Below are 57,671 nucleotides of genomic sequence, written 5' to 3'. Positions count from 1 at the left end.
TCCAGAACGCGATCGTAACGAAGCCAGACATGGTAAAGTGCGCGAAGAGCTCACCATATTGCCGCACGGTCTCCTCACTCTTCACAGCAGCCTGTGGGTGCACCGCGCCCAGCAAATACGCCAGCCCCGTACCTACCAGCATGCTGATCAGTAGCCCACCCTGTACATTTCGAATAAACAGAATCAAGGCCAGAATCAGCGTCACACATGCAGTAACAACTCCAGGATCACTAAAATGTCCAATCGCGACAAAGGTCGTCTGATGAGCGATTACGATCCCGCTCTTTTGCAGACCAATGAAGGTCAGGAACAACCCAATTCCGACGGTAATACCGTGCTGGAGATTATGAGGAATCGCCTCACTAATCTTGCGATACAGGGAAGTGAATGCCACGATCGCGAATAGAACACCAGTAATTGATACGACTGTCAACGCTTCCTGCCAGCTCAGCTTCATGGAGTGGACAAGAGTATAGGTGAAGAACGCATTGATCCCCATTCCGGGCACCACAATAATCGGAGATTTACCACCAAAGGCCATCAGCAGACAGCCTGCCACCGAAGTAAGCAGTGTCGCCAGCATAGCACCCTGCAAGGGCATGCCCGCATCGGACAGAATCGTCGCATTGACCAGAATAATATAGACTACGGAGAAGTAAGACAGCAGCCCCGCCGTAATTTCCTTCTTCCATTGGTGCTCGGGTGTGAAGCCAAGCGTACGGGAAAACATCCCTCGGTTCATAAACGTGCAGCCTCCAAATCGTTAACATAAGATGTCATGATAAAAAGCAAACATTACCCATCATACACTCCTTTCGCACCTTTCACAAGGCTTTCACAATAGTTTCAGATCCCTTTTCATGCCCCCTCCAAAGACCACACCACGCCCGACCTCCGCCTGAATCCAATCATTCCAGAATCACAAAACAACGGACCTCTACCATTTGAGCAGAGTTCCGTTATTCTGGACTTAATTCTTATTTAGTTCGTTTCTGATATGGCTAGCTTGGATGGTATCCTGTTATTAGTCCAGTTATGTCCTGTCCATTACCACACTATTCAGACAATACGATTTAGACAATATGATTTAAACAATACTATTCGGACAAAATTCGTTTCTGTCCTTCCAAGGCACGAATTGGCGCTACGTTCTGCGTAAATTCCAATGTCCCCAGATAACGACCATCTGCATCACGGACAGCGAAGTAGCGAATCAGGATGAATTTGTCCTTCATTGTAATCCAGAAATCCTCGGCATCCTTCTTCCCGGCTTTGAAGTCCTCCAGCAGCTTCTCCACGACATGTACGCTTTGTGGTGGATGACAATTTTGCACTGTACGACCAATTACGGCTTTTGTACGGGCGAAGATCCGTTCCTTACCGTGAGAGAAGTAGCGAACAACATCATTCTCATCAATAAAGGTTAGATCCACTGGCAGGTGATTCATGATCAGCTCCAGCTGCTGCATGGATAAAATTCCTGTCTCAAAGCGGATGAAGCCCTGTGGAGTCGCACCTTCAGTCTGTGCTGTGCCAGCTTGCTCCGTAGCTGTCTGTGCGTGTGTACCGTCAGAGTCTGCTTGGGACCCTTCCGGCTCCGCCGCTCTGTGAGGAACCCATTCCTGCTCTGGGGCTGTCAGGCAAAATCCAATTTCCTGACTTTCATGGGCAATCTTGACCCATTCATCCTCAGTCAGCTTGCCGAGAGCCATCGGGAGCAAGATGTTCTCCTCCTTGAAAATCATCTCGTTGACCTCACGGATCGCTTGCTCCAGCGTATCCACTACCTCTTGTTGATTGCCCGTATAGTTCGTCAGCATCGCTTTGGCGCCCTTGATCATCGCCCGAATGCCGTCATCAATTCCCCACATTACCTTTGTTGGCCCAAAAATTCCGTAGCGCTCCAGGTAAGGGAAGAGCAGATTCTCCTTGCGGCTATAGTGTTTGTCGATGTCCAGCAGCAGATTGAGATCCTCCAGCAGCTTGTATCTGATCTCGTCACTATCCTGTCTAGCGAACTTGTCCTTGTGCAGCTCAATCTGGAAATTGACCAGCTTCTCAATTTCGCGATTTTCCAGCTTGAAGGTGTGTACCGGGTGACCTGGCTGCTCTTCAGGCTTCTCAGACCGGTGAATGTCCTGGATCGATCCCTTGAAGATCGCTGTATGCACAGAGCATAGGCGCTGCACCTCGGATACAGGAATGCCCTCCTCCGTCATCAAGGCGTGTTCCAGCTCGGAAATCTCCGCCACCGTCACATCACCGACCGCCTCCTCGAAGCGAGCCTTGACCTCCTCGACACTTTTACCAGCATGCAGTTCCTTGATAATCTCCTTCAGCAGCTCCTGACGCTCCGACCGTTCTTTTCCCATCATTTCACGATTATTAATCAGTTCACTCATCTTCGCTCGCCCCTCTATTCTTCAAGTGCAAAGCCTTGCATGGCAAAGGCTTGCCGAACCGTATCTACATCCATCTTTTTCAGCTTCATACCTTTGTTCAAGGTCATGTAACGACCTGCCGTCTGCAGCATGCCTGGAATGGCGATATCACGAAAGCCCAGTTCCATCATGATGTCCTTCACTTCAGGATAACGCTCCACAAGGTGCAATATTGGCTCATTCATGCTTAACGTACGACCCATCTCATCACTCCTGGCTAGCTGCCGTATTACGGCAGTCGATATAGGGTTTAACTTTGACTGTCTTGCTTGGATTGAAATCATTGAGAACATTTCTCACTAATAACTTAACATATGGCAACGCAGGTCGATTGTGATTACAATCACAAGTTTTTAGAAATCACAATTTGCACTAAACTGTCGGTTTCACAAGAATATAAGGCTTGGACATGCGGAGGTTAGACATAAGGAGGCCTGTTCGAATATCCTCTAGTAGCTTCTCTGTGTATTCTCTATGCTGACAAGCTTGCAATGTAATGCTATCTTTTTTAACAATCATTTACTAAAGAAGGATGATTTGCGCTCGAATCCAAGTAGTATTCAAATAATAAAGAAAAAGACCGATATATGAACTGTTATTTTGTATTACACAATTTTCTAATACATACAGTCAGGATGGAGAAGATTATGTTCTGTAATAGCTGTGGAAAAACCATCATTAAAAGTAGTCGTTTTTGCCATCATTGTGGGGCAGAAATATCAATCCCCGAGCTCAAAGCACCTCCCGAGCCTGTGAGTTCAAAGGAGAGTATTACTGATGTAGTGAAGGTTGAATCTGTTATACCGGTGGAGTCTACACCTGAGGATTTGATCCACCCTTCAGATACACATACCAAGCCCGTAAATGCTTCTAAAGAATCAGCAAAGTCTAATGAGGGGACAAATCGTCACGCTGTGCCAAGTAAGACCCCTCGATCAAAAAAGAAACTGATAGCTATGATCTTGGTCGCTACTGCTGCTCTAATCGTAATCTCTGGTATTGTAACGTCATACCTCTCACAGCAAAAATACACGCATGCCGCATCTCTGATGAGCAGCGGTAATTATGAGCAAGCCATAGAGGAGTTCAAGGATTTAGGAGACTATAAGGATTCGGCAGTGTTATTAGCAAAAAGCAATTATCTGTACGCAACGCAGCTCATCAAGAACAAAGACTATTCGCAGGTTAAGGAGATTATCACGGATTTGGAGCTTTATAAGCATATTCCGGAAGCTAGGCTTCAAATGGACTATCTAGAGGGGCTTGTATCCCTGAACAACTCGGAGTATGCAAAGGCAATCGAGGCATTTGAAAGAAGTGGAGATTATGAAGATAGTAAGCAGCAGCTCATCGAAGCTAAATATCAGCATGGAAAATATCTGATTTCGGGTAATAATTCTGCAAAAGCCCTACCCTTACTTCAAGAAATTAAAGAGCATAGGGACACTGGTACACTCCTTCATGAAGCACAATATTTAGAAGGTATCCGACTTTTCAAAGAAGGGGACCTGACCGAAGCCAAAGCTAGGTTGACTAGCATCGGAGATGACAATTACAAGGATACGAAGAAATATTTAAAGGAGATCGGACTATTAGAGCCTTTCCAAGGTACATGGCAATATGGCTCAGGCCAACAAGTGATATTCTCAGGATTAACTATATATACTATCACCTGGCCAGGTACGTACAAGCAACATGTGTATGATTGGAAGGTTATCATTGAGGGGAATACTGTAAAAAATAATGCTGCCTCGACATTTGTCATTAAAAATGGGAGTTTGCATGAATATAGAACGTTTGAAGGAGAGACAGACTTAACCGTTTTTAATAAATTAAGTTCCTCAACCACGCTTCCCACCGCCAAGATATTGCGGAATCCTGCCATTGGCATGACCGCTTCGGAAGTACGAGAATCCAGTTGGGGAGAGCCTTCAGACATCAATAGGACGACGACTAGCTTCGGTGTGAGCGAGCAATGGGTTTATTCGAATTACTCTGGCTACCGTTTCATTTACTTGGATGATGGCATCGTCACCTCTATTCAGGAATAACATGCTTACCCCATAAAGCGAATATCCATTGCCAACAAACACTAACAACCACTTCCCTTCCGAAGTGGTTGTTACTCATTTGACACGCTTGCCCCACAACTTGACTCTCCACCAACTAGAAGTTGCAATGCTTAGCTGGGCACGCCACATAAAAAAAGCCCGCAGACAGCAATGAAGATGCTATCTACGGACAGGCCCGTGCACAGGTGCAACCAGGCATTGACGTTGAGTATGGTAATGGAGTCTTGCACGCTTAACCATAAGGAAGGCAACGTCCCCCTCATTTTAGCCACAAGTTATGAAAGAAGCTCTATGCAAGCAGTTCCTTCACCGCGACACTGACCATGATCAAACCAGCCACAGGCGGTACGAATGCATTGCTTGCAGGAGGCTGCTTGGCTTTACGGATCGCTGGAGCATTCTCCGGCACGATCTTCTTCGTGATGTCCTCACGCGGCTTGATCGGCTCCTCCGTGGAAAAGACCACCTGAACGCCTTTCTTGATGCCTTCCTTGCGCAGCTTCGTCCGAATGACACGTGCCATTGGGTCCATCGAGGTTTTGGAAATGTCCGCTACCTGGAACTTGGTCGGGTCCATCCGGTTCGCCGCACCCATGCTTGAAATGATGGGAACCTTGCGCTCCAGACACTGCTTGATCAGATGGATCTTGTAAGAGATCGTGTCTGAGGCATCAATGACGTAATCCAGCTCGAATTTGAACAGCTCCTCATAGGTCTCTTCTGTATAGAACATGTTAAGAGCTATGGCTTCGCATTCGGGGTTAATCAGCTTCACACGATCTACCATCAGATCGGCCTTCTTCTGTCCAATCGTGCTGGTAAGCGCGTGGATCTGACGATTAATGTTAGTGATGTCCACGACATCCTTGTCGATCAGGATAATCCGGCCAACTCCGCTGCGAGCTAGAGCCTCTACCGCAATCGATCCTACACCACCTATACCAAGCACAGCGACTGTGCTATTTTTTAACTTCTCAAGTCCTTCGGAGCCAATGGCCAGCTCAGTACGGGAGAACTGATTCAGCATACCCGTCGATGACCTCCTTTGTCATGCTGTAATATTAAGCCTTGCTTGCAGCAGGCTTCGGTGCGAGACGAATATGCAACTGCTCCAGCTGCGAATGGTCCACCTCAGACGGTGCGTTCATGAGCAGATCCGTAGCGCTCGCCGTTTTCGGGAAGGCAATTGTCTCTCTCAGGTTCGTGCGGCCCGTGAGCAGCATCACCAGACGGTCGAAGCCAAAGGCGATACCACCATGAGGAGGCGTTCCGTACTCGAAGGCATCAAGCAGATAGCCGAATTTATCGTTGGCTTCCTCTGGAGACAGACCGATTGCGTTGAACATTTTCTCCTGCACGTCACGCTTGAAGATCCGCATGGAGCCGCCACCGACTTCGTAGCCGTTCAGGACGATGTCATAGGCTTGGGCACGGATTTGTCCCGGGTCAGTATCGAACAGGGCCAGATCCTCATCCTTCGGACGAGTGAACGGATGATGCTCTGCTACATAACGTTTTTGATCCTCATCATAACCGAGCAGCGGGAAGTCTACCACCCACACGAATTTGAATTTGCTGTCATCGATCAGCCCCAATTGGCGCCCAATCTTCAGACGCAAGGCACCGAGTACATCCGCTACGACCTTCTTCGTGTCTGCAGAGAACAGCAGCAAGTCGCCTTCTTCGGCTCCCGTGCGCTCTTTGACAGCTTCGATCTCTTCCGGCGTAAAGAACTTCACGATTGGCCCCTTGAATTCGCCGTCCTTGACTTGAATCCACGCCAGGCCCTTCGCACCATAGCGTGCAGCATATGGTCCAAGATCGTCAATCTCTTTACGTGTCCATGTTCCGCAGCCCTTCGCATTCAGGACCTTCACTTCTCCACCCTTCTCAATGACCGAAGCGAACACCTTCACACCGCTAGTCGCTACAATATCGTTCATCTCGATTAATTCCATACCAAAGCGCAGATCCGGCTTATCTGAGCCGTATTTGCCCATGGCATCCGCATAAGTAATGCGTTGGAATGGCAACTCCAATTCTACACCGACCGTCTCGCGGAGCAATCTGGCCATCAATTGTTCCATCATGCCCATGAGGTCATCCTGCTGAAGGAAGGATGTCTCAATATCGACTTGAGTGAACTCTGGCTGACGATCCGCACGAAGGTCCTCGTCACGGAAGCAGCGAGCAATCTGATAGTAACGCTCAAGGCCACCTACCATCAGCAGCTGCTTGTAGATTTGCGGCGATTGTGGCAGAGCGAAGAATTCACCCTCATGTACACGGCTTGGCACCAGATAGTCACGCGCACCCTCTGGCGAGCTCTTTGTCAGGATTGGTGTCTCTACCTCAATGAAATCTTCTCCATCCAGAAAGTCGCGGAAGATCTTCGCAGCCTTGGAACGCAGCTTGAGTGTGTTATACATTTCCGGACGACGCAGATCCAGATAGCGGTATTTGAGACGCAGGGACTCATCCACCTCTACACCATCTTCGATGAAGAACGGAGGAGTCTTAGCTGCATTCAATACCTCGATCTCGGTAATCTGTACTTCAATTTCCCCTGTCGCCAGATTCGGGTTAATCGTCTCTGCGTCACGCTTCACCACTGTACCTTTGACAGCAATGACGTATTCACTGCGCACACGGTCAGCAATGCCCAGAGCATCACCAGAAAATGCTGGATTAAATACAACTTGAACGATTCCGCTGCGGTCGCGGAGATCGATGAACAACACGCCACCCAGGTCACGCCGGGTCTGTACCCAGCCGTTCAAGGTTACTGTCTCTCCAATATGCGCTGTTGTCAGGGTGCCGCATTGATGACTCCTATTCATGATCATTCTCCTTTAAAATGTATATTTTCTATTTAAATTGAACGTAAGCTTACATGTTAAGTTCAACTTATATAATTAGCCTATATCAGTGCATCCTTAAGCTCATCCAGACGAACGGTGCGTTGCTCTCCTGTAGCCATTGCTTTCAGGGCAATCTCACCGCGCTCCAGCTCGTCATCACCCAAAATAGCTGTATACCGTGTGTGCAGTCGGTCAGCAGCTTTCATCTGAGCCTTCATTTTACGATTCAGATAATCGCGCTCGGCAGCAATCCCGGCTTGACGTAACAGGAACAGTTGCTTGGTGACCTCGCGTTCGGCAGCTTCCCCAAGTGGAATCAGGTACACATCGAGTGGCTTAGCCGTATCTGCTGCAATTCCCTGATGCTCCAGAATCAGTTGAATCCGCTCCAGCCCCATGCCAAAGCCAATACCTGGTTGATCTGGTCCTCCCAGATCTCCGACGAGCCCGTTATATCGCCCACCGCCGCCAATCGTATCAATGGCGCCGATGCCCTGCGCCTTGAATTCGAAGGCTGTCATCGTGTAGTAATCTAGCCCTCTTACAAGACGCGGATTCAAGGTGAATTCCACATTCATATCATTCAGATAAGATTGAACCTTGGCAAAATGTGTGCTGCATTCCTCATCCAGACTATCCAGAATCGAAGGCGCATCCGTGAATTTATCCTGATCCACCTTGCAGTCTAACACTCGGAGCGGGTTACGCTCGATGCGGGATTGACAATCCTTACACAGGGTATCCTTCATGGGAAGCAGGAAATCCAGCAGACGTTGGCGATAAGCCGCACGGCTGGACGCATTGCCGACCGAGTTCACTTCGACACGGACATCCTTCAGGCCCAGCTCCACACAGAGCTGGTAGCCCATAGCAATCACTTCAGCATCAATCGCAGGATCAGTGGCTCCCAGCGCCTCAATCCCGAATTGGTGGAACTGGCGCTGCCGGCCCGCCTGAGGACGCTCATAGCGGAACATAGGTCCCACATAGTACAGCTTGGTTACGTCGGGTTCGCCGTACAGCTTATTCTCGACATAAGACCGAACCACGCCTGCGGTTCCCTCCGGGCGAAGAGTCATGCTGCGGTCTCCCTTGTCCTTGAAGGTATACATTTCCTTCTCGACCACATCGGTGGTCTCTCCTACACCACGAACGAACAGATCTGTCTGCTCGAAGATCGGTGTACGAATTTCACGGTAGTTGAAGCGGCGGCTAATATCCCGCACTTTCTCCTCTACGTACTGCCATTTCTCGACGGTACCGGGCAGCAAATCCTGCGTCCCTGTCGGTTTTTGAAAGGCCATTTCGTTTCCCTCCATTATCTCTGCAATTCAATATGAACAGCTTGCCATATACAACAAAAAAATCCCTCGCCCTGTCTGTAACAAACAGGGACGAGAGATTGTCGTTTACGATCACCCGTGGTACCACCCACATTCCGATAACGCACCTCGGATCAGGAATCCGCAGTCCGTATCGCTCAACACGTGTAACGCCCGCACAGCGCAAATCAGCTACTAATCGTCACAGCAGAATACTGCCATACTCTTGTTCGCTGTTTGTTCTCGGGGAAGTCATTCGTCCGTTCATCAAGAGAGCTCTTCCAGCCAAGGAGCTCCTCTCTGTACTTGTGGGTGCCGGATTACTTGGTCCCGTCATCAAATCCATATTGTAATTATTTTTTGATTTTAATGAACTAAATTGTCAAAGTCAAGACAAAACAATCTACTTGGGTACATTTCAGTCTTATTTCTACATTATTCCACACTTTTTTCATTTCGAGTTCAAATGTTATCTGTTTCAATTTTCCTATGGACCTGATCCGCTATTGATACGACTAATTGGCTTCCCATGTAATTCCAAACGACTCCTGAAGGCCGGCTCTGCCCTCCAAAGTGATGTCTACAGCACGACTGTCCGGGCGGGTACGAATCCACCCTAGGTCTAGCAGACGGTTCAGCAGCTTCTCTCCCAGCACACCTGCAACATGGTAACGACGCTCGCTCCAATCGAGACATTGGCGTGCTATAGCCCGGCGCGATGAGGAAGAGCCCGTCCATTCAATCCCGAAAGACTTAAGCCAGGTATAGCCCTCTGCTGTAATCTCGTAATTCCGCTCCTCCACTGCTGCTGGCTCCTTCAGAACTCCTTTTGCAAGCAATGCTTCACAGATGGCAATGCCCAGTTGCCCCGCCAGATGACGATAGCAGGTACGAGCACCGCTCAATCGTTTTAACTGCTCAGACTGCCTCAGAGATCGAATCTGTACAGGTGGCGCCAAGTGAGCCATCGTTTCGACAAGTCGGGCCACTTCCGGTCCCGCTATCCGGTAATAGCGATGACGTCCTTGGGGCTCGACCGTAAGCAAGCCTCCCTCCACCAGCTTGGCGAGATGGCTGCTGGCCGTCTGGGGCGAGACACTCGCCATATAAGCCAATTCACCTGCGGGAAGAGCCCTTCCGTCTAATAGGGATTCCAGAAATATCGCCCTGCTCGGATCAGCAATCAATGAGGCTACGACAGCTATATTCGGATATGCATTCATATTTCGATCATATATGAAATATTTGCGCGTTACAATACAGATGATCTTAATACATAGCTATTAATAAGGAGAGATGAGCCAAATGAATTCCCACGTTAGCATCCAGCCCAGCATATTGTATTATGGCATGCCAATCCTTTTGCTGAGCACCTCTAATGAAGACGGATCTACGAATCTGTCTCCCTTGTCCTCTTCTTGGGCACTTGGAGATTGCATAGTCCTCGGTATAGGGATCCAGGGACAAGCCTATGCGAATATTATGCGCCATCCGCAATGCGTCATTAATTTGCCAGAGGCAGGCTCATGGGAGCAGGTCGAACAGATCGCCTCTTATACGGGAATGAATCCTGTACCCCAAGCCAAGCAGCAGCTCGGATTTCGATATAGGAAGGACAAATTCAGCGCTGGAGGATGGACGCCACAAAAGTCAGACCAGGTTGAACCCATGCGTGTAGCGGAGTGCCCCCTTCAATTGGAGGCTGAGGTGCACCATATCCGTGTTCCCGAACATACGCCGTACATGGCTATTGTGGAAGTCAAGGTAGTACATGTGCACGCCCATCCACACATTCTGCGGGCTGACCATAAGATTGATCCTTTGAAATGGCAGCCACTCATCTACAATTTCCGCCATTATTTTGGTCTGGGTGACCAGAGAGGCGCGAGCTACCGCGCGAATTAACGAGATTGCAAGTACCAACTACAGTAGCAGTGCAGTCACAGCACATATGAAACTGCAAGAGTAGATGTTATAGAGATGTTATAGACTATCAAACGAAAGTTAGCGATCACAGCCTCCCGAGTGAACCGTTTCCCATCTGTGTCCAGCTAGAGACGTGGCTTGCGGCATAAATTGGAGGGCAGCTCAGAGCATGCCTAAAGCGCAGCTTGAGACGTAGCTCGTAGCTTTGGACGGACTGTGATCGCTAAATAGCACCAAAGTCCTACATATGCACATTTATGTGAATAAAGGTAACAAAGCATAGCTAACTAGCAGCCCAAAAATAAAAGCAATAGCAACACTTAACCACTGTGGGCGTCTATCAGCATCTTTTTCCAAAATCCCGGCAATGCACACCAACACGAGCACAATGATTTTCCCAGTTAGGCTCAGATATGGATTAACCAATCCCATAATAAAAGCGATTAGACGCAGTAAGCTTCCCCATAACAGTGGGAGTTTAAAATTCAAATAAATCAAACTCCGTTCATAGTAATTTGTAATTGTCATCGAAAAATAAGCGTTTGATTATACAATACATCGTTCCTTTTGAGATACCTTCCTTGAAAAGTAATGGGGATCGAGGTACCGTTCAAGTAATCCCCATTGCTAATATCTTTTACTGCATGAATATGAAGATGAGGCTCGGTACTATAGCCTGAATTGCCCACCTGAGCTAATACTTGTCCTGCTTGTACCGTATCATTTTTTTCAACAAGAACACTGCCCTTCTTGAGATGCAAAAGGACAATATAATATTCCCCGTCCTGGATGACGATCATATTTGAGGTTGTATCTCCCAATTCATTCGGTGCATTATCATCCACTCCATCTACTACTTCAACAACCACTCCCCCAACGGGGCTGTACACTGAGTTCTCATAGATTGGATAGGCTGCTAACGCCCCTGAATCATTTAAGATATGTTTTCTCGTACCAGTCGGAGTAAGCCTAGCTATATCAAGGGCGTATTTCATAGTTCGGTGATCATAATGATAATTCATAGAGGCGTTCATTCCACCATTAACCACTATGATGAATCCTTCCTGTAATGGAAACATAAGATCAACTGACTGTTTCTTATCTGGAGTCATTACTACATAAGACAAAATAAACAGCACGCAAATTATTGCTTGATATCCTGCTAGTACACCATACAACAATAATAAAACCTTCGCTCTTGCTGACAAAGCCCCCGTTTTGGGTAAGGGCCTAAACAGACTGCGATGCAATAATGAATATAAAAAAGCAATCACACAGATCGGTCGAAAATAATAATTTAAATCGGACCAATCATTAATAAATAGAAGCATGAACAAATACGAAACAGTAAACAAAAAGTGAATATAATAGACGATTCGATGTTTAAATGGAAAGCAAGCTAACATATATAAAAGAATAAAGGGAATAATAAGTAATTTGATTGCCTCATACAGCATTTAGTAGCCCTCTTTCATAGACAATTGTTTTTGTACCTCCTCTTCAAACAAGCTGTCCGTTAATAGCTTCCCAAGAAACAAATCTATTTTTTTCTTTAGCCAGATTTGTTCTAACTCAGATTCTTCATGAATAAATAGGGCTAATTGAATCTCGTTTCCTGTTACATCAGTACAGTAGAGGGCCTCTGTCAAGATAGAAATGGATGACCCTCCTTTATTTCCAAGCACTTTCAATTTGGTAGAGTCCACAGGCCGCTCTAATAGACTTTTGAGGACTTCATGAATAGCATTAGGGACTAGGCTTTCATTTTGTATGGCCCTCATCAAATTTGCATAATCTCTTGCTGTTCCTCGGGGTTGCTTTTTGGACTCAAGTAGCTGCAACTCTCTAGTGTAGATTTTGCGTGTGTTCCATCGTTTGATTGCGGATAAATCATTTTTACTGCCAAATACATCATGAATGTTCATTGAATGGGTCATGTATTCTTCACGGCTCATATTTTTTATTCTTAACAGTGCTTCTTTAAAACCAATATTCTCTTGCTCCTGAAGAAAAGAACATATAAGTCCCGCAGATGAAAAAGGGAATAATGGATCATGTAAAGTTAGTGACAGATGCTGCAGATTGGAATTTATGGAATCCAGACCTAGCCTCTGTATTAAGTATTCCATATTGGCATTTGAACTGTGAATTAGCATCCCCCGAGCAATTTCAAACAGGGTGACCTTGCCCTCTATAATGCTATTTTGAGATTTGACAGACTCAACCCATTTTTCATGAGCGTGGCCATCAGATCCGGGAATGTAATAGCGTTGTAGTTCCTCTATAGACACGAGTTCATCCTTCTCCAAGGACTGGTTCACAAGCTGACGCGCAAACTCAACAGCTACGATTAATTTTGCTGTACTCGCCAGAGGTCGTTGCTCCTCGGCATGATAGCTAACTTTCTCTACTCCGTTTTTGAGCATATAAAAAGAGACTTTGTCTGGATTGTTTTTGAAATAACTCAGAACATCATGTTCTGTCTTCATCTGATGTTGCCGTTTTGCCATAAGAATCAGAACTACGAATAACAGAGCAATGATACTAAATGCAATAGTCACAATAACTATGAGCAACTTATAGATCACTCCTTTGCCGTGCCAACAGGAACAAAATCACATGCTTGATCACAATTTCCGACTGGAATTACTTTTCTTCTGGAAGCAACGTAATCGTACAGAAGACCTCCAATACCCAACTTACTGAAGATATATAAGAAAGGCGCTACAATCCATAATTGCGGAATTCTTATACTAATTTGATACAAGGCATCTATTCCTTTTTTCTCAGAGCCTGGCTTCCCAACTGAGACTGTATGCATTCTTTTCACCAGCTCTTCTGCATCCAGTTCGTAAGACTTGACTAGCACAGAATCTCTCAGACTAACAAGTTGTAGTAGCCTGAAGCAATCTAGATTACGTAACTTCACACTAATTTGGGTACAAATCGGACACCAGCTATCATAAAAGACAACTATTCGCATTTGATTAAGCTTCGCGGTCCCCCAGACCCTTGTTTTTCGCTTTAACGAAACGGATAGTTTTCTCGTTGTTTTCTTAATGTATGCGTGCATTGATCTATACTCGCTATCAGAAAACACAAGTAATTCCATGACGATCATCACTAGTGAGAATGTAAGCAGCCCCATCCCCATTCCAATGCCAGCATGAAATAAAATCATTGCGCTCACTATAAATGGCTTAATCCGTTTATTTGTAATCACAAAGGGAAATGCAATCTTAATGAGTATAGATAAATATGAAATAATAATTGTCAATCCAATATAGTTATCCACCACGTCCTTCAAAATGGGCCTACTAAACTCCCTAACTTGAGAAATGTAGTACAATGCAGTTCCGTTTTGCCACATCTCACCCATAATCTGGTACATACCTGAGAAAAAATAAACAATACAAAGCTGTATTATACAAAATAGCACTGCAAAATTATGAATGATTAGCTTGAATTTATGGAATACATCAAGTTCAGAAAAATCCCGAGTCTTCTCTCTCAACGCAGCATCTAAAGAAAAATAGGCTGTATTATTAGTGAACAATAGAAAGAACATATTAACTATCAGAAGGTTATCCCCACCATCGCTAATGGTAAATGACCGAGTATATATCGAATAAAAAAATACATAGGTTAAGAATGTGAATATACGCCCCTTATACCCTAACAAGTATATAATTGTCACTATGATTCCAAGATGGTAGATTACATCAAAATACAAGATTGAAGAGCTCAGATTGTAAAGTGACCACGACATTAATTTGAATTCGTCAGAATACATATTTATACCAAAGTCATGCCATAAAAAATATCTCTGCCAATAGTTAACAAAATAGTTATAGAGTATGATGAACCCAATGGCTATTCTTAGTAGACTTGTACCGATTAAGAACCTCTCAGTTAAAAAAAAGCTACGGTAACTGGACAACATCATCCACTACTCCCTTCCAGTCAAAAACAACTGTCGTCTCTTCAGGCTTGAAGGAGGAATCGTTTCGTTTTGAATACGGAACAGCATCTGCTATGGATGTCATAAACTGTACCTCTCTGATCTCAGCCTCTGAAAATTCTTTTTTAGCAAAGGCAGAAGCGTATCGATATAGAATGTTCTCAATATGCTCCGAGTCCTTCTCTAGTGAAGAATTTATTTTATTTTGTGCATCCTCTTTATCTGAATTTTTCTCTATTAATTTGTATGTAAGTTCATCTTTTCCTCCAATGTATAATTGATGAATGTACCCGCTCCCTATTCGGATAATTCTGTTATAGGGGGAAAATAGCGTTTCTTCATTTGTCCTAATCATGGGTTCGGTAACGTCGTACCATTCACTCACGTTGATTTCTTTACTGCCAATGTCAGTATATTTAACCCGAACATACAGCTTTAAATTTTGAGTCATTGGCTGTGGAGCAAACAGATGCCAATTCTGTTGAAAAAAACGCCCAACGTAATTATCAGTTACTGACTTTAACGCAACGGAAATGGGATTAATGGGTCCAGCATGGAGAAAAACCAAGAAAAAGTGCATCAGCAGGAGCATAGAGAGCAAGAATATTGTTGTATTCAAAAAAATAAATTTGTATTTTTGCTTCATTGAACTAAGCCTCCTATAAAAAAGGAGGAGCGCATATTGGATAAGCATCCCCTCCTAAAGTTATGTCTATTTATCAAAAATTACATCTGCATTGTCAACATCCGTTGAGGATACGCCTGTACCCAATAAGCTACCTAGACGTGTGACTTCTCGCAAGGCATCTTTATTGGCCTTATAGGCCTCTGTGGCTACAACCCATGCTTTTCTGGCAAGAGATGCTATAGCCTGAGGTTCAACTGAAGCTTTGCTGGCATTCTGAATATTTACATTTGCTACCGTGCTTACAGATTGGTAACCAGAGGCATAAGAAGCGGTCAAACTAAGAGTAGAGAATGCCGTAACAACCACAACAAAACTTAAAATCTTCCACTTTTTTTTCACACTTTTTCCTCCTCATATTTCCTAGAATAAACTTTTTGATGGGTAATGAATTGATTATTTCAATTCACACCATATTATTCCAATAGTTATATTACCATTAAATCCAAATAATTTAAATATGAAATATAGAAATTTTAAATATAATCTGCTTTTGCTCAAAATTAGTTCATTGAAGTACCGCAAATATATCAAGGCCTCTGGAAATTCTCTTTTCGCAAAAGCGGAAGGATACCGATATAGAATCTCTTCTATTCGCATAGATTCTTCTTCCAGTAGAATATATTTTGTTTTGAACATCCTTTTTATGTGCATTTTTTCGATCAGCTTGTATGTAATCTCATCTTTTCAGAGTCTCCTCATTCGTTCTGAACATTGGCTCAGTACGTCTATCCATATCAAGCTGTTTGGGTTTCACCCTTAATAAGCCTTCCTGTGGAGTAGGAGGAGCTCATTTTGAGAAACAGCTCCTCCTTTAAAGTTGCTACCTATTTATCAAAAATTAAATCCCCCAGGCTACCCGAACCATCGACTTCAACGGGGATTTTCCCTGCCACTTGAGCTTGAGAAAAGAACACCATTTTCGGAGCACCAGCAACTAAGACAGCCTTGTCCCTAACTGACATATCGTCAACTTTTACAGAATTTGCAACAGCTTTTGTTCCTACAGATTGATAATCAGAGGCATATGAAGCCGTCAAACTAAGTGTAGAAAAAGCTGCAACAGCTACTAACAAGCTTAAAACCTTCCACTTTTTTTTCATCTCTTGTTACCTCCTCTTATTTTCCATAAATAGATATAAAAAATAGATTATTATCTTTTCAGATATTTATCACCACCTTTTTCCATTTACAATATTACCATCAAAAACCAAAAATTGAAATGTAAAAATTTTAACCATTTAAAGTTAGTTAACTGACATGACTCAGAGCTGTTTCATAGAAGTGCTTGAGATCAGATATTTTCCAGTTCTGAAAAAGTCTAACGTAGTAAATTTGCCAAAAAAACAATCACATGCCATCTCGAAAATTTTTATCTTGACTCTTTTGCTGTTGTGAAGCCTAATGACTGTCTACTGCTCAAGAGCTATTGTTAGGAATAGACTCGCTTTCTATAAAAATTTGAAGAACACGCCGTTATTCAATCCTTTCACCTATAACCGTCCAATGACTAACATGAGCTCCGACAAGAAAGTGTAGTATTTTTACGAATCCAACAATTCCATATACCTCGTAGTGTTGATAGGCTCATTTCGAACCTGCTCATAGAAGTATTCGGTCCAAAAAGCCATTTTAGACGTTTTCTAACTATCACCTCGCTCACTACATTCGCAATTTTGCCACACTCCCTCTCCTGTTTCCCAAGTAGTTGGACCCCTGTTGACGGAAAAAAAAACACGCACTATGATTCAAGTGAAAGTATTCACAAATTCATTCCGGAGTGAAAGTGAATATTTTCACTTAAATCGTTCGACACCTAATTTATCTACTTTATCTGCTTATCTATTCTTCTACTTATTCCGTGATGACGGCAATGAGCCTGCACATGAGACTCGGCAGTTTGCCTCACGTAGCAGATTACCTATACGTAGCAGTTTGTCCGCACGTAAATAACAGCTTTTAATCTATGTTACTTCTAGCCCTATTCATTCAATTCATGCTATCGAGGGAGTGAGCATTCATGTCTAAAATTATTACAGCCAGTCAAGCAGCAACACTTATCCCGGATGGAGCCACCATTGCCGCAAGCGGCTTCGGTCTTTCCTGTTGGGCCGAAGAGATGGGCATCGCCATTGAGGAACGATTCCTGCAATCCGGTCATCCCCGTAACCTGACAGTCGTTCATGCCAGCGCAGTTGGCGATCGTCGGACCAAGGGAATGAGCCATCTGGGCCATGAAGGTCTGATCAAACGCTGGATCGGTGGCATCGCGATTGCATCCCCCGCTATGGCTAAGCTCATCGAGGACAATAAATGTGAAGCCTACAACCTGCCACAAGGCGTAATTACACAGCTGTTCCGTGAAATTGCGGCCAAGCGTCCAGGAGTCATCACCAAGGTTGGTATGGAGACCTTCGTCGATCCTCGTGTAGAAGGCGGTAAAATGTCAGCCTGTACAACAGAGGAGATCGTCAAGCTGATTGAGCTGGAAGGCGAAGAATGGCTGTTCTATAAGAGCTTCCCGATTCAGGTCGCATTGATCCGCGGTACCGTGGCCGACGAGAATGGAAATCTGACGCTGGAAAAGGAAGGCTTGCATATGGAGGTTCTGCAGATTGCTCAGGCTGTGCGCAATTCTGGCGGTATTGTGATTGCTCAGGTAGAGACCGTAGCCAAGAACGGCACACTGCATCCGAAGGATGTGAGAGTACCTGGCATTCTGATCGATCATCTGATTATCTCGGAGCCGCAAAATCATTTCCAGACCGAAAATACACAATACAATCCGGCCTTCGCTGGGCATGTGAAGGTGCCGATGGATGCAATGGAGGTAATCCCGCTCGACGAGCGTAAAATTATCTCACGCCGCTCGGCTGCCGAGCTGGTACCAAATACGGTGCTTAATCTTGGCGTCGGCATTCCCGTCTGTGTGGCTACGGTGGCGGCAGAGGAAGGTGTCAGCGATCAATTAATTCTGACAACCGAAGCTGGCTCAGTCGGTGGCGTACCAGCAGGCATCAAGGATTTTGGGCATGCCTACAACTCCGAGGCCATCGTGGATCATGTGTCCCAGTTCGACTTTTACGACGGCGGCGGTATTGATCTCTCTGTGCTGGGTCTGGCACAGACTGACGAATCCGGGAACGTCAATGTCAGCAAGTTCGGTACTCGTGTAGCTGGCTGCGGAGGCTTCATCAACATTTCCCAATCGGCTAAAAAGCTCGTTTTTGCCGGAACCTTCACGGCAGGAGGGCTGCAAATTGCTGTTGAGGATGGCAAGCTTCAGATCGTGCAGGAGGGCAAAGCTAAGAAATTCCTGAAGAAGGTTCAACAAATTACCTTCAGCGGCTCCTACGCGACCAAGGTCAAGCAGCGGGTTGTCTATGTGACAGAACGTGCAGTATTTGAGCTGCAAGATGGAAAAATGACACTAACAGAGATCGCCCCTGGCATTGATTTACAGACCCAAATTCTCGATCAGATGGAGTTCATGCCTGTCATCTCGTCAGAGCTAAAGGAAATGGATGCCGATATGTTCTGTGAGCATTGGGGCAAGCTGCGTGACGTGATCACAGCCAAGGGTAGCGAGCAAGCGAAGCATGAGATAGATGCTGTGGCTACTGTATAAGCGCAGGCCAAGAGAGTATAGATGCTTGTCAAAGTATCAAATGATCACAAGGACTGACAGAGATGAATGATCGAATGAATGAAAGTCATGATATAGCGAAATTAATAGCGGGAACAATGCCCTCTCTTCACCCACACTGATCCTGCACCAGAAAGGACCAACCTCCTATGGAAAATGTACAATTGAATCGCTGGCGCATTCTAATCGCTGCGACCCTGATCAATATTTGCGTCGGCTCTATTTATGCCTTCAGTATTTTTGCCCTTCCACTCAGCAAAGTGTTCTCGGCAAGCATGCCTGAAATTATGATGGCCTTTACGATTAATGGTGCCATTTCACCAATCCCGATGATTTTGGGTGGGAAGCTCGTAGACCGGGGTGGGGCAAGAACCGCGATCTTCCTTGGCGGTGCGATGTTTGGACTTGGCTTCATCTTGTCAGGTCTTGCCACGGCCCCCTGGATGCTCTATGTGACCTACGGGGTGATCGCTGGCCTCGGGCAGGGGATCGTCTACTCAGCTACCATCGGGAATACTGTGAAGCTCTTTCCGGATAAGCGTGGACTCGCAGCCGGGATTGTAACCGCTGGTTATGGCGGCGGTACGATTATTATCGCTCCGCTGGCGAATGCCTTGATTACTAGCTCTGGCGTGCAGACAACTATGATTATGCTTGGCACAGCCTTCCTGATCGTCATTATGGCTGGTGGACTATTCACCAAGGCCTGTCCGGCAGGGTACACACCTGCTGGCTGGACACCACCCCAGACAGCAGGCGCACGTCCAGGCTCGGTCAATCTGAATTGGCGACAAATGCTTAAGCAGCCACTGTTCTACGTCATTGCTTGTCTGTTCCTGATCGGTGCCTTATCCGGTATGATGGTTACCTCCAATGCCTCGGTCATCGGCCAGACGATGTTCGGTCTGTCCGCAGGTGTAGCGGCTCTGTTCGTAAGTCTTTACTCCCTTAGTAACTGCCTGGGACGCATCTTTTGGGGAGCCGTATCGGACCGGATCGGCCAATTACGCTGTCTCATGATGATCTACCTTGTTATTGCTGCCATGATGCTGACGCTGGCATTGTCCAGTTCTGTCGCTGGATTTGCCGTCGCCATTATCGGCATTGGCCTATGCTTCGGCGGCACAATGGGTGTCTTCCCTTCGATCGTCGGGCAGAAGTTCGGTATGAAATATTACGGTGTCAATTATGGCGTAACCTTCATCGGCTACTCGGGTGCTGCCTTTTTCGGACCGCGAATTGCGAATTCCGTCGCAGCGGCGAATAACGGCATGTTCACCAACGCCTTTTACATCGCGCTCGTCATTGCTCTGGTAGGCTTCGCGCTGACCTTCCTCTACAAAGCCTTGGAGAGTAGCAATAGACCTGCACCTACCACTGTCGAAGCAGCATGATCTGCTTTAAGTAGCTATTTTAGTTAGAAATATGGGCTTTGAGCCAGGAATGTGAATTATGAAATGTGAATTATAATTTGTATGACTTTGTATGGCTTTGTATGGCTTTGTAAAACTCTGAATCCTATTGATGGACCACATATTATAATAAGATTATTGGAGGAACTAACCATGACTATTACACAACTGCTTGGTATTAAATATCCTATTTTCCAAGGCGCTATGGCCCAAATTGCCCGTGAACCACTCGTAAGTGCTGTATCCAATGCTGGCGGACTTGGCATTATTGGCTCTGGCGGGATGTCCGCTGAGGTGCTTCGTGAAGAGATTCGCAAGGTTCGTGCAGCCACCAGCAAGCCGTTTGCCGTGAATCTGATGCTAATGATGCATAACATTCCCGAATTGATTGAGGTTATTGTCGAGGAGAAAGTCAAGATCGTGACGACTGGCGCGGGTACACCAGCCCCGTATATGCCGATCTTCAAGGAGCATGGCATTAAAGTAATAGCCGTTATTCCTTCTGTCAAGATTGCGAAAAAAATGGAGGCTCTCGGCGTGCACGCTGTCGTTGCCGAAGGTACCGAAGCTGGCGGTCATGTCGGTGAGACAACTACGATGGCACTCGTTCCGCAGGTCGTTAGTAGCGTGTCCATTCCTGTCGTTGCCGCAGGTGGTGTTGCCGATGGACGTGGTATTGCAGCTGCCTTTGCACTGGGTGCCCAAGGTGTCCAGGTTGGGACTCGCTTCCTTACTACCGTCGAATGTCCTACACATGACAACTTCAAGCAAGCTGTCATCGACGCTGACGATACCAGCACTACTGTTACCGGACGTAGCCTTGGCGGGCCTGTACGCAGCATTAAAAACAGCATGATTGCTGAATATCTGAAGCTGGAGCAGGAGCATGCCACCCGTGAGGAGCTGGAGAAGATCAGCCTTGGCTCTCTGCGCAAAGCCGTCTTCGAAGGCGACACTGATCGCGGTTCGGTTATGGCTGGACAAATTTGCGGCCTGTGTAACGAGATAACTACGGTCGAGCAAATGATTACGACCATGTTCAATGAAGCACAAGAGCTGCTAAATCGTCTTGGACAGACTCAAATTACCGGTGAGCAGGTAGCATCCGTGTAACCATTCCAAAGTGACAATGAAAGGCCGGGTGTATCCCTCTTTGCAGGAGATGATCCGGCCTTTCTAATAGCTTCTATTGTTCATTTCTACAGGCCATATAGTAAGGTATAATCAAGGATGATAACCAGCTATTACTTCGATTATACAAAAGTGAGTTGATCGATCATGACCAGACATACAGATAAACGAGCCCCCGGAGGTAGCAACCAGTCTCCTGCCACGCTGTTCGTCACAGACGCGAAAGGCAATATCCTGATCTCCAATGAATTCACCGCCTTGACGATTGGTATCCCGCTTGATGAGCTGCTTCGTTACAATGTGCAGGACCTCGTGAAAGCAGGCTACTACAGTGAATCTATCACTATGAAGGCGATTCAGTCCAAGCAGAAGGTGACTCAATACATTAATACCGTACAAGGCTTCAAGGTCAAGTCGACAGCTGTGCCCATTCTCGATAATACAGGTGAGGTGCAGCTAGTCGTTACTAGCTCCAGCGGCTATAGAGGAGGATCTTCCATCCTTGCTGGGACTGCGCTGCCACCTGCTCATGAGAATAGCAAACGCTCAAGCACTGCCGCCTCTGTACTCAAGAATAATGGCGTCGTTGCGGAGAGCCTGGCGATGAAGCAAATTATTCAGGTATGTGACCAGATTGCCTCTTACGATAGCAAGGTACTGATTCTGGGTGAATCGGGGACAGGCAAATCAGTCATTGCCAAATATATTCACCGCCAGAGCACGAAGTGGAACGGTCCATTCATTCCAATTAATAGTGCCGCTATTCCAGCCGCCTTATTCGAATATGAGCTGTTCGGATATGTTCAGGGGGCGATGCCCGGCTTAATGGATGAGAAGCAAGGCTTGTTTGAGGTGGCCAGAGGCGGCGTACTGTTCTTTGATGAGGTCGCTGAGCTGCCATTGGAAATACAGGCCAAGCTGCTTGATGTGCTTGAGCGTGGGGAATTCAGACGTGTGGGGAGCACCGAGGCTATCCCGATTCAATGTCGGATGATCTTTGCTACGAATCGTGATTTGTGGAATATGGTAAAAAAAGGATTGTTCCGCGAGGACCTGTATTATCGAATCAATGTCATCCCGATCCATATCCCGCCGCTGCGCAGTCGCAGGCTGGATCTCGTCGGACTGATCTCCAGCTTTATTGCTCATTTCAATAAGGTGTATGACAAAAAGTATGTATTGCCAGCCGATGAATTTCAAACAATGCTAGCCGAGCCATGGCACGGAAATGCACGCGAGCTTCGCAATTATATCGAACGACTGATCGTAACAGATCAGACGGGGCTATGCCAGCAGCAGCCCATCGAGCAGGTCACAGACTGGTTCACACTGGATCATTTCATCCAGGCCAACCGCAGTCGACTGAACGGGCTAAAGGAATATACGGCGTTAACCGAGGGACGATACATTCAGCAGATGCTGCAGATCTGTGGTGGCAATAGTGCCGAAGCAGCCAGACAGCTAGGAATTGACCGCTCTGCCGTCTATCGCAAGCTGAAGAAGATGGAGGACATTCTGGCAAAGCTGGAGGTCTGATTATAAAGCTCAAAGCATGAACTCCTTCTTACTCATTATTCCCCCCACATGATTATGACCAAAAAAAAGACCTGCGGAAACGGTCCACAGGTCCAAAAGGTATATTAAAAGGGGGTCATGCTCTTATTATAGACACGATATGTTAACGGACTGTGATGCTAATATTACATTTGTATTACAGATAGAGATTTTGTCATTATATGCTAGGCATACACGGAAAAGCCGGGAAAACGGCGACATGCGCAGTCCTCCCGGCGTATTATGTCTATACTGCATCTTAATCAAATTTCTCAATGAACGCATGACCTGCCCGCAGCTTGTTTACGACCTGATCATAATCGCTCTCTGCGACCTTGACGGATAGCACATAGCGCAGATCATCATTGTGTTCTGAGGAATACACATCATCCGCATCGAGCAGCACCGGATTGGATGGTACCTCATCATCCCGATCATCATCACGACTTCTGGCTTCTTTGAAATCATTGGTACTCACAACAGAGACAGAATCCGGTCCTGTGGAGCCTGGTGCAGAGATGCCTCCCACAGCCCCTCCAGTCATGGAGCCGGTTGTGTTATAAGGAACGATCGGAATGAGTAGCCTCTTATCCCTGCCCAAAGAACTTTCCAGTGCCCCTACCTCCACATCACTCGTTTGGTATGCCTGCAGTGAATATCTGGCGGCCTCTGCCTCATCCTCTGTTCGGAAATAAGCCTGGATTAACTTTGACATGTCAAACCCCTCCTTCTGGATTTTGTCTGACGTTTGCTTTACTGCTCCTCGTATGCTGTGAAGCTCTTGCGATACTGTTAGATATACTTACAGTGCCCTAAGAATCTCCCGTACGAAGGCTGGCTCATCTTGTGGTGTACGTGACGTGATGAAGTTCTCGTCCACAACTGCCTCATGATCTCTGAACTCTGCTCCGGCATTGATCATATCGTCCTTCAGTGGAGGATATGCAGTGATGGTACGTCCCTTCAGAAGATCTGCACTAGCCAAAATTTGTGGACCATGACAGATAGCAGCAATAGGCTTCTTCTCCGCATTTGCTTCTGTGACGAATGTCAGAATATCCGAATTCAGACGCAGATTCTCTGGGGATGATCCACCTGGGATGACTACGGCATCATAATCAGCCGCCTGCACCTCGCTAATCGCCTTGTCTGTCGTGTAGGTCGCTTTGCCGTTCTTACCCGTCAAGCTCTCACCCTGTTTCAGGCCAATGATAATAGCTTCATGACCGGCCTTCCTTACTTCATCGTATGGAACTTGCATCTCGGAATCCTCGAATTGATCAGCTAATAAGAATGCGATTTTGCTCATGATCAGCTCTCCTCTCCGGTATAGTAACCACTTTCTTGTATTACCCTCTTAAGACTCTTTTATAACAAGTGAGTTCTTGCAGAAATCTCCATATTTCCGCCTCGGGCAACAGGAATAGGGCACCCCCTCACGCTATATGCGATATGGAGCTGCCCTTTACGACTTTATCTTATTTGTATTTGCTCTATTAAGACAGATCTCTTTAGCTGAAGCTTCCTGCGATCATGGAATTGTTCAGATCCGTTAAAAACTTATAAATTCTCTTATCTTAACATGTAGCATACGACTTAGACTCTCCCTTAATCACTTTAAATCGGATTGGAGGCTGCCTCATGCAGCGCCTCGACATATACCGTAGCAAGCTTGGATAGTGCCGCACTCTTATGGCTAATCCAGCCTACATTCATCGTCTCCTCGCAGTCCAGCGGAACAGGAATAATATCCCGTCCGTTCAGCTCAGCACTCAGCACCCCCGTAGATATGGTATAGCCATTGAGACCAATGAGAAGATTGAACAATGTTGCCCGATCATTCACACGAATACTCTTGGGGTGGGACAACGTGCTAAGAATCTCCTCGGAGAAATGGAAGGAATTATACTCGCCCTGCTCGAACGAAAGGTAGGGATAAGGCTCAAGCTGATGAATACTGACCACATCCTGCTTAGCGAGCGGGTTGTTCACACTGATGAAAATATGCGGCTTCGCAATGAACAGACTGTGGAACTCCAGATTCGCATCCTTCAGCAGACGCCTCATTACCTTTTCATTGAATTCATTCAGGTACAGTATGCCGATCTCGCTACGCAGAGTACGTACATCCTGAATGATTTCATGGGTCTTGGTCTCCCGTAAGGCCAGCTCATACTCCTCTTGTCCGTATTCCTGCACTAGCTTGACGAAGGCGTTCACGGCAAAGGCATAATGCTGAGTGGACACAGCAAAGTGCTGTGGTGAAGGCTTAGCGTTCAGATAGCGGCCCTCCAGTAGCTCTGCCTGCTCCACTACCTGCCTAGCATAACTAAGGAACTCAACGCCTTCTTTCGACAGCGAGATGCCCTTGTTGGTGCGCTCAAAGATCGTGATTCGTAGCTCCTGCTCCAACTCACGAATCGCATTCGACAGACTGGGCTGAGACACGAAGAGCCGCTTGGCAGCTTCATTCATGGAGCCTCGTGTGGCAATTTCAATCACATACTTCAACTGCTGCAGCGTCAATCTGCTTCCCCTCCAAGTGGTTTCATCATAGATCTCCACACATGATTACAGTTTCAGAGCCTTACATTGCATTTGAAGGATACTTATCTATATATGCAAAAGCGCCCACAGCCTGTCCGCCGGAAAAGCTTTCTCCGATTCTGACAGTGTGAACGCTATCTATTGCTACTACATTTATCCTACAACAACTATCCTGCAAGACCTATGCCTGGCTATCTAAAATCAGCGTAACTGGGCCCCAGTTCGTGAGAGAGACATCCATCATGGCTCCGAAGCGGCCCGTCTCGACGGTTAGTCCCCGATTACGTAGCTGCCGATTGAACGCCTCATAGAGCTGCTCAGCAGGCTCTGGTCTGGCCGCAGCCATAAAGTTCGGACGTCTGCCTTTGCGGCAATCCCCATAAAGAGTGAACTGAGAGACTGACAGCACAGCACCACCGATGTCGAGGACGCTGTGGTTCATTTTACCCTGCTCGTCCTCGAAGATACGAAGGTCAGCTGCCTTGTCCGCCAAATATACAGCATCTGCCTCAGTATCCTCATGGGTCACGCCGACAAGAATCATCAGCCCCTGCTCGATCTGTCCTACAACCTGCTCATCTACTGTGACAGAGGCTCGTTTACAACGCTGTATCACAATTTTCATCTGTATTGCTGCTCCATTCCGCAAATGCTACATAATCAATGGATATCCCTGCTTCAATTCAGTATTCATCCTGCATGCCGACTCCTGATAGCCACCATAGCCGTTGCAGGCTGCTCCTGGATTCGACTATTGCATGATCCGATGCACCGTGTACACATCCTTGACCCGCTTGATCCGTTCCACCACAGAATGCAGGTGGTCTGTATTGCGGATCAGAATCGTAATATGCATCATCGCCATCTTGTTCTTGTCTGAGCGTCCGGTGACCGCCGCGAGGCTGGTCTTGCTCTCCGAGATCGCCTGCAGTACCTCGTTCATGAGTCCGTTGCGATCATGTCCGGTGATCTCGATATCGACGCTGTAATTCGCTTCTACTTCCTCTTCCCACTCGACCTCAATGACCCGAGCCTGTTCTTCACCTTCACCACTTGGTATGTTAGGACAGTCTGTACGGTGGACAGAGACACCTCTACCACGTGTGACATAACCGATAATCTCGTCGCCTGGTACCGGATTACAACAGCGTGCAAAACGAACCAGCAGATTGTCTATGCCCTTCACGCGCACGCCATTCGTTGGGCGATTCTTGCGCTCAGCCGCTGGCTTGATCTCCTTAAGCTCTGAAGTCAGCTCCAGCAGCTTGGCCTCTTCCTGCTCCTTGCGTAGCTTCTCAGTCAGACGGGTACATACCTGAGCGGCTGTGATGCCTCCAAAGCCAATAGCTGATAGCATGTCATCCACGTCATGGAATGAGAACTTTGTCGCTACTTCCTGAAGCTTGTCATCGCTCATCCAGGCAGATGGCTCGATACCCATGCGCTTCAGCTCGCGCTCCAGATTCTCGCGACCCTTCTCCATGTTCTCCTCGCGCTTTTCCTTCTTGAACCATTGCTTGATCTTGCTGCGCGCATGAGAGGATTGGGCAATCTTCAGCCAGTCCTGGCTAGGGCCATAAGAATGCTTGGAGGTCATAATCTCCACGATATCTCCGGTCTTCAGCCGATAATCAAGCGGAACAATTCTTCCGTTCACCTTGGAACCAATTGTCCGGTTACCGACCTCTGTATGGATACGATAGGCGAAGTCGAGCGGCACAGATCCGGCTGGCAGCTCGATGACCTCACCTTTCGGTGTAAATACGAATACAAGATCGGAGAAGAAATCCATCTTGAGCGACTCTACGAACTCGGAAGCATCCTTGGCTTCATTTTGCAGCTCCAGAATCTCTCGGAAGAATGTAATCTTATCCTCTAGATTGCCGTTCGCATTGTTGCCTTCCTTATATGCCCAGTGTGCAGCAATACCAAATTCTGCAGTACGATGCATATCCGATGTGCGGATCTGCACCTCGGTAGGCTCCCCGTTAGGTCCTACTACCGTGGTATGCAATGATTGATACATGTTCGCTTTGGGCATAGCAATATAATCCTTGAAGCGGCCAGGCATCGGCTTCCACAAGGTATGAATAATGCCAAGTGTGGCATAACAATCCTTAATATTATCCACAATAATACGAATCGCCAGCAGATCATATATTTCGTTGAATTGCTTGTTCTTGGTGGTCATCTTCTTGAAGACACTATAAATATGCTTCGGACGACCGGACAGGTCCGCATGAACGCCCATCTCACCCAGCTTCTCACTGATTCGCGCAATGACATTATCAATGAATTGCTCACGCTCTGCGCGCTTCTTGTGCATCAAATTCGCGATTCGGTAATACTGCTGCGGATTCAGATATCGCAGGGCGATATCCTCCATCTCCCACTTAATAGCCGAGATCCCGAGCCGATTCGCGATCGGACAGAAAATCTCCAGTGTCTCATAAGCAATTCTGCGCTGACTCTCCTCAGACTGGTACTTGAGAGTCCGCATATTGTGCAGTCGATCAGCAAGCTTAATGACAATGACACGAATATCCTGTGCCATCGCTATGAACATTTTGCGGTAATTCTCGTTCTGCTGCTCTTCTTTGGAACGGAACTGAATACGCTCAAGCTTGGTCAAGCCATCGACGAGCATAGCGCAATTATCGCCAAAGCGCTCGCGAATCTGATCCAGAGAGACGGTCGTATCCTCAACCACATCATGCAAAAGAGCAGCAATAATAGACATCGTATCCATCTGCATGTTTACGACAATATCTGCTACCGCCAGCGGGTGCAAAATATAAGGTTCTCCGGACTTCCGCGTCTGGCCATGATGAGCCTGGTCTGCAAAATCATAAGCTTCCCGTATGCGAAGAAGATCAGGTTGTCTGATATAGGCTCCGGCCTTTTCAAGTAATTGCTCAATGCCCATTCTGCTCTATTCCGTGTCCTTTCTATACAAAATGGAACCCGACGTAATTCTTGATCGCACAGGTTCCGCATAAGTAATTTCCTCTAATTATGACGCTTGTAAGCTCTAACGTCAACTGCCTGCAAGCATTGGAAGAATGTTATTGCTAAATTTGACGAAACTCATTAATGTATATAAGAATGACTGGACGCTCACAGAGCGAATAATGTAGCGAATAATGTTAGGAGTGAACCCAAGTTGCAACGTGAAATTCAAGTGCATGAGAAGCTTCCCGTGGTGCCGGGATTCTTACTGAGTCTGCAGCATCTCTTTGCCATGTTCGGTAGTACGGTGCTGGTACCAACCATTTTCGGCGTCGACCCAGGCATGATTCTGTTGATGAACGGAATTGGTACCCTGCTGTATCTGTTCTTATGTCGCGGTAAAATCCCTGCCTATCTCGGCTCCAGCTTTGCCTTCATTGGACCTGTTGGCCTGGTGCTGGCTGCGAATCCCGAGAACGGCTATTCTATGGCGCTAAGCGCCTTTATCGTGACTGGTGTCATATTTTGCATCGTTGCCCTGATTGTCAAGCTCATTGGGGCAGGTTGGCTGAATGTCGTATTCCCTCCTGCAGTCATGGGTGCCATCGTCGCTCTGATTGGTCTGGAGCTCGTACCGGTAGCAGCTGGTATGGCTGGACTGATCAATTCCAATCCACTAGAGCCATGGACACCAGATTTCAAGACCATTACCCTGTCCATGATTACTCTTGGCGTAACTGCACTCGGTGCCGTTCTGTTCCGTGGGTTTGCCAAAATCATACACATTCTACTCGGCATTGTAGTCGGCTATATTCTGGCCTATTACATGGGAATGGTAGATACCGCAAATATCGCTAACTCTTCCTTCCTCGCTATGCCAACGGTAACGACACCTACATGGAACATGTCGGCTATTCTAACCATCCTTCCGGTAGCGTTGGTAGTCATCGTAGAGCATATCGGGCATCTATTGGTAACAAGCAACATCGTCGGCAAGGATCTGTCCAAGGACCCTGGTCTGCATCGTTCTCTGCTAGGTAATGGTGTGTCCACCATCATGTCAGGCTTTGTAGGTTCGACTCCGAATACCACTTATGGTGAGAACATCGGTGTCATGGCTTTGACGAAGGTTTACTCCGTCTGGGTTATCGGGGGTGCAGCTATTATAGCCATTCTGCTGTCCTTCTCCGGTACCTTCTCGGCTCTGATCATGAATATTCCTTCTCCTGTCATGGGAGGCGTATCACTCCTGCTATTCGGTGTCATTGCAGCCTCAGGCCTGCGCATCTTCGTAGAGCAGAAAGTTGATTTTTCCAAAGCGAGCAACATCATTCTTACAACCATTGTGTTGATTACGGGAATCAGTGGAGTAAAGCTAACGCTTGGAGCCGTAGAGCTTAAAGGAATGGCACTGGCTACGATTGTAGGTATCGCGCTGAGTCTGATCTTCAAGCTAATTGAGATCACGGGACTATCCAACGATGGCCCGGATGAGAAGCTAACAGAGAAGACTCCAGATTGATATAGTACGTCTATCCAGACATACTGATATTATCATCATTCATTCAGTGGCAGCATATGCCTGACCCTAGCTCATACATGCCAAAAGGCATCCTTCAAGCCAGCAAGTCTGGTTCGAGGGATGCCTTTTTCATATAGAATATAAGGTTATCAGCAACGCTGATTCCTTCAGTAACCGCAAGAAGACGTCTCAAGCCTGTGTATACTTCCATATCCTATCTTCAGTGCCGTACAACGAAATACGGATTTTACCAGCTGACCCCTCCCCTTATTTCCCGGGAAAAGTCGCTGATGCGCCTCACGTACTCACAGCCTCACTTACCTGTCGCCTTCACGGAGCATGCTTCTCCTAAGCTAAAAAGGAGTAACAGGCTGCTCCCAGAACAAAAAATGCTGGTGACTTAGTAAGTCATCAAGGTGAACACTTCTACATCAGGAAGCTTGGCACGTCCATTCAGTTCAAGCAGTTCAATGAAAAAAGCAGCTCCTACAACATTACCACCCAGCTGTTGAACAAGATTGATTGAGGTCGCGATCGTGCCACCAGTAGCGAGCAGGTCATCTGCAATCAGCACATTTTGCCCCTTCTCAATGGCATCGCTATGCATCGCGAGCTTATCCTTGCCATACTCCAAAGCATAATCCGCTTCAATCGTCTGACCTGGCAGCTTGCCACTCTTACGAATCGGCACAAATCCCACACCTAAAGCATATGCAAGTGGTGCTCCCACTACAAAGCCGCGTGCCTCTGGTCCAGCAATCACATCAATCTTCAGTTCCTCAACCATCTTTTTCATATCATTGATGGCTTGACGGTAGATGCCTCCGTCTCTCATCAAGGTCGTAATGTCTTTGAAGCTGATCCCCGGCTGAGGGAAATCGGGAATTACCCGAATGAACTGTTTGTAATCCAATATAGGTCCTCCTACCTGATCATGATCTCATGATTCTAATCTTAAGCAGCTAAGTTGGCACAACCTCTGCCAATTCATCCGCTTTTACATTGTACCGCGAACGTGTTCAAAATCAAGCTTCAAACTGTAAAATCGTTCTAAGAAGCTCCTTTGAGCACAGCTTTCATCCAATTCGTGAGCTGTCCCGTCTCTGCATCCAGCAGCATTTGCTCCATTTCAGCCCCCTGGTGCAGCTCCTGATATCTGCTGGATGTCGTCAAATCTTGCTTAGGGGGATTCGCAACAATACTGAGCTGACCATCCGCTCTCATCACAAAGCCTAGCTCTTGGAATACATCAAGCATCCCCGTCAGCATTCTTACAGAGCAGGATGTCTGTCTACTGAGTGCAGGCAGAATCTTCTGCTCCTCCAAGGGGCCAGGCCCCAAAGACCTTAGCTGGACATAGATGCGCTTGAACTGCTCTCTACTCGGAATCTGCAAACGACCTTGGAAGGAGTGCGTGGCATGCAGCACGAAGATATTGTCCACATTGGAGAAGACAGTACGCAATCTCCGCATTTGCTCTGCACTTTCCGGAGGATCGAGCAGAAATAGCGAGCGTACCTCCGAAGGGGCTATAGCGGTTAGCTTGCGCTCCCCGTCCTCATAGGGCCGTACTCCATCCTGCTGGTCATATATCCATATACTATCCTTGTTCAATGCATCGGGCTGGTACACCGAGGAATTGCTGCGCATCGCAATAGCATAGGATCTGCGGTTCTCCTGCCCAGGGTGAACATTGCGCACACAACGTTCAAAGACGGCCAAGGGGTTCGATTGACCACGGAAATCAAAAATTTGAAACCCATGCGCTCTTAAATCCTTCAGCATCAGTTGAACTGTTCTTCTACCATTCCATTCATTGATGGAAAGCTCGCCTAATACATCCACTGACTGGCCAGGCTCCAAATAGTCAGCCAGTTCGCCCCGACCAAAAGCGACCGCATCCAGTGTGCGACCGTCCTGCTCCAGAATGAGCTTCAAATGATTCTTTTCCTTCCCCATCTTCCGTGCCTCCCGCAACTTCATCTGCGGTAATACGAATGTAGGAGCAGGATTGTCCATGCCGAAGGGCTGTAATTGCTCCAATTGCTCCACAGCCTCCAGATTCAGCTCTGCAAGCTGGCAATTCCCATCTGCTGCAACAGACTGAACCAGCTGTTCAGCCTGTAGCTCTTGACCGGCGTATACATTCAACTGCTCATCGAACTTCTGCAGTTGCTCACGGTGAAGGCTCATTCCTGCGGCAGAGTGATGTCCACCGAAATGGTCCATCCATTCCCGACAGGTCGTTAATGCAGTGTAGATGTCGAATTCGGGAATGGAGCGGGCAGAACCCTTGCACATTCCCGTCTCCGAATCAATGCCTAATACAATCGTTGGCCTGTAATAGCGATCCAGAATACGGGACGCTACGATGCCGATTACTCCCGGATTCCAGCCTTCTCCTGCCAGCACGATGACAGAGGGAAGCTCCTTGTCCTGTATCTTCTCTTCCAGCATAGCAACAGCTTCATCATAGATCCTATTGACCAGCTGCTGCCGTTCCTTATTCAGCAGATCCAGTTCATAAGCGATCCGATCTGCCTCGTCAGGGCTATCTGCCGTCATCAGAGCTACAGCCTTGCCGGCGTGCTCCATTCTGCCTGCCGCATTAATGCGTGGTGCCAATGAGAATGCAATATTGGTGGAGGTCACTTGGTCCGGCTGCACACCGGCGACCCCGAGTAATGCCTTGATGCCTATAAGCGTATCCACACGCATAGAAGCAACTCCTCTTCGCACAATCGAGCGGTTCTCATCGTGAAGGGGCATGAGATCAGCTACTGTGCCGACCGCAGCAATTTGCAGCCATTCCTCAGGGACTTCCTCTCCCAGAAGTCCCTGTGCGAGCTTAAGAGCCACTCCGACACCCGCCAATCCCTTGAAGGGATATGTACAGGTTGGAATTTTGGGATTCACCAGCGTATAGGCATCGGGCAGCACCTCTGGTGGCTCATGATGGTCTGTTACGATGACATCTATTCCCAAGGTACGAGCATAAGCAATCTGGTCAACCGCGCTAATCCCCGTATCTACCGTAATAACTAGCGTAACTCCCTGCTGCTGAGCCCAATCCAGGACATGATTATGCAGACCATAGCCTTCATTGGTGCGATGTGGGATGTAGAAATCAAAGGATGCCTCAAGCTTGCGCATCAATTGAATCATCAAGGAAGTACTGGACACCCCGTCCGCATCGTAATCCCCATAGACCAAGATATGCTCTCCCTGCTCCAACGCTTGCCGAATACGCGACACGGCTTCTTGCAAGCCTGACAGCAGGAAAGGATCATGCTGGATGTTCTCAGCTTCGTATAAGAACCTGTGGGCTACCGAAGAGGTATGAATCCCTCTATTCAAGAGCAGGCCCGCCAAGAGGGGAGATATCCCGCAGTCCTTAGCTAACAGGCCCGCCTCATCCGTGTTCGTATTGGGTAATTTCCATTGATATTGAGCGTGCAGCACTTTCCGTTCACCTTACCTTCCTTCCCCTAGAACGCTACTGGATAATGGATGGGGTATGACTCTCCGGCAGCTCATAATTAGACTTGTATGGATAGCTTGAATGATATGGGGTGAAATGAATGGTCACATCTGTCACCTGAGTGAAGCGACTTAACAGCAGTAATTTAGCACGATCCGCAATCTCCTGTGCATCCTGAACCGTAATACGTGGCCCGACGCTAATCATGACATGGATGCTGACCGTCTTAGCTTGGGCCGTCGCTTTAAGGCTCTCAACTGTTACAATTCCGTGAACCCGCTGGATGGTCTCCATGTATTGCTGCAGCTCATGAGCGCCAAGCTCACGTAATCTCGGCCCATATACGGATTGTACAATTAATCCATAGCCCTTGCGCAGCACAAAACAGGAGATTAGCAGCCCCGCTGCTGCGTCCATATACAGAAGCCAGCCGAAATTCAGGGCATTCCCAGCCATTGCACCAATCATCCCAAGCAGAGCCGTCAAGGAGCAATACAGAGAGAAACGATGCTCTCCGACATTCTTTTGAGCCTGCTGCTTATCTATTTTTTTAATATGACGGTATTCGTACTGAAAAAGGCTCTCCTTCAGCACCAAAGCTGCAAAGGCGACCACAAGCACGTATAGTCGAGGTGCTGTCGGCTCAGATCCGGCCATCGACATCACTGAACTGACAGCCAACTGCAATGCACTCATAATGAGTAGAATGGCAAAAACAACTGACACCGCTGGCCCTCTTGCTTCTTGTGATTGAGATCTGACTCCCATACCTTGCTTCTCGCGGAAAGAAAAACGCTGCGACAAAGCGGACGCTGCATCGGATGCTGCATACAGCGCATCTCCCAATAAAGCCTTGCTATTGGAAAAATAGCCTACAATCCCCTTCAGAAGAGCCAGCGCCAAATTTCCGATCATGGACGACCAGTACACTCTCTCAGCTGACAGACTCCGTTTGCTGTTCACTACAAATCTCCTCTCATTTCCATCCAGACCGTAGCTTACCCCGGATTGATTCCAAGCTCCGGGCACTACTTACTTTGCTCTACAAGAAGAAATGGGTGCCGCCATAAGATGGTATGCACCCTTGTCCTACTACTTTGTAAGATCATGAAGCCGCGCCAAAGCTGGACGCGGCTCCACAGAAACATCAATATTACGTGCTAATCAAGTTGCTCCGAAACGATCTACGCCTTGCTAGCCGTAGAAGCTGGCTTTTGTCTGACTTTCAGAGCCAGCCAGAGCGGTGCAGCGATGAATATCGAAGAATACGCACCAAAGAGCAAACCAATAGTCATTGCCAGCGAGAACATGCGAATCGATGCTCCACCGAAGATTAACAGACACACAGCCGCAACAAATACGGTAAATACAGTTGCGAGTGTACGTGTCATCGTCTGGGCAATACTGTTATTTACAATCTCCTTCAAAGAATCTGGAGATTTCTTCTTCGCGAAGCGCGCATTCTCACGAATCCGGTCAAATACCACGATTGTATCGTTAATTGAGAAGCCGATGATCGTCAGTACCGCAGTGATAAAGATAAGCCCAATCTCCAATTGGAAGATGGAGAATACGGCAATGACGAGAATAGCATCATGTAGTAGCGATACAATGGCCGCAATGGCAAAGCGCCATTCGAAACGGATAGATACATAGATAGCGATTGCCACACAAGCGATCAGAACAGCGAGCATCGCATTGCGCTCAAGCTCTTTAGCCATTTCGGCATCGACCGTATTGACTTCAAAGGCTGCACTTGGATCCAGTTTTTCATGGAATGCTGTCTGGATCTTATTCACCTGTTGATCTGTCAAGTTGTTGGCAAATCGGATACTAACCCGCTCATTACCGGGGCGGAAATCAATCTCTTCATCGACTCCCTGCTCGGCTAGTAACGATTGAATCTCAGCCTGACTGACCTGCTTGGTCATATTGATATCCATATTGGTACCAGAGCGGAAATCTACTCCGTAGTTCAGACCAAAAATGGAACCAAACAAAATCCCTGCCAGGGTAATGACAATAGAAGCTATAATAAAAATTTTGCTGTGCTTAATATAATCCCATTTCCAATCAAAGCGCACGAATGTCACTCTCCTTCACTCCGAAGTATTTCGGCTTCTTGATGGCATCTGCCTTAATCAGGAGATTCAGCAAGAAACGGGAGAAGTAGATATTCGTCAGGATACTCACAACAATATCCACGATCAATACGAGAGCGAAGCCTCTAACTGAGCCTGTACCCAGGAAGAACATGACCCCAGCTGCGATCATGGTCGTAATGTTAGCATCCATTACGGTCCGGAAGGAATGCTTACCACCAGCAATCATCGAAGAACGAACGGATTTGCCTGTGAGCATCTCTTCTTTGATACGTTCATAGGTGATAATATTCGCATCGACCGCCATCCCGATCCCCAGCACGAAGGCTGCGATACCCGGAAGAGTCAATACAAAATCCCCTAAATAGAAAATAGCTAGTACGAGCCATGTGTGCACAATGAGACAGAAGCTGGCAATTAAGCCTGGCACACGATACATAGCAACCATGAAGATCAGAATAATGACAGAACCGATCAGACCTGCACGAATCGTCTGCTCCAATGAGATCTGACCAAGTGTTGCACCCACACTCTGCGAGTATTTCTCGGTCAATTTCAACGGGAGCGCGCCCAGATTGATGGTATCAGCCAGTTGGTTCGCTTCGTCACGCGTATAATTACCGCTAATCGAGGCGCTACCATCCGTCAATGCTTGTCGTACTTCGGGAGCAGACAGCAACTCCTCATCCAGATAGATAGCCAATGGTTTTCCGATCAAACGCTGTGTAATTTCAGCAAACTTTTCTTTATCCTTTACCTTGATGCTAATCTCTGGTTGGTTAATGTTGTTGCTGTACACGGTAGCTGCATTCTCGACGAAATCATTCCCGCGCAGCTCAATCTTGCTGTACGTGCCAGGTGCATCTCCCTCTGCCGCACTGCGGAAAGTCAGATCTGCCGGTTTCTTGAGCAGCTCACGTACTTCAGATTCATTCGTGACCCCTGCGAGTCTTACCCGAATCCGATTCGTACCTTCTGTTGTAATCTCAGGTTCAGTCGTTCCCAGCGCATTAATTCTGCGTTCCAGACTTTGTGCTGTCTGAATCAGAGATTGACGGGTAACAGTTTGTCCAGCTTCCAGAGGCTCCGCTTCATATAAAATTTCAAAGCCTCCCTTAAGATCGAGGCCTAATTTTAGACTGTTCAGCAAGCCTGGGCTCGTCCCAATCATAACCCCAGTAGTAATGAGTACGACCAAGATGAAACTTAAAACTCTCTTCATGTCGTCCCTTGTTCCCCCTTCATTCTCAATATTCCTATTATAGCTACCCTGTAAAACACAGTCAATTTACACACAAAAAAGACCCGCTTTCTATTCGAAAGAGGATCCACGGAGCGCGGACATGGTCAAAAAGTTCATGAATTTGGTGGCCTTGAGGGAAAGGATATCATTCACTAGCTTATGCAAAGGGGGAACTCCTTCTTTCTCGTACCCGCTACTGATACAATCCCATACATCCTGGCTTGTAACGTACTCGTATCCTACCAATCGAAGCTCTTCAGCCTTGCTCTGACACAGCATCTCAATCGCTTCTTCCCAATCCTGCTCATTCAATTCCTCCGTCATTACTACGCGCCTCCTCCCTTGTGCATACGACCGTCTGCGAGCTTCACTATCGAAGCTGCACGAAGCACATACGTGTTACCTGCACGTACCTGTCCAAGCAAACAATAGCTTGATTCCAGCTCCACGTCAATAGCATATGTTACCTCCACTCAAACAAAGGGCAGGCCGAAACCATTTATTCTGCTGGTCAAGCAGTCATGAAATCGGACAGGTATCGCATATCCATGTTAATAACCGCTCGTTACAGTACCGGAGCAGTTCAAAATGGACGGAAGAGGGAGTTGCGGTTGAAAAAGCAAACATTTATCCAAGGCGCCATCATTCTCTTGGCTGCGGGCATTATCAACCGACTGCTCGGTTTTATTCCCCGCATTGCTCTGCCCCGCATTATCGGAGCAGAGGGAGTGGGGCTGTATCAGCAAGGATATCCATTTTTTATCGTGCTGGTTACGCTCATTACAGGTGGAATTCCACTAGCTGTCGCCAAGCTGGTAGCTGAAGCAGAGAGCGCTGGTATGCCGGACAGATCCAAGCGAATTCTGAATATCAGCCTGCGCTTCACTCTGGCCTTTGGCTTACTGATGTTAGTGTTATGCCTTGTTTTCGCCTCATGGATAACGACACATATTTTAACGGACAATCGAGTGTACTACACATTTGTAAGTATGAGCCCCATGCTGGTCATTATCGCTGTATCTTCCGTATATCGCGGATATTTTCAAGGAAAGCAAAATATGATCCCTTCGGCCGCCTCATCTGTTGCCGAAAGTCTGATTCGCATTTTTTGCGTCATCTGGTTCTCATATTTGCTGCTTCCCAAAGGACTAGCCTTCGGCGCGGCAGGTGCGATGCTTGGGACGATGGTCGGGGAATTGGCAGGGATGTTTGTGCTGTTATGGCAATATAGCAGACATCACGATCAACCACAGGCGGATACGCCTGCTATCGTCAAGGGAGTATCCCAGCCCCCCATTTTTCGGCCGCTGATGAAGCTTTCCATTCCAGTAACAGCAAGCAGACTTGTAGGCTCCTTCTCTTATTTGCTGGAATCCATCGTGCTGATGCGATGTCTTGCATTTGCGGGGATCGCGACTGTCGTGGCTACTTCCCAATACGGGGCTCTACAAGGGATGATTATTCCAATTCTGCTGTTGCCTGGCGCACTTACTACGTCGCTGGCAGTATCGCTCGTCCCCTCCTTGTCTGAGGCTGCAGCACAGGGGAACATCTCTACGATTCACAAAAGGCTTCATCAGGCCATTCGATTGTCACTAGTCGCCGGTGCACCATTTGCTGTCATCATGTATGTTCTGGCAGAGCCACTGTGTATGCTGCTTTACAAGCAGACCGACATTGCGGCTATGCTCAAGGTCATGGCTCCATTTGCCCTTTTTATCTACATTCAATCTCCCTTACAGGCAGCACTGCAAGCGCTCGATCGACCGGGTCAGGCCCTCATTAATACTGCCGTAGGTGCTGCCATCAAGATCGCGCTGATCGTACTGCTCGCCTCCAATCCAGACTACGGAATCTATGGTGCGGTCATGGCCATCTGCATCAACAGCGCGGCTGTCACCATCATGCACGCTCATAGTGTACGCAGACTATTGCAATTCCGAATTCAGCTTAAGGATATCGGCAAGACTGCGGTAGGTATGGTCATTATGGCGGCGGGTCTGACGCTTTCGTATCAACGACTCCCCTTCGAGGAGGTGATCTGGCTTCAATTCGTGAGCTCTTCCGCACTGGGGATGCTACTATATCTCCTGATCATGACCTTGTGCCGTATGATACGCTGGAAGAACCTGCATCGTTTTCCTCTACTGCGACGATGGCTAGGTCCCTGAGCTAATGAACAGCTTTCCGTTATGGTCCATGGAGCAAAGGAACACTTCCTTGAAATCCTTATATCCTTGCTGCTTCAGCTGATCCTTCAGCCAGAATCTCGTCTTGCCTAGACGCTCTAGATTTTCATCCTGGACCTTACCATCCATAATGAGCGGAATGGGCAAGCCCTCATATCTGAATTGATGTACGGTCTCACTACGCTGCTTGATATCCATCTTCTCAGCTAGTCGCTGCTTGGAAAGTGCTTTGGAACGTCGTGGGCTCTGGACAGCGCCTTGATTTCTGCCAGCATTGCTCTCTTCCTTAGGTATGACGGTTAACTTGCCGGATGTCTCAAGGATTGCGAATTCGACCTTGGCCAGATCATCAATCTGCTGCTCTCTTAGCTGAAGCATCAGATCATCCAGATTGTAGCGCTGGCTAGCCATCTCTTCTCGATTCAGCTTGCCATTCTGTACAAGAACATTGGGCTTCCCCTCAAACCATATACGAAGCTTACGGCTCTTCAGAGTGATGTAGGCCATGCCGATCTGCAGGACCACTAACACTACCAAAGGAATAATTCCGTCATACAATGGCCGCTTGAGATCTTCCAGCACCAGCACGGCAATCTCAGCCATCATGAACGAGATAATCAGATCGAAGATGGACAGCTTGCCAATCTCTCTTTTACCCATCATCCGCATTAATGCATACATCACTACATACATCAGCAAGGTGCGAAAAATATGGTTCAATATGTGATCAAGCATCATGACCCTCCTCATTCCTGTATTCACATGAATTTGACAGGCGTAATGCTATTCTCACCCTGCCTATAGTAGGTCATTCGGAGGACAGAAGCTTAATTAATGGAAAACATGAAATAGGAGGAATTGTTATGGAAACCATCCGCCGCTGGTCATCAGCACGCATGTCTCACCCCCTACTTACAGGTGTTCTTCATGCCTTCATTTGGATGCTGATTGGTTCTCTGATCTTATCGACCCTACTATGGCTGACTCATTTGAAGGAGCAGGATTTGTCATTATACACTTATCTCGTGCATGGGATATCCTTATTTGCCGGTGGATTCATGTCAGGTAAGCGATCTGGTCAGAAGGGATGGTACCAGGGTGGATTAACAGCGCTGCTGTATGGGGTCATTGTACTGCTAGTGGGCTTTTTGGCACTGGATGCCGCTGTGGGCTTGCAGGACATGCTGCATATGGCTGTTGCCTTCTGCATTGGGGCGGTTGGAGGCATGATTGGTGTGAACATGAGCCATTCTCAATCCTGAGTAATATCACTATAGCGAAAACGCAAACAGCGATGCTCCTGAAGACAGGTCATCGCTGTTTATGTATATCTATGGATGCTAAGTATTATTTGGATACCTCAGCAGCCTTCTCCCCAGTTGTAACCTTACCGCTGATCGCACTACGATCGAATGTCAGCTTGGTGACATCGTTTACACGCAGAATGACAATATCATCGGTGATGTCTACAATGGTACCGTGCAGGCCTCCAATCGTAACCACCTTATCACCTTTATCCAAGGCATTCAGCATTGAAGTACGCTGCTTCTGTTTCTTCTGCTGTGGGCGAATCAACAGGAAGTAGAAAATAGCAAACATCAGGACGAATGGCAAAATAAGACCCAAAAGCCCGCCTTGCCCTTGACCGGCTGTGGCCGTAGCAAATTGCATCATGTATAGTTTCCCCCCTTTCATGAACTATATTACAACTTAAAGATTGCATTCACTTCTTGTCATCTAGAAACCCCTGGAATTCTCATGCAGACCATATTGCGCAAAGAACTCATCTCTGAAGTCCAACAGTCGGTCATCCATGATGGCCTGTCTTACATCTCTCATAAGATTGAGCAAGAAATGTAGGTTATGGTAGGTCGTAAGCCGCAATCCGAATGTCTCGTCAGCTTTGATCAGATGTCGTAAATAGGCACGCGAATAGTTGCGGCACGTATAGCAGTCGCAAGTCGGGTCCACTGGACCAAAATCACGGGCAAACTGCGCATTCCGAATAACAAGTCTTCCCTGACTCGTCATCAAGGTCCCGTTACGTGCAATGCGTGTTGGCAATACGCAATCGAACATATCCACTCCACGGATGGCACCTTCAATCAATGCATCGGGAGAGCCTACACCCATTAAGTATCTCGGCTTACCGAAAGGCAGGAGCGGAACCGTATAGTCCAGCACCTCATACATCAAATGCTTGGGCTCGCCTACGCTCAGTCCACCAATAGCATACCCCGGGAAATCCATGGAAGTCAAATCAGCTGCACTCTGCTTACGTAAATCCTCATGCATACCACCCTGAACGATGGCGAACAGCCCTTGATCATGTGGACGAGCATGGCTTTCCAGACAACGCTCGGCCCAGCGGCTGGTGCGTTCCAGAGACTTTTTCACATATTCATATTCGGCAGGATAAGGCGGACATTCGTCAAAAGCCATCATGATGTCGGAGCCTAGCGAATTTTGTATCTCCATGGCCACCTCAGGCGATAAAAACTTCTTATCCCCATTAAGATGAGAACGAAAATGTACCCCTTCCTCCGTAATCTTGCGCATTTCACTAAGAGAGAAGACTTGAAACCCTCCACTGTCGGTCAGGATGGGTCGATCCCAGTTCATGAATTTGTGCAGGCCACCCGCCTCACGAACAATATCATGGCCGGGACGCAGGAACAAATGATAGGTGTTGCTCAGAATGATCTGCGCATCCATCTGCTTTAGCTCTTCCGGACTCATCGTCTTGACAGTAGCTTGTGTTCCCACAGGCATAAATGTCGGCGTCTCAATGACTCCATGAGGCGTATGCACCCGACCAAGACGGGCTCCTGATTGCTTACAGGTCTTAATGTGTTCATAGGTTATTGCTGCTGACATGCGTAACATTCCTCCGCTCAATAAATAAACATGGCATCGCCGAAGCTGAAAAACCGATATTTCTGATCAATAGCTTCCTGGTATGCCGCCATGATTCGTTCTCTGCCTGCCAGAGCGCTAACTAGCATCACCAGCGTGGATTTTGGCAAATGAAAATTCGTAATCAATGCATCGACGACCTTGAACTCGTAGCCTGGATACATAAAAATCTGGGTCCAGCCACTGCTGGCTTTGAAAGGTGCACCCTTCAGCTCACTGCCTACCGTCTCCAGGGTCCGGCAGCTCGTCGTACCCACGGCAATAATACGTCCGCCACGTGCTTTGGTCTCATTCAAGATCTGAGCCGTCTCCTCAGACAACTGATAGAACTCCTCATGCATAACATGATCCTCGACGACATCCACCGACATCGGTCGGAAGGTACCAAGTCCCACATGCAGGGTCACAAAAGCAATCTCGACTCCCTTTGCACGAACCTGCTCCAATAGCTCCTCGGTAAAATGAAGTCCAGCTGTAGGGGCTGCGGCTGATCCCTCATGCTTCGCGTACACAGTCTGGTAGCGCTCGCGATCTTCAAGCTTTTCCTTAATATAGGGTGGCAGTGGCATCTGGCCCAAGCGATCAAGAATCTCGTTGAATACTCCATCGTAAGAGAACGACAGAATTCGCGCACCAGACTCCCCTTCTTCGACAATCTCTGCCTTAAGCTCATCACTGAATACGATGACTGCACCTTTGTGCAATCTTTTGCCTGGCTTGACAAGTGCCTCCCAGCAGTCTCCCTCTGTATTCTTCAGCAGGAGTACCTCTGCCTTTGCTCCCGTATCCTCCTTGACCCCGAACAAGCGAGCGGGCAATACACGTGTATCATTTAGTACAAGCGTGTCCCCCGCCTTCAGGTAATCAAGGATAGCTGTAAATGTATGATGGCTGATCTCACCTGTGTCCTTGTTCAGCGTTAACAATCTGGAGGAACTGCGTTCCAATAACGGGGTCTGAGCAATTAGCTGCTCTGGTAAATGAAAATCATATAAGTTTACATCCATGTGTAGTCGTCATTCCTTAACTATAGATACATTCTGGTAATAGTGTTGCAGAATATCCCGGTAATCATACCCTTCATCTGCCATTCCTTTAGCTCCCCACTGTGACAGACCCAGCCCATGGCCGTTGCCTTGTCCAGTGAACAGGAAGCCTTCATTTCGATCAACGACTCGCGCCTGTCGTTCTCCATTCATGATGACCAGATTGGAGCCTGCAGCACGTGAACTGCCGCTTGCAGACATGATCGATGCCCCATCAGCGCCGCTAATATTTCCCTTTACGCCTCCAGCGCCTAATACAGTATAGCTTCCGGTTCCGCTAATATCAAATTTCGTGCTTGGTAAGCCGCCGAATGCAGAGCGGAATTGATCTGGATACTTGACGGACAAGGTCTGACCGTTCGCCTGTACTTCCAGCACGCGCCCCGAAGGACCACGCTTGGTCACATCCAGGAACTGAATCGCTGAAGGTAGCGACCCGGACACCTTCCCATTCAGGAATTTAAGAACCTCTGCTGAGGTATATGGGCCTCTGACCCAGGAATACGCACCTGAGCCTGGCACCTTGTCCAGCACTACTGCCGCCTCTCCCGGAACCATCTGTGCCACAGCTGCCACTCCAGACTGAATCTGTGGAATCGGGCGCACATTGGTTTTTTCAGCAGTCACTGTCATTTGGGGCAATCCAGCGGTTGTGACACCCTCAAGCATCCTGGCGTTATCCTCGCGAACGTACCCTGTCTTCCCATTGTCTAGCAGCACGTGATACCACATGAAGCCATCGCTATTGGCGGAGGCATCTCCTGGGCTCTCCACGCTGGCAAACAACGTCCCGCCGCCGTTCCATACTTCAGATGGATCAGCCGTCATGCCTCCTGCGTTGGAGGAAAACACTGCTTCAATGATCTTGTCGCCGCTCTTCAGCACCTCACCTGTTGTAGCATCCACAGCACGGTTCACACTGGAGCTTTCCGAGGCGACACCGTTATAGGCTTGACTTAGCGTGGTGTCGACTACGTCTGCGATCTTGAACTTGTTGTTCTGAAATAGTGCATAGCTTCTCGCCGCAACAGCCTGGGCTTTCAGGGACTCGGCTGGCCATGAGGCTGGTACCTCTGCCCCTACCACAGAATACAGATATTGTTCTACGGCCAGTACATTGACTAGAGCGAGCTGACCGGATTGCTTGCTGATCTCGAAATCACCACGATAGCTTCTAGCTGAGCGCTCTACTACCTGAATGCTCTCGCCGCTGGTCTGTACAGTCAGCTTGGCGGAATCTGGTCCACTGAGCATGTAATGACGAACGGTCTGCGCGCTTGCTCCAAGACCTGCATCCTGTCTGATTAGGATAGCAGGCTCACTCATATTGGCAGGACTCCAAGTCAGACCAGGTACAACATCTCTAACCTCCGCTCGAACTCCTGACAATTGGGACTCATTCGCGGCCTCTCCAATCCAGACCGAATAACGATCCCCGGACTGCAATACAGTGAACGCATCATATCCGGCTGCGTTAATAGTAGCACGAGTCAGATTCGCCTCCTGCTCGCTGACGAAGCTGCCTGCGGACAAATATTTATTACCCGCCACTACAGGCATTTGTTCACCCAGTTGGGCAGCAGCTGTAGTGGCAGTTCTCGCAGCAGCTGAGGAAGCAGCCTGTTCACTGGCATACATACCTGTATATACCTGATACACTACCCGTCCATTCTTCGAACCCTGAATAATGAAAGGCTTATCGCTCGTTGCTTGCAGAGCCTTTGCTGCTGCTGAGGCCGTAGCGAAATTTGTGGTCTCCAGCACCTTGACCCTGTAGCCATCCACACTGAATTTTATCGTCTGACCGGGAGAAAGGAATAGCCACGGCCGATGACTGTCACCTGTATCCTGGCCGATAGTCCAGCTATCACCTGATTTCAGGGTAACGGCAGGTATCGTTGATTTATAAGTACTTCCCAAGTCCGCATACATCGCTACGCGAATAGTCTGGTCTGCCTCTGCAGCAAATGACGGGGACTGCACAATGCCACTTGTCATCATTACAGTCAGTCCCATTGCGGCACACGCAATCTTCTTGTAAATACCTCTGTACACGTTACTCCTCCTTAACACTTATCGCTTATCGTCAGTATCTTGACCCAGATCAATTATGAGTGTTGATCCGCTACAAGCGGCGAGCCCTGTCGATCACTGCCTATAGCTAAAAATCAGCTAGCCGTTCACATCAGGCATCGGAATACCCAGATGAGCATAAGCCGACGGTGTAGCTACTCTGCCGCGTGGAGTGCGCTGCAGCAATCCTACCTGCAACAGATAAGGCTCATATACATCCTCTATGGTCTGACTCTCTTCTCCGATGGTAGCTGCTATCGTATCCAGGCCAACCGGCCCTCCTCGGAATTGATGGATCATGGCTTTCAGCATCTTGTGATCAATATCATCCAAACCAAGCGGATCAATGCGTAAGCGCTGCAGGGCATCCTCAGCCAGGTCAGCATGTATGATGCCATCTCCTTGTACCTGGGCAAAGTCTCTTACCCGCTTCAGCAGTCGATTCGCAATCCGCGGAGTTCCACGTGAGCGGAGTGCAATCTCTTCGGCAGCATTTCCAATAATCTCTATGCCAAGAATATCCGCGCCTCGGGATACGATATAGGCCAATTCATCCTTCGTGTAGAATTCAAGGCGGCTAATGACCCCGAAGCGGTCCCGCAAGGGCGCCGACAATAATCCTGCACGCGTCGTTGCTCCTATCAGTGTGAACGGTGGAAGGTCCAGTCTTACGGATCTCGCACTGGGACCTTTCCCGATCATAATATCCAGCGCAAAGTCCTCCATTGCGGGGTACATGACTTCCTCGACCGTCCGATGCAAACGGTGAATTTCATCAATGAACAGCACGTCGCCTTCCTGCAGGTTGGTCAGCAATGCAGCCAGATCGCCTGGACGTTCAATCGCTGGACCTGAGGTAGTACGTAGATTCACACCCAACTCATTCGCAATGATGTTGGCAAGCGTCGTCTTACCGAGCCCGGGAGGCCCATACAGCAAGACATGATCAAGCGCCTCGGACCGCATTTTTGCAGCTTCTATATAAATTTTAAGATTTTCCTTGACCTGGTTCTGACCAATATATTCATTCAGGAACCGGGGACGCAGACTTAGCTCTACGGTCTGATCCTCCATCATAAGATTCGCTGATATTAAGCGGTCTTCCATTACTAATCGCTCCTATCTGTATCCCATTGCACCTATACAGCAGGTGGCTTTATCCTATAACGAAATGCCTGTTAACAGGCTCTGTTCTAGCCAGCATACAGGAGCTTAAGCGCTCGTTTGACAAGCACGTCCGCAGTCTCATCTGCTGTAGTCTCCTGCTTCATACGGCTCCATGCCTGATCAAGCTCTGCATCCGTATAGCCCAATCCCTTCAATGCTTCCCTTGCTTCCGCCCAAGCGCTGCTGTCTGTCTCCACAAGCTCCGGTGGTGCGAATAATCCTGTTGCCATCGCTGCCGCACCAATACCATCCAGCTTGTCCTTCAGATCCAGAATCATCCGCTGCGCTGTCTTCTTCCCGATCCCCGGCAGCTTCGTCAGGAATGTAATATTCTCCTGATAGATCGCGTTAACCACATGCGCAGGAGTACCACCGCCCAGTATGCCCAAGGCTACCTTCGGACCGATACCTGAGACGTCGATCAGCTTGCGGAACAACTGCTGCTCCTCCCGTGTCGGGAAGCCGAATAACAGGATCGCATCCTCTCTGACGTGATGATGAATATATACGGTCACCGCTCCATCCATCTTGGCAAAGGCATAAGGGTTGGGGCAAAACACCCGGTAGCCCACGCCTTGTACATCCAGCACTACATATTCACCTTCCAGATGAACTACAGGACCTCGTAGAAAATCAATCATTTTCGCAATACCTCATTTAACTTGGAATTAAGTGTATAAGAATGCGCATGGCAGATCGCTACAGCGAGCGCATCCGCCACATCATCCGGCTTGGGAACAGCCTGCAGGCGCAGGTACATCCGCACCATCTCCTGAACCTGCTTCTTCTCTGCCTTACCGTAACCGACGATGGCCTGCTTGACCTGCATTGGAGTATATTCAGCAATCGGCAGCCCTCGCTGCGCCGCAGCGAGAATCAATACCCCACGAGCCTGACTGACCGACATCGCTGTCGTTACATTGCGGTTGAAGAACAGTTTCTCGAAAGCTACCGCTTCCGGTTTGTACTGATCTATAAGCTGAAGCATACCTTCATACACATGAAGCAGACGCTCCTCATCGGGGGTATGTGCCTCTGTCTGAATCGAGCCATACTGCACCGGCGTAATCTTGCTCCCGACCTTGTCGACCAACCCGAACCCGACAATGGCTATACCGGGGTCGATCCCTAAAATACGCAAAAACCATCTCTCCCTTGTCGTCCAGAGCGAACATATGTATCGTTTCATTTCATTATAACAAAAGATTAGAGGGTGGAGAGAAAAAGTTTAGAGGCTTAAATCCCTTGCTATTGGTACAACAAAAACTACCAAAACAATAGGCCAACCAGAAATTTCTGGTTGACCTTGTAATACGAAAAAGGACCAGCCTCTATGATGGCTGATCCTGAATTTAGAATTCCTGGCCCATAACCTTCCTGGTATGCTCGATTGCAAAATCGCTGAAGGTTGATAACACACTATAATACTCCTGCAAGTCTTGAACCCGAATTCCATCCATAAGCTGCTGGTATACTCCTTCGGGCAAATTCGTCTCCATGGTGCCGATATCCAGTTGAAAAAATGTCCGAATCACCTTGTCCTTCTTGGGAGGTCCCTCGAAAAGCGTTAACTGCCCTTCCTTATTCATGCCCATGTATGCCTGCTTCTTGCACAAGGGGGACAAGTCTTCTACCTGTCTCTCAACCCAGAGCTCGCCTTTGGTATTCAAGCGGCCGTGCCAGTCCGGATGCTGCTCTAGCAGCTCAGCTATGGAGCCAGCCTTCAATTGTCCCATTCTGGTGGTCTCTGTCCCACAAATAAATGTTGTTATCATGTGTACTTCACGTTCAAGACCTGAATCACGAATATGATCAATGAGCTTTTTTTGCTCCAGTCCAAGCAGCTCTTGTGTATCCTGTCCTTCATCCATACTAGCTACTGCCATGACAGCCGAGGAGGTGTTCTGGCGTGTCAACAATTGCTCCATATACTGCGGCATCATTGTACCTGCCAAGCACCAGGCAGCGGCCCCTACTGCGATAAATACCCAGACGGCTTTTTTCCAGAATCTAAGCTGCTGCCGTATTTTTCTCCGTAATCTTGTTCGATTCAATGATATCCCCTTCTATCCGCTTTTTGCGTTATTGTACCCAGGGGACTTTCATTTATACAGATCTAAGAGAATAACAACAAAAAAAGAATCGCCTAAGCGATTCTCTTCGAAAAAATGATCGGGATGACACGATTTGAACATGCGACCCCCTGGTCCCAAACCAGGTGCTCTACCAAGCTGAGCTACATCCCGTTATGACATTATAGACTCAATAACTTTCAAGTCACTTCTCATATATTAGCACTATATCAGCAGAAAAGTCAATCGTTTTTTATCCTAATGAGCTGCATCGAATGGAATATAAGGTTTGCCAATATCGCTATGAGGGACTATAATACTGAATCAGCGTTCAGTATTATTTTCTCGACATAAGACATCCGTTCTCGGAGAAAATAGTAATTCATGATTAGAGGTGAGGCTTAATGAATAAAAAGCAACTGCAGAGCGAGCAGACCAAAAAGAGAATTGCTGATGCCGCCCGTGCATTATTCATACAAAAGGGATACAACGCCACTTCCATTGAAGACATAGTCAAGGAGACAAATTGCAGTCCGGGGAACATTTATTATCATTTCAAGAGTAAAGAAGGGCTTTTTTTACATTTGATCGAGGAATCTGATAAGGAATGGGAGCAGCAATGGCTCGCTAAGGAATCTTCTTACGCTACTACAGCTGAGAAGCTATATGCTATGGCTGAGTATTTATCGCAGGAGCAGTTGAATCAGCCACTTGTCAAAGCCACGGATGAATTCTTTAACAATTCGGAGAAGATGTCCGATGCGAACGAACGAATCCAGCAGCTCGTAGCCAATTATGTTCATTTTAACGAGGAATTACTACAAAAGGGAATGGAGCGCGAAGAGTTCCGGAATATCGATCTTAACCGGCTGGCAGTAATCATGGATAGTCTGCTGTATGGGTTAAGCCAGCACTCTCGAGGTATGGATCAGGACGAGTCACAGGCGCTCTACCGTCTCGCTATGGATATTTTTCTTTACGGAATTGCTAAGCCGCAGGGCTAGCTTTTTCAGGTCATAATTTAGAATGAACATTCAGTATTTTGGAAAGTTAACAGGAGGATAAACATGTCTATCTTATTAAAAAATCGGGGGTCCATGCTAATTCTAATGCTCAATCTGTTTCTCGTCTTTACGGGAATCGGATTGATCATCCCCATTATGCCTACTTTCATGAATGATCTGGGTATCGGCGGGAGCATTATCGGCCTCTTGGTCGCTACCTTTTCGTTAACACAGTTTCTCTTCTCGCCCTTGGCAGGTCGACAAGCGGATATTTGGGGCAGAAAGCGCATGATTGTCATCGGTATGCTCATCTTCGCATTCTCTGAGTGGTTATTCGGGATTGCGACCTCTCCGGTATTATTGTTCGTATCACGTATGCTGGGCGGAGTAAGTGCTGCCATGATTATGCCTGCAGTTATGGCTTATGCGGCCGACATTACGACCAAGGAAGAACGTGCGGCCGGAATGGGCTTTATTAATGCTTCCATTACTACAGGATTTATTATTGGACCCGGCATTGGAGGGTATATTGCAGAATTTGGCATACGCGTCCCTTTCTATACGGCAGCCATCGCAGGATTGGTCGCTGCATTCATTACCTGGTTCACACTGCGCGAATCACTGCCTGCCAAGACAGAAGCTACAAATGCGCATACACCGGCTGTGATGAAGCAGCGGAGCAGTCTACTTACACAACTCATGAACTCTTACCGCGAGCCATACTTCTTAAGTCTGGTCATCGTATTCGTGATGTCTTTTGGCTTGGCGAACTTTGAGACTGTATTCGGACTGTTCGTGGATCATAAATTCGGCTTCTCACCCAAGGACATCGCTTTTATTATTACATTCGGCTCCATAGCTGGAGCTGTGATTCAGGCTACCGCTTTCAGTTGGATTCTGAATCGCTTCGGTACAAGACGCGTAATTTTGTTGTGCCTTCTTTTTGCTGGCGTGTTCATTTTGCTCACCTTATTTGTTCATACCTTCTGGTTGATCTTTGCCGTAACCTTTATCGTTTTTCTGGCGATCGACATACTGCGTCCAGCAATTGGTACCCAGATGTCCATGCTTGCGAAGGATGAGCAAGGCTATGTTGCGGGTCTGAACTCGGCCTTCACCAGTCTTGGCAACATTGCAGGCCCTATCGTAGCTGGTCTCTTGTTCGATATCAATATTAATTATCCATATATGCTTGCGTGTCTCGTCCTTGTCCTTTGCTTCGCCTTTTCACTAAGCGTTGGACGACGCAATTACGCTATGGAGTCTGAATCCCGCGTGTGACCTCTTACACCGTTAAGTAACTCTCATACGCAAAACATGATACGCGAACTTAACTTGATACTGAAAATTCATACTGAAAATTCAAGAGCCTGCCTTCTTCATCCGGCAACTAAAAATGCAATAACTAAATGCGATAACTAAATAAGATAACTAAAATACGATAACAACGATATCCATCTCTGTATCAAAAACAAAGCGGGTTATACGCAGCACTAACACACACGTACGACCCGCTCTTTTGTGGAGCGACCCGCCTTACCTCTTCACCCCAAGAGTTTCAATATCCCATTATCTCTAACTCCCTATAACCTCCTAAACTGTATATGCCAACTATTATTCGTCATACAGTCGTCAAACATGATCCTTCCATTGTTCCTCCGTCAAGTCTGCTACCACCCCCATAGCTGCTTTGCTGCCAGAGGCGGCTGCATAGATCAATTGAGAAGGCATAACATAGGCGGAATCGCCCGCTGCATAGATTCCCTGAACAGTCGTTCTCCCCATCGGATCGGTTACTACTGCCCCATTCTCGGCCATTTGATAGCCTAGTGCATTAGCAAAATGGGCATGATTCGGTAGGAGTGCAGGCGACAGGAATCCCCCACTACGCTCAACGCTACTGCCATCTGTAAAATGAACTCGTTCAAGCATGCCATTTCGCCCCGAAAATGCGGCAACAGGCGTATCAATCGTTCGCACCCCTTTGAAAGCAAGGAATTGGATCTGCTCAGGTGTCAGGGCGGGGCCACCACTCGTACATACGATCAGGTCTTGGCTCCAATTCAGCAGCAGCTTCGCTCGATGAAACGCATCACCTGTGTCTGACACAATGACCAGCGGTTGATCCCGCAGCTCCCAGCCATCGCAGAATGGGCAGTTGAAGAGGCTTTTTCCATAAAACTCTTGGGCTCCTTCTATATCAGGTAGCTCCTCGCGCAAGCCAGCGGCCATAATGATCTTATGAGCCTGTATATGTCCTCCTACAGCGGTGTGGAGATCAAAGCCTTGCTCCGAGCTCTGAATGTCCACTACCTCCTCCTGGATATGATGAACGGTCGGATATTGTAATACTTCCTCCAACGCAATCCGTCGGAACTCGGCGGGCTGAATACCATCGCGTGTAATAAAACCGTGTGACGCATGAGTTACAGCATTCCTTGGTCGACCATGGTCTATGAGCGCTACTGTACGTCTGGCTCTTCCAAGCACTAACGCTGCATTTAATCCTGCTGGGCCACCACCTATAATGACACAATCGTATTTCATTTCTTTAATCCCCCATACCGTTAGATTTGTTCGTCGCTGCTGTACATGTGCTGTCTCTCCAACTGAACGAGCACTTTGCCGAATCTTCCTCCCTGACGAATGCTTACTTCATCTGAAGGATATGCTTTCTCCAGGTAATCAGACACGATGTTACGAACCCGTTCATCACACGACACCCCGAATAACGACAACTTGGTCATGGCTTCATCGAGGGCCTTTGCTCTGGATACGGTCTTCGTCGTTATCTCACGAGTAATTAGCGATTGATAGGCGTAGCCCTTGAGTAATAATAAATTTATCAGGTAAGCCATCTCCAAATGCTCTGAGCCTCGCGGCTGATCACTTACAAGAGGCCATACCTCATCAATGAGACTATTTTCGTGAGGACCGACGGACAAGCTCATATAGCAATATTTCCGAGCAACGCTCAGCACCCTCTCCACACTTTCCCAATCAACGAGGACCGGGCACATGGATACAAAGACGAGATCGTAAGCCTTCTCCCAGCCTTTGGCCTGCAGGTCAATTTGCTCAAAAGGCTCAGCAACGATTTCTACAGCTCCACTTGTGAGGCTCGATATATTTTTCTTCATCAGTTCAATGAGCGGTAATGAGGTTTCTACAGCTGTAACCTTGGCTCCCTCCTTGGCAAAAGGTACTGTAAAGCCACCAGAAGCAGCACCAATGTCCAAGATCGAAGCATCCTTAAAAACCACTCCCTGATGCTCCAGCCAGCTCATGATACGCTTAGCTCTGCGCCTTCCTTCGTCACTAAAGGCCTGCTCATTGAACGCCTTGGCCCTTTGATCCATCACATGCGCCGGGTCCATGCCGGCTCTCTTCATTCTATTGACTGCTGTATGTGCATCCTCCCTCCACGCCTTCTCCCAGCTTGCTGGATTGAACCATTCTTTATTGCTCATAATCATTTCTCCTTTCATTCATTTGTAGATTTAAAAGACTCTTTATATCTGTAATACAAACAAAAAAATAATTAGCTTTCATAAATAGTTATCTCTGTAGTTCTCCTTTCTATATAATAAATTAAAGGATTTAAAAGACTCTCTATATCCTTAATAAGATTAAAAAATAAGTTTGAAAACAGCGCTTGTTACAGCGAAATCCTAACGGAATTAACCAAGTCAGACATCTCCCTGTTCTTCGGATACGTCTTCATCGCCCTTCGGCCTTAATCACTGAACTTGACCCATGGCAGAATTTTTAGATAGGTGCGTAGAGGAGATCTGCTGACGCTCTGCCAGCTGCTGGACACCGATACGTTAGTCTGGAGTAGCTGCCACAAGAAAAAACATCGTGTGGAGTGCATAGTTCGTTACTAGTTCATTACTAGTTTGTTGATAGTTCGCTGCTTTAGAGAAATGCGCAAGCTGTTTTCAACTCATTACAGATTATATGTATCTACAATAACTCTTATTTATTTTAATGTCAACTTGCCTAATGCATTTATTGTTATACTAACGTACAGGCTCAATGAAAGTACGGACATAAAAAGCACAGACATAAAAAAGCCACAAGGAGTTTAATTCCTTGTGGCCTCTTGCTGAAAAGCTATGATACATACGCAGACTCTGGACTTTTATACAGTACAAACGTTTTCTGAAGCTTAGCCTCGACAAGTATCTGCCAGTATGGATCGAATAACGGGCTAAATGTGGTGATTGAAATGTAAAGAATGAATGTATAATTGGGTGTACTGATTTAATCAGTGTGTGCAACCGCCCGAATTTCGACAAGCTGATGAGGAAACGCTAAACCTGATACTCCGACGAGAGTCACTGCTGGACGATGCTCGCCTACATACTCTTTGTACAGACCAACGCACTGCTGAAAGTGCTCTTGTGGGTGGGCCAAGAAGATCTCTAATTCGGCAATATTTGCTCTAGCAACACCAAATCCAGCTAACACTCGATCCAGGTTTTCCAGCGACTGTCGTGTCTGCGCCTCAACATCTCCCTCGCCAACAAAGTTCCCCTCCATATCATGGGAAAATTGCCCGGAGATATAAATCGTCCCATGGATGCTATAGCCTTGAGTAACACCAAAATCCTCTTCCCATGCGACACCGTGATTATAAATTTGAGCTGTTGTCATACTATCCTCTCCTTAGTTGAATGTAAGGCTAGTATAAATTGAACACAGCTGAAAATATAGTACGGTCTTTTATGATATATACTATCCGAAAAGATAGTAACTCTAATTGATATCAGTTTGTAACTCACACACTTGTTGGAACAGAGAATAGAAAAAAGTTCATTAGATGTCTAATGAACTTTTTTAAAGCGTATACCGGCGAGAGGACTCGAACCTCCACGGTTTCCCACTCGATTTTGAGTCGAGCGCGTCTGCCATTCCGCCACGCCGGCATATAAAATTATGGCGTCCCCTGAGAGATACCGACAAAATACGTCGGACTGCGAAGTTAACCTTACGAGGTATAGCTCCGACGAACTCATTCGTTCGAATCCAATTCAGTGAACTTTGTGAATTACTGTAAGAATATATATGGCGTCCCCTGAGAGATTCGAACTCCCGACCTTTTGATTCGTAGTCAAACGCTCTATCCAGCTGAGCTAAGGGGACATATGGAGCGGACGATGGGAATCGAACCCACGACCCTCGCCTTGGCAAGGCGATGCTCTACCGCTGAGCCACGTCCGCAAAACACTTATTTAATTCTTGTATTAATCTAAAAAGATAAATGGCGGAACCGACGGGATACTCTCACTTCGTGAGAGACTGCGAAGTTTATGCTTACGAAGTATATGCTCCGACGAACCCAAATGGATTCTCATCCCTGATGCTAAATCAAGATGGCGGAACCGACGGGATTCGAACCCGCGATCTCCTGCGTGACAGGCAGGCATGTTAGGCCTCTACACCACGGTTCCATGAGGCACTTTCAATGATTTGAAAGACAATTGCGGGGACAGGATTTGAACCTGTGACCTTCGGGTTATGAGCCCGACGAGCTACCGAACTGCTCCACCCCGCGATATTAAATTATGGTGGAGGCTGAGGGGATCGAACCCCCGACCCTCTGCTTGTAAGGCAGATGCTCTCCCAGCTGAGCTAAGCCTCCATGTATGTATGACCCGTAGGGGATGCGCCTCACGATGTGAGTCGACTGCGATGTATTCCTATCGAAGCTTATGCTTCGACGAACCCAGTGGGGTTCTCATCCTTCATGGGCTATAGAATAGCCTTATGACCCGTAGGGGATTCGAACCCCTGTTACCTCCGTGAAAGGGAGGTGTCTTAACCCCTTGACCAACGGGCCTCAATTAGTTAATATCTTGTAGCAACATTTAAGAGTATATCAAACTGGAATGAAATATGCAACTTTTTTTTCTAACCAATTGAATTTTTATTGAGAATCTACAATTTATTATTCCTTTAACATAAATCTTTATATCACAAGCAAACCTGCGGATTATAATGATGGGATTCCAATGACAATATTAACTTCGCAGAGAATCTTGTTACACATTGTATGTTATTGAAGTAAATCCTGAAAATTGCATAATCACTTATGAAATTGCACAATTCATTACATTCACTTATAATTAACTAATAAGATGTAGCGATATTACACACGAATGCTGGGAGGTCTTCTGTGTTTCAAGAAGAACGTATGCAGCTCATTATGGAATACTTGCGAAAACACCAACGTATTTCAGCCGATGACATCGTAACGCTGTTTGATGTCTCCAGGGATACAGCAAGGCGAGATTTAATCAAGCTTGAAGAACAGGATGCCCTTGTTCGAACCCGTGGAGGAGCGATTCTTCCTTCTGCTCACGGAGAGTATAGAAGCTATAACGATCGCCTTCAGTACGTATCCGAAGAGAAAAGAGCTATTGGCAAGCTAGCTGCCGCACTCGTACGCAAGGGAGATCATATTATCCTCGATTCCTCTACGACAGTCCAAGCGTGTGCAGAGTACCTTCACCAGAAGGATTGTACTGTAATCACTAATTCCATTCACTCTGCAGATACTTTATCTAACCATTCTGCTGTAGATATTCATCTGCTCGGCGGCAGACTCCAAAAAGAGCAAAGATATTTATATGGCCCTTCTGTGTTTGAAGCTTTGGATCACTATTATGTGAACAAAGCCTTTATTGGGGTTGGAGGCGTGGCAAGACAAGGGTTATATTCAGGAGTAGAGGACGGCAAGATTAAGCACAAAATGATGCAGCAAGCTGAGCAAGTCATCGTTCTGGCTGATCACTCCAAGCTTAACCGTCGTTCGATGTATCGGTTTGCCGACTGGTCTCATGTACATTTGTTCATTACTGATCAACCTCTCTCCGCTGAATGGAGAGAATTCCTGGAGAAGCAACAGGTTGAAATCCTGATTCCTGAATTATAAGCAGAGGAGCTGTTCACCATGAAATTATTCGCAACCGATTTAGATGGAACCCTGTTAAATCTGTATAGCCGTATTGCCCCTGAGAGCGCTGCAGCTATACACCGGGCACAGCAGGAAGGACTCCACATTGCAATTGCAACGGGGAGAATTTATGCGGATGTAGTAGAGATCTCTAAGGACGGCGGGGTTAAAACACCCGTTATCGCCTCCAACGGTGCTACAATCCACGATATGGATGGCACATTGCTGTACCATCTTCCTGTTGAGCGAGATACGGCGCTATCTGTCATGCAGTGGCTCGATGAGCAAGGATATTATTATGAAGCCTCCACCGACCGCGGGCTGTACGCTCCCCTCAATAGAAATGAAGAAATGCTCGCTGAAATGGACCGCCTCCTGGGTAATCAGCCAGGTGAGTATACTGAACATATGATCCGCAGCATTAAAAAGCACTATGAGAAGCCCCACTTCCATCGGGTTGGCTCTTATCTAGATATTCCGAAAGACGCATCCATCTACAATATCATGGCCTTCTCTCTGTATCCAGAAGAACTGAATCACGGACGCGACTACTTTGCAGGTCGTAAAGATGTTGCAATGGTCGTATCATCTGATCACAATTTTGAAATGCAGCACCCAGATGTGTCTAAGGGTAATGCTCTAGCACGGCTGACCGCTTCCATGGGTATTTCCATGGATGACACAGCAGCCATTGGAGATAATTACAATGACGTATCCATGCTACAAATGGCAGGCCTTGGTATCGCGATGGGAAATGCAGCTCCTGATATTCAGGAAATTGCTCAAGCCGTAACACTCAAGAACTTTGAGCATGGCGTAGCACATGCGATCCATTGCGTATTGGATGGAACACCGATCGGCCAGTCAAAGCTTCCTTTAGGTGAATAGCCACTTTTCAATACAGGATCAATGACTATGATCTAGTTGTGCACCCAAAGCCAGATATCCCGGCTTTGGGTGTTTTAGTAAAGAATAGCGATTTCTTTGATGTGCTGACAGAATTGATTATCACAGATTAAATACAAATATATCGCTGAAATACATTAGCAAAAAGCAAAAAATCCAGATAGCTAGTGGCTAACTGGATTAGACTCTTAAGTTCAACGGAGAGAGAGGGATACTCTCACTTTGTTCGAGACTGCGATGTAATGCTATCGATGCGAATGCTTCGACGAACCCCTTATGGGTTCTCATCCCAGCCATGATGTAAAAGCTACGGAGAGAGAGGGATTCGAACCCTCGAGACGCTTTTGGCGCCTACACGATTTCCAATCGTGCTCCTTCGGCCAACTCGGACACCTCTCCATATGGCTCCCCGAACAGGACTCGAACCTGTGACAACTCGATTAACAGTCGAGTGCTCTACCAACTGAGCTATCAGGGAATAT

Annotated in this window: 50 protein-coding genes and 10 tRNA genes (1 of these 60 running past the window's edge); 13 read left to right on the top strand and 47 right to left on the bottom strand. The window is 47.2% G+C overall.

Features of this window, described 5'->3' with window-relative positions; genetic code table 11:
• The 3 genes from D328_RS0124945 to D328_RS0124935 form a co-directional block, all read right to left on the bottom strand.
• Positions 1–742, bottom strand: partial view of an NCS2 family permease gene (locus tag D328_RS0124945; RefSeq protein ID WP_018887775.1) — the 5' portion only. Its footprint begins 557 nt before the window's first position; only the first 742 of its 1,299 coding nucleotides appear in the window; it begins with the start codon at positions 740–742; its stop codon lies beyond the left edge, outside the window.
• Between the two features lie 355 nt (positions 743–1,097).
• Complete coding sequence (locus D328_RS0124940) at positions 1,098–2,402, bottom strand: DUF438 domain-containing protein (protein ID WP_018887774.1); 1,305 nt, start codon at positions 2,400–2,402, stop codon at positions 1,098–1,100.
• 14 nt (positions 2,403–2,416) lie between these two features.
• Positions 2,417–2,644, bottom strand: coding sequence for a DUF1858 domain-containing protein (locus tag D328_RS0124935; protein ID WP_018887773.1), 228 nt, complete (start codon positions 2,642–2,644; stop codon positions 2,417–2,419).
• A gap of 444 nt (positions 2,645–3,088) precedes the next feature.
• On the opposite strand from D328_RS0124935, the gene D328_RS30490 reads away from it, so the two are divergent.
• Positions 3,089–4,492, top strand: a complete 1,404-nt coding sequence (locus D328_RS30490) for a zinc-ribbon domain-containing protein (protein ID WP_018887772.1) — start codon at positions 3,089–3,091, stop codon at positions 4,490–4,492.
• A 310-nt stretch (positions 4,493–4,802) separates the two neighbouring features.
• Here D328_RS30490 and D328_RS0124925 read toward each other — a convergent pair whose 3' ends face one another.
• The 4 genes from D328_RS0124925 to D328_RS0124910 form a co-directional block, all read right to left on the bottom strand.
• Complete coding sequence (locus tag D328_RS0124925; protein ID WP_018887771.1) at positions 4,803–5,540, bottom strand: tRNA threonylcarbamoyladenosine dehydratase; 738 nt, start codon at positions 5,538–5,540, stop codon at positions 4,803–4,805.
• Between the two features lie 34 nt (positions 5,541–5,574).
• Positions 5,575–7,353: an aspartate--tRNA ligase gene (aspS, locus tag D328_RS0124920; RefSeq protein WP_018887770.1), complete on the bottom strand. Its 1,779-nt coding sequence runs from the start codon at positions 7,351–7,353 to the stop codon at positions 5,575–5,577.
• A gap of 80 nt (positions 7,354–7,433) precedes the next feature.
• On the bottom strand, positions 7,434–8,678 hold the full coding sequence (gene hisS / locus D328_RS0124915) for a histidine--tRNA ligase (protein ID WP_018887769.1): 1,245 nt from the start codon (positions 8,676–8,678) through the stop codon (positions 7,434–7,436).
• A gap of 533 nt (positions 8,679–9,211) precedes the next feature.
• On the bottom strand, positions 9,212–9,919 hold the full coding sequence (locus tag D328_RS0124910) for an ArsR/SmtB family transcription factor (RefSeq protein ID WP_018887768.1): 708 nt from the start codon (positions 9,917–9,919) through the stop codon (positions 9,212–9,214).
• 82 nt (positions 9,920–10,001) lie between these two features.
• Here D328_RS0124910 and D328_RS0124905 point away from each other — a divergent pair, with 82 nt between their 5' ends.
• Positions 10,002–10,601 (top strand): flavin reductase family protein, encoded by a 600-nt coding sequence (locus tag D328_RS0124905; RefSeq protein ID WP_018887767.1) that lies wholly within the window; start codon positions 10,002–10,004, stop codon positions 10,599–10,601.
• A 276-nt stretch (positions 10,602–10,877) separates the two neighbouring features.
• On the opposite strand, the gene D328_RS0124900 is transcribed toward D328_RS0124905, so the two are convergent.
• The 7 genes from D328_RS0124900 to D328_RS29770 form a co-directional block, all read right to left on the bottom strand.
• A complete protein-coding gene (locus D328_RS0124900; RefSeq protein ID WP_025679024.1) occupies positions 10,878–11,111 on the bottom strand; it encodes a hypothetical protein in 234 nt (77 codons plus the stop codon).
• 35 nt (positions 11,112–11,146) lie between these two features.
• Positions 11,147–12,079: a M23 family metallopeptidase gene (locus D328_RS0124895; RefSeq protein ID WP_018887765.1), complete on the bottom strand. Its 933-nt coding sequence runs from the start codon at positions 12,077–12,079 to the stop codon at positions 11,147–11,149.
• Positions 12,080–13,198, bottom strand: coding sequence for a serine hydrolase (locus tag D328_RS0124890; protein WP_018887764.1), 1,119 nt, complete (start codon positions 13,196–13,198; stop codon positions 12,080–12,082). It lies immediately after the preceding gene.
• Positions 13,199–13,206: 8 nt separating this feature from the next.
• The gene (locus D328_RS31940; protein ID WP_407667815.1) at positions 13,207–13,920 is read right to left on the bottom strand and encodes a thiol-disulfide oxidoreductase DCC family protein; all 714 of its coding nucleotides are present in this window, start codon (positions 13,918–13,920) and stop codon (positions 13,207–13,209) included.
• 625 nt (positions 13,921–14,545) lie between these two features.
• Entirely contained in the window at positions 14,546–15,229 is a 684-nt protein-coding gene (locus D328_RS0124880; protein ID WP_018887762.1) for a DUF5819 family protein, read from the bottom strand.
• A gap of 66 nt (positions 15,230–15,295) precedes the next feature.
• A complete protein-coding gene (locus D328_RS0124875; RefSeq protein ID WP_018887761.1) occupies positions 15,296–15,610 on the bottom strand; it encodes a hypothetical protein in 315 nt (104 codons plus the stop codon).
• A gap of 485 nt (positions 15,611–16,095) precedes the next feature.
• Positions 16,096–16,371 carry a hypothetical protein gene (locus D328_RS29770; protein WP_018887759.1) on the bottom strand — a complete coding sequence of 92 codons (276 nt, stop codon included), beginning with the start codon at positions 16,369–16,371 and terminating at the stop codon, positions 16,096–16,098.
• 917 nt (positions 16,372–17,288) lie between these two features.
• Between D328_RS29770 and D328_RS0124860 the strand changes: the two genes are divergently transcribed.
• The 4 genes from D328_RS0124860 (at position 17,289) to D328_RS0124845 (ending at position 22,993) form a co-directional block, all read left to right on the top strand.
• Positions 17,289–18,896, top strand: a complete 1,608-nt coding sequence (locus D328_RS0124860) for an acyl CoA:acetate/3-ketoacid CoA transferase (protein ID WP_018887758.1) — start codon at positions 17,289–17,291, stop codon at positions 18,894–18,896.
• A 167-nt stretch (positions 18,897–19,063) separates the two neighbouring features.
• Positions 19,064–20,308, top strand: coding sequence for an L-lactate MFS transporter (locus D328_RS0124855; protein ID WP_018887757.1), 1,245 nt, complete (start codon positions 19,064–19,066; stop codon positions 20,306–20,308).
• 171 nt (positions 20,309–20,479) lie between these two features.
• A complete protein-coding gene (locus D328_RS0124850; protein WP_018887756.1) occupies positions 20,480–21,439 on the top strand; it encodes a nitronate monooxygenase in 960 nt (319 codons plus the stop codon).
• 165 nt (positions 21,440–21,604) lie between these two features.
• Positions 21,605–22,993, top strand: a complete 1,389-nt coding sequence (locus tag D328_RS0124845; protein ID WP_018887755.1) for a sigma-54 interaction domain-containing protein — start codon at positions 21,605–21,607, stop codon at positions 22,991–22,993.
• Positions 22,994–23,270: 277 nt separating this feature from the next.
• On the opposite strand, the gene D328_RS0124840 is transcribed toward D328_RS0124845, so the two are convergent.
• The 5 genes from D328_RS0124840 to D328_RS0124820 all read right to left on the bottom strand — a co-directional run bounded on the left by D328_RS0124840 (position 23,271) and on the right by D328_RS0124820 (position 28,484).
• Positions 23,271–23,726 (bottom strand): hypothetical protein, encoded by a 456-nt coding sequence (locus D328_RS0124840; RefSeq protein ID WP_018887754.1) that lies wholly within the window; start codon positions 23,724–23,726, stop codon positions 23,271–23,273.
• Between the two features lie 87 nt (positions 23,727–23,813).
• A complete protein-coding gene (locus D328_RS0124835) occupies positions 23,814–24,320 on the bottom strand; it encodes a type 1 glutamine amidotransferase domain-containing protein (RefSeq protein WP_018887753.1) in 507 nt (168 codons plus the stop codon).
• Between the two features lie 308 nt (positions 24,321–24,628).
• The gene (locus D328_RS0124830) at positions 24,629–25,537 is read right to left on the bottom strand and encodes a LysR family transcriptional regulator (RefSeq protein ID WP_018887752.1); all 909 of its coding nucleotides are present in this window, start codon (positions 25,535–25,537) and stop codon (positions 24,629–24,631) included.
• 202 nt (positions 25,538–25,739) lie between these two features.
• Entirely contained in the window at positions 25,740–26,183 is a 444-nt protein-coding gene (gene dtd / locus D328_RS0124825; RefSeq protein ID WP_018887751.1) for a D-aminoacyl-tRNA deacylase, read from the bottom strand.
• Between the two features lie 126 nt (positions 26,184–26,309).
• Complete coding sequence (locus tag D328_RS0124820) at positions 26,310–28,484, bottom strand: RelA/SpoT family protein (RefSeq protein WP_018887750.1); 2,175 nt, start codon at positions 28,482–28,484, stop codon at positions 26,310–26,312.
• A 237-nt stretch (positions 28,485–28,721) separates the two neighbouring features.
• Between D328_RS0124820 and uraA the strand changes: the two genes are divergently transcribed.
• Complete coding sequence (uraA, locus tag D328_RS0124815) at positions 28,722–30,029, top strand: uracil permease (RefSeq protein WP_018887749.1); 1,308 nt, start codon at positions 28,722–28,724, stop codon at positions 30,027–30,029.
• A 400-nt stretch (positions 30,030–30,429) separates the two neighbouring features.
• On the opposite strand, the gene D328_RS0124810 is transcribed toward uraA, so the two are convergent.
• From D328_RS0124810 to D328_RS0124790, 6 genes are all read right to left on the bottom strand, one after another.
• On the bottom strand, positions 30,430–30,942 hold the full coding sequence (locus D328_RS0124810; RefSeq protein WP_018887748.1) for an adenine phosphoribosyltransferase: 513 nt from the start codon (positions 30,940–30,942) through the stop codon (positions 30,430–30,432).
• Between the two features lie 137 nt (positions 30,943–31,079).
• The gene (gene recJ / locus D328_RS0124805; protein ID WP_018887747.1) at positions 31,080–33,491 is read right to left on the bottom strand and encodes a single-stranded-DNA-specific exonuclease RecJ; all 2,412 of its coding nucleotides are present in this window, start codon (positions 33,489–33,491) and stop codon (positions 31,080–31,082) included.
• A gap of 34 nt (positions 33,492–33,525) precedes the next feature.
• Positions 33,526–34,473: a cation diffusion facilitator family transporter gene (locus tag D328_RS0124800; RefSeq protein ID WP_018887746.1), complete on the bottom strand. Its 948-nt coding sequence runs from the start codon at positions 34,471–34,473 to the stop codon at positions 33,526–33,528.
• Positions 34,474–34,694: 221 nt separating this feature from the next.
• Positions 34,695–35,594: a protein translocase subunit SecF gene (gene secF / locus D328_RS29765; RefSeq protein WP_018887745.1), complete on the bottom strand. Its 900-nt coding sequence runs from the start codon at positions 35,592–35,594 to the stop codon at positions 34,695–34,697.
• Positions 35,584–36,834 (bottom strand): protein translocase subunit SecD, encoded by a 1,251-nt coding sequence (gene secD, locus D328_RS29760; protein WP_018887744.1) that lies wholly within the window; start codon positions 36,832–36,834, stop codon positions 35,584–35,586. Before secD ends, secF begins: the two co-directional genes overlap by 11 nt.
• A 90-nt stretch (positions 36,835–36,924) precedes the next feature.
• On the bottom strand, positions 36,925–37,179 hold the full coding sequence (locus tag D328_RS0124790; protein ID WP_018887743.1) for a post-transcriptional regulator: 255 nt from the start codon (positions 37,177–37,179) through the stop codon (positions 36,925–36,927).
• A gap of 287 nt (positions 37,180–37,466) precedes the next feature.
• On the opposite strand from D328_RS0124790, the gene spoVB reads away from it, so the two are divergent.
• Positions 37,467–39,026 (top strand): stage V sporulation protein B, encoded by a 1,560-nt coding sequence (gene spoVB / locus D328_RS0124780; RefSeq protein WP_018887741.1) that lies wholly within the window; start codon positions 37,467–37,469, stop codon positions 39,024–39,026.
• Here the strand turns inward: spoVB and D328_RS0124775 are convergent.
• A complete protein-coding gene (locus D328_RS0124775) occupies positions 39,015–39,779 on the bottom strand; it encodes a DUF421 domain-containing protein (protein ID WP_018887740.1) in 765 nt (254 codons plus the stop codon). The genes spoVB and D328_RS0124775 overlap by 12 nt on opposite strands.
• Positions 39,780–39,907: 128 nt before the next feature.
• Here D328_RS0124775 and D328_RS0124770 point away from each other — a divergent pair, with 128 nt between their 5' ends.
• Positions 39,908–40,306, top strand: coding sequence for a TIGR04086 family membrane protein (locus D328_RS0124770; RefSeq protein WP_018887739.1), 399 nt, complete (start codon positions 39,908–39,910; stop codon positions 40,304–40,306).
• 85 nt (positions 40,307–40,391) lie between these two features.
• Here D328_RS0124770 and yajC read toward each other — a convergent pair whose 3' ends face one another.
• From yajC to D328_RS0124725, 9 genes are all read right to left on the bottom strand, one after another.
• A complete protein-coding gene (gene yajC, locus D328_RS0124765) occupies positions 40,392–40,718 on the bottom strand; it encodes a preprotein translocase subunit YajC (protein WP_018887738.1) in 327 nt (108 codons plus the stop codon).
• Positions 40,719–40,781: 63 nt separating this feature from the next.
• Complete coding sequence (gene tgt, locus D328_RS0124760) at positions 40,782–41,921, bottom strand: tRNA guanosine(34) transglycosylase Tgt (protein ID WP_018887737.1); 1,140 nt, start codon at positions 41,919–41,921, stop codon at positions 40,782–40,784.
• Positions 41,922–41,938: 17 nt separating this feature from the next.
• Positions 41,939–42,967, bottom strand: a complete 1,029-nt coding sequence (gene queA / locus D328_RS0124755) for a tRNA preQ1(34) S-adenosylmethionine ribosyltransferase-isomerase QueA (RefSeq protein WP_018887736.1) — start codon at positions 42,965–42,967, stop codon at positions 41,939–41,941.
• A 9-nt stretch (positions 42,968–42,976) separates the two neighbouring features.
• The gene (locus D328_RS0124750; RefSeq protein ID WP_051091204.1) at positions 42,977–45,022 is read right to left on the bottom strand and encodes a SpoIID/LytB domain-containing protein; all 2,046 of its coding nucleotides are present in this window, start codon (positions 45,020–45,022) and stop codon (positions 42,977–42,979) included.
• A 156-nt stretch (positions 45,023–45,178) separates the two neighbouring features.
• A complete protein-coding gene (gene ruvB / locus D328_RS0124745) occupies positions 45,179–46,186 on the bottom strand; it encodes a Holliday junction branch migration DNA helicase RuvB (protein WP_018887734.1) in 1,008 nt (335 codons plus the stop codon).
• An 86-nt stretch (positions 46,187–46,272) separates the two neighbouring features.
• Positions 46,273–46,887, bottom strand: a complete 615-nt coding sequence (gene ruvA / locus D328_RS0124740) for a Holliday junction branch migration protein RuvA (RefSeq protein ID WP_018887733.1) — start codon at positions 46,885–46,887, stop codon at positions 46,273–46,275.
• Positions 46,884–47,387: a crossover junction endodeoxyribonuclease RuvC gene (gene ruvC / locus D328_RS0124735; RefSeq protein WP_018887732.1), complete on the bottom strand. Its 504-nt coding sequence runs from the start codon at positions 47,385–47,387 to the stop codon at positions 46,884–46,886. The genes ruvA and ruvC overlap by 4 nt, the downstream gene beginning before the upstream one ends.
• Before the next feature lie 211 nt (positions 47,388–47,598).
• A complete protein-coding gene (locus D328_RS0124730) occupies positions 47,599–48,300 on the bottom strand; it encodes a BofC C-terminal domain-containing protein (RefSeq protein WP_018887731.1) in 702 nt (233 codons plus the stop codon).
• A 118-nt stretch (positions 48,301–48,418) separates the two neighbouring features.
• Positions 48,419–48,492, bottom strand: a tRNA-Pro gene (locus D328_RS0124725).
• 230 nt (positions 48,493–48,722) lie between these two features.
• Here D328_RS0124725 and D328_RS0124720 point away from each other — a divergent pair.
• Positions 48,723–49,322 (top strand): TetR/AcrR family transcriptional regulator, encoded by a 600-nt coding sequence (locus tag D328_RS0124720; RefSeq protein WP_018887730.1) that lies wholly within the window; start codon positions 48,723–48,725, stop codon positions 49,320–49,322.
• Between the two features lie 63 nt (positions 49,323–49,385).
• Positions 49,386–50,603 carry an MFS transporter gene (locus tag D328_RS0124715; RefSeq protein ID WP_018887729.1) on the top strand — a complete coding sequence of 406 codons (1,218 nt, stop codon included), beginning with the start codon at positions 49,386–49,388 and terminating at the stop codon, positions 50,601–50,603.
• Between the two features lie 351 nt (positions 50,604–50,954).
• On the opposite strand, the gene D328_RS0124710 is transcribed toward D328_RS0124715, so the two are convergent.
• The 10 genes from D328_RS0124710 to D328_RS0124665 form a co-directional block, all read right to left on the bottom strand.
• Positions 50,955–51,869 carry an NAD(P)/FAD-dependent oxidoreductase gene (locus tag D328_RS0124710; RefSeq protein WP_018887728.1) on the bottom strand — a complete coding sequence of 305 codons (915 nt, stop codon included), beginning with the start codon at positions 51,867–51,869 and terminating at the stop codon, positions 50,955–50,957.
• Positions 51,870–51,889: 20 nt separating this feature from the next.
• Entirely contained in the window at positions 51,890–52,792 is a 903-nt protein-coding gene (locus D328_RS0124705; RefSeq protein WP_018887727.1) for a class I SAM-dependent methyltransferase, read from the bottom strand.
• A 796-nt stretch (positions 52,793–53,588) separates the two neighbouring features.
• Positions 53,589–53,981 carry a RidA family protein gene (locus tag D328_RS0124700; RefSeq protein WP_018887726.1) on the bottom strand — a complete coding sequence of 131 codons (393 nt, stop codon included), beginning with the start codon at positions 53,979–53,981 and terminating at the stop codon, positions 53,589–53,591.
• 193 nt (positions 53,982–54,174) lie between these two features.
• Positions 54,175–54,253, bottom strand: a tRNA-Leu gene (locus D328_RS0124695).
• Positions 54,254–54,393: 140 nt separating this feature from the next.
• Positions 54,394–54,470 (bottom strand) — tRNA-Arg (locus tag D328_RS0124690).
• Positions 54,471–54,473: 3 nt separating this feature from the next.
• A tRNA-Gly gene (locus D328_RS0124685) sits at positions 54,474–54,548 on the bottom strand.
• A 153-nt stretch (positions 54,549–54,701) separates the two neighbouring features.
• Positions 54,702–54,778: transfer RNA gene (locus D328_RS0124680), tRNA-Asp, on the bottom strand.
• Positions 54,779–54,808: 30 nt separating this feature from the next.
• A tRNA-Met gene (locus tag D328_RS0124675) sits at positions 54,809–54,882 on the bottom strand.
• A gap of 11 nt (positions 54,883–54,893) precedes the next feature.
• Positions 54,894–54,969, bottom strand: a tRNA-Val gene (locus tag D328_RS0124670).
• Positions 54,970–55,095: 126 nt separating this feature from the next.
• Positions 55,096–55,167, bottom strand: a tRNA-Glu gene (locus D328_RS0124665).
• 336 nt (positions 55,168–55,503) lie between these two features.
• Between D328_RS0124665 and D328_RS0124660 the strand changes: the two genes are divergently transcribed.
• Both D328_RS0124660 and D328_RS0124655 read left to right on the top strand, forming a co-directional pair.
• Positions 55,504–56,262, top strand: coding sequence for a DeoR/GlpR family DNA-binding transcription regulator (locus tag D328_RS0124660; RefSeq protein WP_018887725.1), 759 nt, complete (start codon positions 55,504–55,506; stop codon positions 56,260–56,262).
• A gap of 18 nt (positions 56,263–56,280) precedes the next feature.
• On the top strand, positions 56,281–57,171 hold the full coding sequence (locus D328_RS0124655) for a Cof-type HAD-IIB family hydrolase (protein ID WP_018887724.1): 891 nt from the start codon (positions 56,281–56,283) through the stop codon (positions 57,169–57,171).
• A 328-nt stretch (positions 57,172–57,499) separates the two neighbouring features.
• Here D328_RS0124655 and D328_RS0124650 read toward each other — a convergent pair.
• Both D328_RS0124650 and D328_RS0124645 read right to left on the bottom strand, forming a co-directional pair.
• A tRNA-Ser gene (locus D328_RS0124650) sits at positions 57,500–57,588 on the bottom strand.
• Positions 57,589–57,591: 3 nt separating this feature from the next.
• Positions 57,592–57,667 (bottom strand) — tRNA-Asn (locus D328_RS0124645).
• Positions 57,668–57,671 lie beyond the last annotated feature (4 nt).

Origin of the sequence: Paenibacillus massiliensis 2301065 = DSM 16942 (assembly GCF_000377505.1) — a bacterium.
GTDB classification, from domain to species: Bacteria; Bacillota; Bacilli; order Paenibacillales; family Paenibacillaceae; genus Paenibacillus; species Paenibacillus massiliensis.
The sequence above is the reverse complement of the archived record's forward strand: the minus strand, read 5'-3'. Positions and strand labels throughout refer to the sequence as shown.

What these genes read in the sequence shown, in the direction of transcription:
- D328_RS0124940 (WP_018887774.1), bottom strand. Translation starts at nt 2,402, where the DNA reads ATGAGTGAACTGATTAATAATCGTGAAATGATGGGAAAAGAACGGTCG.
- D328_RS0124850 (WP_018887756.1), top strand. Translation starts at nt 20,480, where the DNA reads ATGACTATTACACAACTGCTTGGTATTAAATATCCTATTTTCCAAGGC.
- D328_RS0124860 (WP_018887758.1), top strand. Translation starts at nt 17,289, where the DNA reads ATGTCTAAAATTATTACAGCCAGTCAAGCAGCAACACTTATCCCGGAT.
- D328_RS0124925 (WP_018887771.1), bottom strand. Translation starts at nt 5,540, where the DNA reads ATGCTGAATCAGTTCTCCCGTACTGAGCTGGCCATTGGCTCCGAAGGA.
- D328_RS0124835 (WP_018887753.1), bottom strand. Translation starts at nt 24,320, where the DNA reads ATGAGCAAAATCGCATTCTTATTAGCTGATCAATTCGAGGATTCCGAG.
- queA (WP_018887736.1), bottom strand. Translation starts at nt 42,967, where the DNA reads ATGGATGTAAACTTATATGATTTTCATTTACCAGAGCAGCTAATTGCT.
- D328_RS0124790 (WP_018887743.1), bottom strand. Translation starts at nt 37,179, where the DNA reads ATGACGGAGGAATTGAATGAGCAGGATTGGGAAGAAGCGATTGAGATG.
- D328_RS0124935 (WP_018887773.1), bottom strand. Translation starts at nt 2,644, where the DNA reads ATGGGTCGTACGTTAAGCATGAATGAGCCAATATTGCACCTTGTGGAG.
- D328_RS30490 (WP_018887772.1), top strand. Translation starts at nt 3,089, where the DNA reads ATGTTCTGTAATAGCTGTGGAAAAACCATCATTAAAAGTAGTCGTTTT.
- tgt (WP_018887737.1), bottom strand. Translation starts at nt 41,921, where the DNA reads ATGTCAGCAGCAATAACCTATGAACACATTAAGACCTGTAAGCAATCA.
- D328_RS0124715 (WP_018887729.1), top strand. Translation starts at nt 49,386, where the DNA reads ATGTCTATCTTATTAAAAAATCGGGGGTCCATGCTAATTCTAATGCTC.
- D328_RS0124880 (WP_018887762.1), bottom strand. Translation starts at nt 15,229, where the DNA reads ATGAAGCAAAAATACAAATTTATTTTTTTGAATACAACAATATTCTTG.
- D328_RS0124710 (WP_018887728.1), bottom strand. Translation starts at nt 51,869, where the DNA reads ATGAAATACGATTGTGTCATTATAGGTGGTGGCCCAGCAGGATTAAAT.
- D328_RS29770 (WP_018887759.1), bottom strand. Translation starts at nt 16,371, where the DNA reads ATGAAAAAAAAGTGGAAGGTTTTAAGCTTGTTAGTAGCTGTTGCAGCT.
- D328_RS0124750 (WP_051091204.1), bottom strand. Translation starts at nt 45,022, where the DNA reads ATGGGACTGACTGTAATGATGACAAGTGGCATTGTGCAGTCCCCGTCA.
- D328_RS0124705 (WP_018887727.1), bottom strand. Translation starts at nt 52,792, where the DNA reads ATGAGCAATAAAGAATGGTTCAATCCAGCAAGCTGGGAGAAGGCGTGG.
- D328_RS0124905 (WP_018887767.1), top strand. Translation starts at nt 10,002, where the DNA reads ATGAATTCCCACGTTAGCATCCAGCCCAGCATATTGTATTATGGCATG.
- dtd (WP_018887751.1), bottom strand. Translation starts at nt 26,183, where the DNA reads ATGAAAATTGTGATACAGCGTTGTAAACGAGCCTCTGTCACAGTAGAT.
- hisS (WP_018887769.1), bottom strand. Translation starts at nt 8,678, where the DNA reads ATGGCCTTTCAAAAACCGACAGGGACGCAGGATTTGCTGCCCGGTACC.
- D328_RS0124895 (WP_018887765.1), bottom strand. Translation starts at nt 12,079, where the DNA reads ATGCTGTATGAGGCAATCAAATTACTTATTATTCCCTTTATTCTTTTA.
- ruvA (WP_018887733.1), bottom strand. Translation starts at nt 46,887, where the DNA reads ATGATTGATTTTCTACGAGGTCCTGTAGTTCATCTGGAAGGTGAATAT.
- D328_RS0124770 (WP_018887739.1), top strand. Translation starts at nt 39,908, where the DNA reads ATGGAAACCATCCGCCGCTGGTCATCAGCACGCATGTCTCACCCCCTA.
- D328_RS0124845 (WP_018887755.1), top strand. Translation starts at nt 21,605, where the DNA reads ATGACCAGACATACAGATAAACGAGCCCCCGGAGGTAGCAACCAGTCT.
- D328_RS0124840 (WP_018887754.1), bottom strand. Translation starts at nt 23,726, where the DNA reads ATGTCAAAGTTAATCCAGGCTTATTTCCGAACAGAGGATGAGGCAGAG.
- D328_RS0124820 (WP_018887750.1), bottom strand. Translation starts at nt 28,484, where the DNA reads ATGGGCATTGAGCAATTACTTGAAAAGGCCGGAGCCTATATCAGACAA.
- D328_RS0124775 (WP_018887740.1), bottom strand. Translation starts at nt 39,779, where the DNA reads ATGCTTGATCACATATTGAACCATATTTTTCGCACCTTGCTGATGTAT.
- secD (WP_018887744.1), bottom strand. Translation starts at nt 36,834, where the DNA reads ATGAAGAGAGTTTTAAGTTTCATCTTGGTCGTACTCATTACTACTGGG.
- ruvB (WP_018887734.1), bottom strand. Translation starts at nt 46,186, where the DNA reads ATGGAAGACCGCTTAATATCAGCGAATCTTATGATGGAGGATCAGACC.
- D328_RS0124655 (WP_018887724.1), top strand. Translation starts at nt 56,281, where the DNA reads ATGAAATTATTCGCAACCGATTTAGATGGAACCCTGTTAAATCTGTAT.
- D328_RS0124720 (WP_018887730.1), top strand. Translation starts at nt 48,723, where the DNA reads ATGAATAAAAAGCAACTGCAGAGCGAGCAGACCAAAAAGAGAATTGCT.
- yajC (WP_018887738.1), bottom strand. Translation starts at nt 40,718, where the DNA reads ATGATGCAATTTGCTACGGCCACAGCCGGTCAAGGGCAAGGCGGGCTT.
- D328_RS0124910 (WP_018887768.1), bottom strand. Translation starts at nt 9,919, where the DNA reads ATGAATGCATATCCGAATATAGCTGTCGTAGCCTCATTGATTGCTGAT.
- aspS (WP_018887770.1), bottom strand. Translation starts at nt 7,353, where the DNA reads ATGAATAGGAGTCATCAATGCGGCACCCTGACAACAGCGCATATTGGA.
- D328_RS0124855 (WP_018887757.1), top strand. Translation starts at nt 19,064, where the DNA reads ATGGAAAATGTACAATTGAATCGCTGGCGCATTCTAATCGCTGCGACC.
- D328_RS0124700 (WP_018887726.1), bottom strand. Translation starts at nt 53,981, where the DNA reads ATGACAACAGCTCAAATTTATAATCACGGTGTCGCATGGGAAGAGGAT.